Here is a 57,671-nt window from a genome sequence, read left to right as displayed (position 1 = left end):
GGCGCGCACTGCGCAGCGACCGGCTGGGGGAAACGCTTCTGCCGAAGCGTGTGGCACTCCCCGTCTTCGCTTCCGACCCGCTGTCCTCCGTGGCGTACGCGCCCGGCGAGGTCCTGCTGGTCCTCTCCATCGCGGGCCTGTCGGCCTACCACTTCAGCCCCTGGATCGCCGCCGCGATCGTCGTGCTGATGGTCACCGTCGTCGCCTCCTACCGGCAGAACGTCCGGGAGTACCCCAGCGGCGGCGGCGACTACGAGGTCGCCACCACCAACCTCGGCCCGCGCGCCGGACTCACCGTGGCGAGCGCCCTGCTCGTCGACTACGTCCTCACCGTCGCCGTGTCGATCTCCGCCGGCGTCGAGAACCTGGGCGCCGCGATCCCGTTCGTGGTGGAGAACAAGGTGGCCTGCGCGGTCGGTGTGATCGTGCTGCTGACGCTCATGAACCTGCGCGGCGTCCGGGAATCGGGCACCCTCTTCGCGATCCCCACCTACGTCTTCGTCTTCGGCGTCGTCACCATGATCGCCTGGGGCGCGTTCCGGAGCCTGGTGCTCGGCGACGACATGCGCGCGCCCACCGCGGACTTCGAGATCCGGCCCGAGGAACCCGGCCTGGCCGGCTTCGCCCTGATCTTCCTCCTGCTGCGCGCCTTCTCCTCCGGCTGCGCGGCGCTCACCGGCGTCGAGGCGATCTCCAACGGCGTCCCCGCCTTCCGCAGGCCGAAGGCGCGGAACGCGGCCACCACGCTCGCCCTGATGGGCCTGCTCGCCGTCACCATGTTCTGCGGGATCATCGCGCTCGCCTCGGCCACCGACGTCCGGATGGCCGAGAACCCGGCGACGGACCTGGTCCTCGACGGTGTCCCGCTCGGCCCCGGCTACGTCCAGGACCCGGTGATCTCCCAGGTCGCCGAAGCCGTCTTCGGACACGGCAGCGTCCTGTTCATGATGCTGGCCGCCGCCACCGCCCTGGTCCTCTTCCTCGCGGCGAACACCGCCTACAACGGCTTCCCGCTGCTCGGTTCGATCCTCGCCCAGGACCGCTACCTCCCCCGCCAGCTCCACACCCGCGGTGACCGCCTGGCCTTCTCCAACGGCATCGTGCTGCTCGCCGCCGCCGCCGGACTGCTGGTCTGGGCCTACGGGGCCGACTCGACCCGGCTGATCCAGCTCTACATCGTCGGCGTGTTCGTGTCCTTCACCCTGAGCCAGATCGGCATGGTCCGGCACTGGAACCGCCTGCTCACCGCCGAGCGGGACCGGACCCGGCGCCGTCACATGATCCGCTCGCGGGCCATCAACGCCTTCGGCGCCTTCTTCACCGGGCTGGTCCTGGTCGTCGTGCTCAGCACCAAGTTCACCCACGGGGCCTGGGTCGCGCTGCTCGGCATGTGCATCTTCTACGCGACGATGACCGCGATCCGCCGCCACTACGACCGCGTCGCCGAGGAGATCGCCGCACCGGAGACGCCGGGCGACGACATGGTGCGCCCCTCCCGGGTCCACTCCGTCGTCCTCATCTCCAAGATCCACCGGCCCGCCCTGCGCGCCCTCGCCTACGCCAAGCTGATGCGCTCCGACAGCCTCGAGGCGCTCAGCGTCAACGTCGACGCGGCGGAGACCAAGGCGCTGCGCGACGAATGGGAACGGCGCGGCATCGAGATCCCCCTCAAGGTGCTCGACTCGCCGTACCGGGAGGTCACCCGGCCCGTGATCGAGTACGTCAAGGGACTGCGCAAGGAGTCCCCCCGCGACGTCGTCTCCGTGATCATCCCCGAGTACGTCGTCGGCCACTGGTACGAGCACCTGCTGCACAACCAGAGCGCCCTGCGGCTCAAGGGCCGCCTGCTGTTCACCCCGGGCGTCATGGTGACGTCCGTGCCGTACCAGCTCCAGTCCTCCGAGGCCGCCCGGCGGCGCGCCCGCAAGCGGCAGAACTGGAGCGCGCCGGGTGCGGTGCGCCGCGGTCCGGCGGAGCGGGCGAAGGACACCTCCCGGCACCCGTAGACTGGTGGGCTGTTGTCGCGGACCGACCGGCCCGCCGCCCGCTCTCGATGTTGTGGAGTCACCCCGCCATGCAGGCAGAACCGAGGAAATCACTGGTGGGGGAGGAGTACGAGGTCGAGATCGGCCCCGTCGCCCACGGCGGCCACTGCATCGCCCGTACGTCCGAGGGGCAGGTGCTGTTCGTCCGGCACGCGCTGCCCGGGGAACGCGTCGTCGCCCGCGTCACCGAGGGCGAGGAGGGCGCCCGCTTCCTGCGCGCCGACGCCGTGACGATCCTGGACGCCTCCAAGGACCGGATCGACGCCCCCTGCCCGTTCGCCGGCCCCGGCCGCTGCGGCGGCTGCGACTGGCAGCACGCCAAGCCCGGAGCGCAGCGCCGCCTCAAGGGCGAGGTCGTCGCCGAGCAGCTGCAACGCCTTGCCGGGCTCACCCCGGAGGAGGCCGGCTGGGACGGCACCGTGATGCCCGCCGAGGGTGACAAGGTCCCCGCCGGCCAGGTCCCGTCGTGGCGCACGCGCGTGCAGTACGCGGTCACCGCCGACGGCCGCGCGGGACTGCGCCGGCACCGCTCGCACGAGGTCGAGCCGATCGACCACTGCATGATCGCCGCCGACGGCGTCAGCGAACTCGGCATCGAGAAGCGGGACTGGACGGGCATGGACTCCGTCGAGGCGATCGCGGCCACCGGCTCCCAGGACCGCCAGGTCGTCCTCACCCCCAAGCCCGGCGCCCGCCTGCCCCTCGTCGAACTCGACCGCCCGGTCTCCGTCCTGCGCATCGACGAACGCTCCGGCCAGGTCCACCGCGTCCACGGCCGCCCCTTCGTCCGCGAACGCGCCGACGGCCGCACCCACCGCGTCGGCAACGGCGGCTTCTGGCAGGTCCACCCGAAGGCCGCCGACACCCTGGTCACCGCGGTCATGCAGGGCCTGCTGCCCCGCAAGGGCGACATGGCCCTCGACCTGTACTGCGGCGTCGGCCTCTTCGCGGGCGCCCTCGCCGACCGGGTCGGTGACGCGGGCGCGGTCCTCGGCATCGAAGCCACCAAGCGCGCGGTCGAGGACGCCCGCCACAACCTCGCCGACTTCCCCCGCGTCCGCATCGAGCAGGGCAAGGTCGAGTCCGTCCTGCCCCGCACCGGCATCACCGAGGTCGACCTCGTCGTCCTCGACCCGCCGCGCGCGGGCGCGGGCCGCAAGACGGTCGAGCACCTGTCCTCCCTGGGCGCCCGCAGAATCGCCTACGTCGCCTGCGACCCGGCGGCCCTGGCCCGCGACCTCGCGTACTTCCGCGAGGGCGGATACCGGGTGCGGACGCTGCGGGTGTTCGACCTGTTCCCGATGACGTCGCACGTGGAGTGCGTGGCGATTCTTGAGCCTGCCCAGAAGGGGCTCTGACCTGCGGTTTTATCGGGTTCTTCAGGTGTGCTCGACGGTGCTCGACCTGTTTTCCGAAGTTCACCGCGTGGAGAATGCTGCAGGTAGCCGCCACGTGGTTCACCTGCGGTTTCGCAGCGGGAGCGTGAGTCCAGAACACTCTGCTCAACTCCGTCAGAGACGGGTTCGGGAAATGTCCTGACGCTCGTTCGACGCTGTTCCTGAAGGAGTGTGAGGTGGTCTTCCTGTCCTCGCGATGCGTTCCCGCCTCGATCGAAGCCAGCACTCTGTCGAGCTGCTGGACCTCCACACGGGGCGGCAGGGCACGCCCATCTCCAGCAGATCCGGCGCCTTCACGGACGCCATAGTGGTACCTGTGGCCGGCGACGCCCGACGAGCCTACCCCGCCCGCGAGGCAGCGGCGAGGGCACCGCCGGAGTGAGGCGCCGGTGGGCCCATGAGCGCAGGACGCGCAGCCGGACACCACGCCGCTCCGCCTCCTGAAAGGCGTAGGCCGCCGCGTCCATGTCGGCGTCGCTCTCCAAGCCGAGCAGTACCTCGCGCTCGCCGTCACAGGGGTGGCCCCCGCGTATGACCATCAGCGGACCCTTCGTGTGCGCGGCCTTACGAGGGCATCACCGCAGCAGACTTCGCCTGAGGCGGCCACGGTCTGCGGAGTGACGAAGCTGCCCCTCGACGTGACCGCGGCGCACCGCGAGGCGACATCCCACCCCATCCACAGGCCTTGACGATTACTCCCTGCTTGTGAGCATTCTGCAGCCGAAGGACACGGCTGTCGTGAGCCGGGCGTGAGGTTGTGGGAATGCGGGAACCCACGAGGAGGCCAGTGGGTCTGACAGGTGAGAGCGCATCGCGACGTGAGGATGAACCGTGCCCTTCCCTGACATGCTGAACCACCTGGATTCGTGGCTGGAAGCCCACGCGCCAGACGAGTTCCGCACTCTTAACCCGCCCGCTACGGCGCGCAGATCAGTGAAGTCGCCGAGAACCGGTTCGACCTCCATCCGGAGTTGAGGCTCTGGCTCGCTCGCCACAACGGGGTGTCGACCTGGATGCGGCCGGGAGGGCCGGGGGGATGGCTGCCTGGTGGCCACTGTCCGCTGGACGCGGAGGGGATACGGCTTGGGCAGCGAGACATGGAACAGGAAGTGGCCTGGAGTCTGGAGGACGAGAGCGAGGAGTCCGTCGTCGGGACGACCGCGCATGTCCGGTGGGTCCCGCTGGCCAGGACGCTGTCGGGGGTGGAGCTTGTCGTCGACCATCGGGAGGGGCCGACCCAAGGGGCGGTCCTGGAGATCGACCAGGATGCGGAGTTGTGGGGCGTCGTCCGCTGGAAGAGCGTGGCGGAGATGGTCGAGGAGACGGTCGTGTGCCTGGAGACGGGACATCCTGTGGTGACCGCACTGGGCAAGGAGATCCGGGCCGAGTACGTCCGTGAGGACGACGGCACCTGGCAGCTGGTCTGGCACTGATACCGCAGAAGGGGAGACCGGTGGTGCCGGTCCCCCCTTCTGTCTGTTACGCAGGTGATGTCACATCAGGGCCTGACGATGCACACGTCCTCCGTGCCGCAGCCCTCGTACCCTGGTACCTCGATGTAGAACTCCCCTCCGTCTTGCACCCGCGCCTTGGTATAGAAGCCCGCCAGGTCCGCGGCCCGCGTCACCGTTCTGCTTGCCCGGCATCGAGGCCCGTCCGCAGATCTCCTTCCACGTGGGCGGGTCGTAGCGCTCGTCCTCGAAAAGCCGCCAAGTGCCGTCATCCTGCTTCTCGGCGTACAGCTGGACGCAGATGCCTCCGTTGACGACCGGCGTGGGGACGCCTCCGCTCTCCCGTGTTGCCGCGAAGGGGAACTCGTCGCACTGCACGCCCTTGGTGTCCGGCGTGGCGTCCGGATGGGCCGTCCATCTGCCGACGCCGGTCTTGTTGCAGACAGTGTCACGGTTGTGATCCTGCTGGACCTTGTCCATCAGGCGGTGCATCGGCTTGCCGTATTTCTTGCTGCCCGGATGGTCGGCCAGTTCCTCTCTCAGCACCCAGTAGTAGGCGGCCGCGGCCGGATACCGCTTGGTGTTGGTCTCGAACGTCGGTATGTGCTTGCCGAACACGCAGCCCGTCGAGTTGGGCACGGTGACGGCTCCGTCGCAGGTGACCTGGTCCCAGAAGGTCCACTGCGGCTTGATGGCCTGGACCGCGCCGGACGCCTCCGGCGCACTCGCCTTGAAGCTGAGGAACGTTCCCCGGTCGAAGTCCTGGACCGTGCCGGTCGTCGGCGTGGTCCAGGTGAACTTCTTGGTGGCCGACACCCAGTGCTTGTCCACGAGGGGAGCCCACGCGGTCACGCCGTCCCAGGTCCCGACGTAGCTCTCGTCACAGTCCGGTGCAGATCGCGTCCCAGTAGTCCAAGGAGACCGTGCCCAGGGCCGCGTCGATGGACAGCGGGCCCATGAACAGCCGCTGGTGGAAATCCTTCTTGTTCTCCACCACGAACTCCTCATGCACCAGGAAGGTTGCCGTGCCGATGGTCTTGCCGTCGACTGTCCACGTGACCAGGACCGCCAGCTTGTGACAGCCCTCACGGTGCGTGAGGGTGTAGCCGGCGACCGTGGGATCGTCGCACCAAGCCACCAAGGGGCCGTCGAGGTTCGCGGCCCGGTTGCGGGGCTGTTGCCAGGCGTCGGCGCCGTACTTCTTGACGTCCTAGTCGAGTTTGATGCACTGGCGTACGCCGTCGCGGCCCGTGTCGTAGCACTGCTCCTAGTTCGCGGCGAGGCCGATCACGCCATCGGGATTGGGCTGCTTCTGGCGGTCGGTGGCCTCGAACTCGGGGTCCGGGGCGTCGGGGTCGGCCTCCGGGATGATCATGTCGGGAACGAAGTCCCAGTCGCCGGGCCCGAACGCCACGGCGTCGAAGGCGATGTCCTCGTCCCCGGTACCGTCCGCGGTGAGGGTGGCGAGCCTGACCTCGGCACGATGCCCTTGGTGCGGTAGATGCCCAGCTTCACCCAGCGGATGCTGTCGCCGGGTTGGGAGACGGTCTTGCTGCGCCACCCGTTGCGGGTCTTGACCTCGTACTTGGCGAGCTTGGTCTGTGCGCCGTGGTCGGGCAGGTGGACCCAGACCCTGGCGTCCTTGTCGAGCTCCCGGGTCAGCTTCCAATTGCCGGTGATCTTCAGCCTCTGGCCCTTGGCGTCGTTCTGCCGGGTGTGGGACTGGAAAACGATCGGCTCTGGCCCGTAATCGGTGGTGACGAAGTGTGACTGCCTTCGTTGGTTTTCGGGCCTTGCGGCCCTCGTCGCCGAGGGCGTGACAGACGAGGGCGAGGTCATCCGGGTGTCTGCGCGAACCCGGGACGAGCCGGTGCCGTTCGGCCGAGATGGCAGCCCCACCCGCCGCCCCGACGGCCGCTTTGGCCTCCCGGTTCCCCGGGGAGCAGCTGTCGCGATGTCAGCTTGATGACAAATCCTTGATGGCTCACGCGCGGCTCATTACCGTTGCCGTGCAGCGAGGGCACGGTCGATCACCGCGAACCGTGTTCGTGCAGGGGGTTTCTTTTCATCGGAACGTCGGCTCATGGGGGGTGCCGGGCAGCCGGCCAGCAGAAATAGCAGATCTCCATCCGGTTGACTCTCAAGAAGATCAGGGCGTGACGGGGGGGAACCCGCGTGCGCATGGTGAGTTGGAGAAGAGTGAACATCTATATTTCTGGGCGCGGCGGCTTTGCGGTGCAAGTCGCGGAGGCCTTGGAAGAGGCTGGTCACGTCATTTTGGGGGCCGCTTCCCCAGGTTTACGGAAGGGCCGCTCGGACGAAAGCGACCCCATGTCGTGGGACCGGTTGCGTAGCTGGTCCTTTCCTCGCGACATTCCGTGGACCGAGGCGCTGGAACTGCGGGCGCACCACATCCCGGAAAAGGTCGACGTCATCGTCGCCGCGCACTCCCACGCCTTCATCGGGCGGCGGACCCGGGCCCGCGCCCGCGTCGCCGCGATCGGCTACCACCCGAGCCTGCTGCCCCTCCACCGCGGCCGGGACGCCATCCGCTGGACCATCCGCGACGGTGACCGGGCGACGGGCGGCACCGTCTACCACCTGACCGAGCGCACTGACGGCGGGCCCATCGCGGCCCAGGAGCACGTCCTCGTACCGCCGGGGTCCACCGCCGAGTCGCTGTGGCGCGAGCACCTCGCCCCGCTCGGCGTGCGCCTGATGCTCAGGGTGCTCGACGACCTGGCCAACGACATCCGCATCGAGGTCCCCCAGGACGAGGCGCTGGCCACCTGGGAGCCGGCGATGGACTCGGCGCCGCTGTACAAGCCCGAACTGATCGCCCTGCCGGGCAACAGCACCGCGTCCACCGGCGACAAGTGGGCCCTCATCGAGCGGTGAGCGTCCCGCGCCACCACACGTCTTCGTCGACCACGCATGACGAAAGGCTTCTGCAGCATGTCTCCGTACGACAAGTTCGTGACCGTCGATGTGCTGGACGAGCAGGTCCTGAGTGACCTCTTCGCCCTCAAGAGCATCGCCGTCCGCGTTCCCGAATTCTATGACGCCACCTATTGCAAGGCCCTCGCGGACCTGATGTACCAGGAGATCGACAACACCGCGGGTGCCGGTATCTACGAAAGCAACATCGACTCCTTCTGGAATGTCACCAAGGACCCGGAGCGGCGCAGCCGGTATCTCTCCAGCACCCTTCCGCTGCTGAATCGGATGCGTCGGCTGAGCGCCCCCCACCCGTCACCCGTCGACCACCTCCGGGTGGCCTTCGACGAAAGCTGGCCGGGTGGTTCCACGCTCATGACGCTCGACGGTTCGAAGATGCCGCTCGGCATCACCCGCGTATGGCGCGCCGGCAGTGAGGGGTTACCCCATCAGGACGTGCTGCGACGGGAATTCGACGACCCCATGGCTCATTCTCTGCTCGGTCAGCTCGGCGTGAACATCTACCTCGACACCGCCGACGAGGGCGGTGAGCTCGAAGTGTGGGACCACGTCATTTCCGACGAGGAATACGCGGGAATGGCCGACAAGTATCCGGGAAGTTACGGGTATCCCCGCGAGATGCTCCCCGAGGAGTCCGTGCTGATCTCTCCGGAGCCCGGCGACCTCATCCTCATCAACGCCGCGTGCGTGCACGCCATCCGCACCATCGCCGCGGGCCGCCGGATCACCGTCTCCGGCTTCGTCGGCAACTACGGCCCGGACCTTCCCCTGCGCTGCTGGAGCTGAGTGTGACCATGTCCCCGACCTCCCCGTCCCCGCTGACCCCGGACGAGCTCGCCGCGCGGCTCGACGGGATCGAGCTGCCCGACCCGCTGGGCTTCGGCCGGCTGATGGCGCCCGTGATGTCCGTGGCGTACCACCGCGACGGCGCCTGGGAGACCCCCCAGCTCACCGCCCTGAACCCGCTCCCGCTGGCGCCGCACACCCAGGCCCTCCACTACGGCCAGGCGATCTTCGAGGGGATGAAGGCGTACCGGAACCTCGGCGACGCCTTCGACGCCCCCTCGCTGCTGTTCCGACCGCACGAGCACGCCCGCCGCTTCAACCGCTCCGCCATCCGCCTGGGCATGCCCGAGCTGGACGAGCAGGTCTTCGTCAGCGCGCTGGAGGAGCTGGTCGCCGTCCTGGAGCGGCTGGTGCCGGCGCGGCAGGGCCAGTCCCTCTACCTGCGGCCCACCATGTTCGGCGCGACGCCGGACCTGTCCGTGGTGCCCTCCACCGAGTTCTGCTTCGTGGTCCTCGCCACCCCCTCCGACGCCTTCTTCACCGCCCCCATCTCGGCGTGGATCGAGCGCCACTTCAGCCGCGCCGGCGCCGGCGGCACAGGCAACGTGAAGGCGGCGGGCAACTACGCGGCCAGCTTCGCCGCGGCGGCCCCGCTCCGCGAGAACGGCTTCCAGCAGCTCATCTGGCTGGACGCCGTGGAGCACCGGTACGTCGAGGAGTTCACGGCGATGAACCTCTTCACGCGCCGCGGCGACGTCCTGGTCACCCCGCCGCTCTCCGACACGATCCTCGCGGGCATCACCCGCGACAGCCTCCTCACCCTCGGCCCGTCCTTCGGGCTGAAGATGGAGGAGCGGCCCATCGACATCCACGAGCTGACCGACGCCATCGCGGCGGGCGAGGACGTCGAGGTCTTCGGCTGCGGCACCGGCGCGGTCGTCGCCCCGGTCGAACTGCTCGGCGACGAGACCGGCCTGCGCCTGCCGCTGCCGGACCGGACCACCGCCCTCGACCTGCGCGAGCGCCTGCTCGGCATCCAGCACGGCATCTCCCCGGCACCCGACGGCTGGCAGTGGCCGGTCGCGGCGCTCCCCGACGGCCCCCGCTCGTAAGGCACGCAGACGATGACCCAGACCCCCGGTACGACCGCCAACGACACCGCCGACGGCACCCTGTACGTCGTCGTCACCAACCACGAGGAGCAGTACTCCCTGTGGCCGGCCCACCGTGAGCTGCCGCCCGGCTGGCAGGCCCGCACCCCTCCGCAGGACCGGCAGAGCTGCCTGGACCACATCAACGAGCACTGGGTCGACATGCGCCCTCTGAGCCTGCGGGAGCGGGAGCGCCGCCCGTGATCCTGTTCTGCGTCCCGTACGCGGGAGGCGGCACGGAGGCGTACGACGGATGGTACGAGGCGCTCGCGCCGGTGGCCGAGGTGCGCGTCGTGGAACTCCCGGGCCGCGGTACGCGTTTCGGCCACCCCCTCGCCGAAGCCATGCCGGACCTCGTCGCCGACCTGGCGGGGCAGTGCGAGGGCCCCTCCCGGGAGCCCTTCGCCCTGTTCGGCTACAGCTTCGGCTCGTACGTGGCCTACGCCCTCTCGCTGCACCTGGCGCGGCGGGGCCGCGTACCGCGCCGGCTGTTCGCCGGCGGCTCGAGGGCCCCCTTCCTGCCGCCGCGCGACCGGCCCCGCCACCTCATGGCGGACGCCGAACTCATCACGGAGCTGCGGGCGCTGAACGGCACCGACCCGCAGGTCCTGGCCAGCGCCGAGCTGATGGCGCTGTACCTGCCCATCCTGCGGGCCGACCTCAAGGTCGCCGAGACCTTCGGCGGGGCGGAGCCCACGCCCTGCCCGCTGACCGTGTTCGGAGCGAACCGGGACCCTCTCGTCCCGACCGGGGACCTGCACGCCTGGGCCCGGCTCGGGGGCCCCGAGACCGAGGTGCACGTCTACGACGGAGACCACTTCGTCATCCGCTCCGAGCGGTCCCGAATCTGCCGTGCGGTGCGCGCGGACCTGACGCTCGACGCACTGAACGCGGCGTCCTGACCCTGACGAAGCCGGCCACCGAGGACGCCCAGCCATGAACCCTGACGTGACCACCCCCTTCCCGACCACCAGCGCCCAGCAGCGACTGTGGTTCCTCCAGGAGCGGCACCCCGACAGCCGCGCCTACACCGTCACCGAGGCGGTGTGGCTGCGCGGCGGGCTCGACCCGGACGCCCTGGAACGCGCGCTCGCCGCGGTCGTCGCCCGCCACGACCAGCTCCGCGCCGTCTTCCTCACGCGCGACGGCGAGCCCGCGCAGCGCGTGGTGCCCGCGGCCGAGCAGCCCTTCCGGCTCGCCCGGCACGCCGTGCCCCGCGACGGGGTGTCCCGGTGGCTCGCCGAGCAGACCGCCGTCCCCTTCGACCTCGCAAGCGGCCCGCTCCACCGGGCGGCCCTCCTCGACCTCGGCGGGGACGAGTGGGTGCTCGCCTTCGCCGTGCACCACATCGTCACCGACGGCTGGTCCGCCGAGCTGTTCTTCGACGAACTGGCGTCGGCCTACCGCCAGCTCGTCGACGGCGCCGAGCACGTCCGCTGGGAGCAGCCGCCCGGCGACTACCGCGAGGCCGTCGCCGAGGAGCGCCGCAGGCTCGCGTCACCCGGCCACGCCGACCGGCTCGACGCGGCGGCCGCCGCGCTGTCCGGCGCGCCGCTCGCCCTCGACCTGCCCCTCACCACCGCCACCGCCACCGAGCCGGCCCCCGCCGCCGTGCACCGTGGCCGGCTGCCCGACGAACTCGTCAAGCGGGTCGAGGTGTACGCCGCCGAGTGCGGGGCCACGCTGTTCATGCTGTACGCCGCCGCGTACGCCGCCCTCCTCTCCCGCTGGACCGGGCAGGACGAGGTGGTGTTCGGGCTGCCCGAGTCCGGCCGGGGGGACGCCGCCACCCACGCCACGTACGGCCTCTTCGTCAACACGCTGCCGCTGCGCGTCCGGATCGGCGCGGACGACGACTGGAACGCGCTGGTCGCCCGCGTACGCGACGCCGCCCTGGACGCCTACACGTACGCCGACGTGCCGCTGGACCAGCTCGCCGCCCGGCTCGGCGAACTGCCGCTCCAGGCCCTGCTGGTGGTCCAGCCCGACGACATGCCGCTGCCCGAGCTGCCCGGCGTGGAGGCCGCGCGGCTGCCCGTGGACCACCACCACACCAAGTTCGACCTGCTCCTCCAGGTGGATCAGGGGCGGCTCGTCGGCGCCGACGGCGGGGAGCCCGAGCACGGCACCTTCGCCGCCCTGGAGTACCGCGCCGACACCCTCGGCGCCGCGCCCGCCGCGCGGATGCTGGAGCACTGGCGGCAGATCCTGGAGACGATGGTCGCCACGCCGGACGCGCCCGTCGCCGCTCCGGCCTTCGACACGCTCGCCGACCGGGCGCTGCTCGCCCCGTCGCGGCGGCTCGCCCCGGCCCCCGACCCGGTCGACCCGGTGGCCGCCTTCGCCCGGCACGCCGCGGAGCGGCCCGCCGCCCCCGCCGTGTGGACGGGCCACGACGCCCTCGACTACGCCGGGCTCGCCGCCCGCGTCGGCGCCGTGCAGAGCGCCCTGCGGGACGCCGGCGTCGGCCCCGGCGACTTCGTCGGCGTCTGCCTGCGCCGTACGCCCGACCTGGTCGCCGCGCTGATGGCGGTGATCCGGCTCGGCGCCGCCTACGTACCGCTCGACGCGGGATACCCGCCCGAGCGGCTGCGCTTCATCGCCCGAGACGCGCGCTGCCGCCTCGTCCTCACCCAGCCGGAGACCCGCGACGTCCTGCCCGGGGACGCGGGCCCGCTGCTCGACGTCACCACCGTGCCGCCCGTCGACGGCCTGCCCGACGCCGTCCCGGCCCACGACGAGCGGATCGCGTACCTCATTTACACCTCCGGCTCCACCGGCCGTCCCAAGGGCGTCGCCATCCCGCACCGCGCTCTGCGCGCCTTCCTCGGCTGGGCCCGCGACCACTTCACCCCGGAGGACCTGGCCGTGGTCCTCGCGGGCACCTCCGTCAGCTTCGACCTGTCCGTCTTCGAGATCTTCCTGCCGCTCGCCACGGGCGGCTCGCTGCGCCTCGTCGACAACGCCCTCCAGCTCGCCGAGCAGCCCGGCACCGCCCCCACCCTCGTCAACACCGTGCCGTCCGCCATGACGGAGCTGCTGCGCGCCGACGCCCTCCCGGCGGACGTCCGCGTCGTCAACCTGGCGGGTGAGGCGCTGCCCCGCACCCTCGCCGACGCCGTCCACGCGCGCTGCCCGCGGGCCCGGCTGCTCAACCTGTACGGCCCCTCCGAGGACACCACCTACTCGACCTGGCACGAGGTTCCCCGCGACAGTGCCGACGAGCCGCTGATCGGCCTGCCGGTCGCCGGTACCAACGCGTACGTCCTCGACTCCCGGCTCACCCCCGTTCCCCCGGGGGCCGACGGCGAGCTCTTCCTCGGCGGCCTCGGCGTCGCCCAGGGCTACCTGGACCGCCCCGGCCTCACCGCCGAGCGCTTCCTGCCCGACCCCTTCGGCGGGGTCCCCGGCGCCCGTATGTACCGCACCGGCGACCGGGTGCGCACCACCGAGAGCGGCGAGCTGCGCTACCTCGGCCGCTACGACCACCAGGTCAAGCTGCGCGGGTTCCGCATCGAGACGGGCGAGATCGAGAGCCGCGCCCGCGAGGTCGAGGGCGTCACCCAGGCCCTCGTCGTGCCGCGCGAGGTCGCCGGCACCCCGCACCTCGTCTGCTACTGGACCGGCGGCGCCGACCCGGCGGCCGTCCGCGCCGCACTGACCGCCGAACTGCCCGCGTACATGGTCCCCGGCCACTGGGTGCCACTCGACGCGTTCCCGCTCAACGCCAACGGCAAGATCGACCGCGCCGCGCTGCCCGACCCCGCCCAGGACACCGGCGAGGCGGCCGAGCCGGCCACCGCCACCGAGCGCGAGGTCGCTCTCCTGATGGCCGGCCTGACCGGCAGCGGCCCGCTCGGCCCGCACGCCGACTTCTTCGCCCTCGGCGGCCACTCCCTCCTCGCGATGCGCCTGATGACGGCCGTACGGGACCGGCTGGGCGCGGAGATCGTGCTCGGCGACGTCTTCCGCCACCGCACGGTCCGCGCCCTCGCCGCCCACGTCGACGGCGCCCTCGCCCGGGAGGCCGCCCTGCCGCCGCTGCGCCGCCGGGAGGGCCGGGGCCACGCCCCGCTCTCCTTCGCCCAGGAGCGGATGTGGCTCGTCGAGCAGTTGCGGCCCGGCAGCCCGATGCTCAACGTCGGTGTCGCCGTCCGCACCACCGGCCCCCTCGACCGCGCCGCGCTCGACCGGGCCCTGGACGCCCTGACCACCCGCCACGAGGCGCTGCGGCTGCGGATCGACCGGGGCCCCGACGGCGCCCTGCGCCAGTGGGCCGTCGACCACCAGCGGACCACGGCCCGCGTCCTCGCGTCCGACGGCGACGACACCACGGCCCGCCTGCTGCGCGACGCCCTCGCCGAGCCCTTCGACCTGGCGACCGAGGCCCCGGCGCGCTGGCTGCTCGTCGAGGAGCCGCCCGCGCCTGACGGTCGCGTCCGCCAAGTCGTCGCTCTCGTCATCCACCACGTCGTCGCCGACGCCTGGTCCCTGCGGCTCCTCCTCGACGAGCTGTTCCGCGACTACGCCGCCGGCGCGCGGCAGCCGTCCGGCGGGCACCGGCTGTCCGTCCTCGACCACGGCACCTGGCAGCGCCGCCACCTCGACCGCCCGGCCGTCGCCCGCCGCGACCTCGCCCACTGGCAGGAACGGCTCGCGGACCTGCCCGAGCGGCTGCGGCTCGCCTTCGACCACCCGCCGGCCGAGGCGGTCTCCTACCGGGGTGCCCGCCTCACCCGCAGGCTCTCCGACGAGGCCGTGGAGCGCCTGCTGGCCCTCGGGCGGGAGGCCGGGGCCACCCCCTTCATGACCGTCCTCGCCCTCTACCAGGGCCTGATGTCCCGTTTGTCGGGGCAGGACGACGTCGTCGTGGGCACGCCCATCGCCAACCGGGACCAGTCGGGCACCGAGGACCTCGTCGGCTGCCTCCTCAACACCCTGGCCCTGCGCAGCGACCACAGCGACTCGCCGTCCTACCGCGCCCTGCTGGAGCAGAGCCGGCAGGAGTGCCTGACCGCCTTCGCCCACCAGCAGACGCCCTTCGAGCTGGTGGTCGCCGCCCTCGGCGCCGAGCGGACCCTCGAGCACACGCCCGTCTTCCAGACGATGTTCGTCCTCGACTCCACCGTGCTCCTCCCGCCGCGCGTCCCCGGCCTGGAGACCGCCCGCTTCGACGTGCCGCCCGTCGCCACCCAGTACGACGTCACGCTCATGGTGGGCCGCGACGCCGACGGCTGGCACGCCACCTGGGACTACCGCACCGACCTCTTCGAGGCCGACACGGTCGCCTGCTACGCCGACTGCTTCGAGACCCTCCTCGACGCGGCCGGCCGGAACGCCGACGCGCCCCTCGACGGGCTGCCGCTGAGCACGCCCGCCCGGGAGCGCGCCGCCCTCGACCGGGGCCGCCCCGCGGCCACCCCGGTCCCGGCGACCCTCCCGGACCTCTTCGCAGAGCGGGTCGCCGCCCACCCCGACGCGCCCGCCCTCCGGGACGACGACGGCGTCCTCACGTACCGCGAGCTCGACCGGGCCGCGGAACTGCTCGCCGCCCGCGTCACCGCCCACGGCGTCCGCCCCGACGACCGGGTGGCCATCGTCCTGCCCCGCTCCCGCGCCTCCGTGACCGCGCTGCTCGCCGTCGCCAAGGCGGGGGCCGCGTTCCTCTGCCTCGACCCGGCCCTGCCCGCCGAGCGCATGGAGTGGATCGCCCGCGACGCCGGCGTACGGCTGCGGATCACCGACGCCGACTTCGCCGGCCGGCTCCCGGACACCCTGCCGGCCGTGCGCGTGGACGAGCCGTCCGACGCAGCCGCCGCGCCGCTCGACGGCGCCGCCCGCGGCACGACGCCGGAGCACCTCGCGTACGTCATCTACACCTCCGGCTCCACCGGCACCCCCAAGGGCGTCCTCCTCACCCACCGCGGCCTGGCACAGCTGCGCGACCTGCACCGCGAGGCGTTCGGCGCGGGACCCGGCTCCCACGTCCTGCAGTACGCCCCGTACTCCTTCGACGCCTCCGTGTGGGAGTGCGTCATGGGCCTGCTCACCGGCGCCTGCCTCCACCTCACCCACCCCGACCGGCTGCTGCCCGGCACCCCGCTGGAGGAGACCCTCGCCGAGCGGTCCATCACCCACCTCACGATGCCGCCGTCCAATCTCGCCATGCTGCGCACCCTCCCCGGCAGCCTGCGCCACCTCGTCCTCGCCGGCGAGGCGTTCCCCGCGGAACTCGCGCAGCGCTGGGGCGGCACGGTCCACCTGTGGAACGCGTACGGACCGAGCGAGGCCACCGTCTGCGGTACCGTCCAGGACTGCGCCGGCCTGCCGCCCGGCCGTTCCCCGAGCATCGGCCGCGCCTTCCCCGGCGCCGAGGCGTACGTCATGGACGCCGCGCTCAACGTGCTGCCGCCCGGCGTGCCCGGCGAACTGCACCTCGGCGGCCAGGGCCTGGCCCGCGGCTACCTGGGCCGGCCGGGGCTGACCGCCGAGAAGTTCGTGCCCCACCCGCACCCCCGCACCCCCGACGAACGCCTCTACCGCACCGGCGACCTGGCCCGGCTCACCGCCGACGGCGAGATCGAGTTCCTCGGCCGGGTGGACGACCAGGTGAAACTGCGCGGCATCCGCGTCGAACCCGGCGAGATCGAACGCACCCTCGCCGGACTCGACCCCCGGATCGCCGACGCGGCCGTCCTCGTCGCCGGTGACGGCGGGGACCGGCACCTCGTCGGTTTCGTCGCGGGCCCGGCGGACCTCGACCCCCGGGCGCTGCGCGACGCGCTCGCCGCCCGGCTCCCCGGCTACATGGTCCCCGCCTGGCTGGACCGGCTCGACGCGTTCCCCCTCACCGGCAACGGCAAGCTCGACCGCAAGGCCCTCGCGCGGGTCGCCGAGGGCAGGCGCCACCGCACTGCACCGGCCGCGCCCCCGCGCGGGCCGCTGGAGCAGGAGATCGCCGCGATCTGGCGGGAGCTGCTGCCCGACACCGAGATCGGGCGGGAGGACACCTTCTTCGCGGTCGGCGGCACCTCCCTGACCCTGACGCGGCTCCACGAACGCCTCGACACCCGCTACCCAGGCGCGATCCGGCTCGTCGACCTCTTCCGGCTCAACACCGTCTCCGCCATCGCCGGCGCCCTGGAAGAGACCGGCGCCGCCGCGCCGGCCGCCGCCGACCTCAGCTTCCGACTCTGATGAGGCCCGACATGGACCATGCCCCTGCCCAGCCCATCGCCATCGTGGGCATCGCCGCGGCCCTCCCGGGCGGGGGCGGCGACCTGGACCGGTTCGCCGCCCTCCTGGAGGACCGCGCCGACCTGGTGCGCCCCGTCCCCGCGGACCGGCGCCGCGACGCGGGTACCGCTCCCGGCACCCCTCTGTCGGAGGCGGCCCTCCTGGACCGCGTGGACACCTTCGACCACGCCTTCTTCGGGCTCTCCCTGCGCGAGACCCGGCAGATGGACCCGCAGCAGCGGCTCCTGCTCGAACTGACCTGCAAGGCCGTCTGGGACGCCGGCCGCGCCCTGTCCGACCTGCGCGGCAGCCGCACGGCGGTGATCTTCGGAACCGGCCGCGAGACCTACTCGGAGCTCATCGGCCCGGCCGCCGCGCCCCTGATCACCGGGCTCCTCCCTGCCGCCCAGGCCGGCCGGGTGGCCCACCTGCTCGACCTGCGCGGCCCCGCCCTCACCGTGGACACGGCCTGCTCGTCCACGCTCGCCGCCGTGCACGAGGCCTGCCGCAGGCTCGCGTACGACGAGGCCGACTGGGCCGTCACCGGCGGTGTGCGCGTCCTGTGCAGCCCGCCCGAGCCGACCGCCCCCGGCAGCGAGAGCATCGTCTCCCCGGGCGGCCGGGCCCGCAGTTTCGACGCCGCCGCCGACGGAACCGGCCTCGGCGAGGGAGGCGCGGTCTTCCTGCTCAAGACCCTCGCCCGCGCGGAGGAGGACGGCGACCCGGTCCACGCGGTCATCCTCGGCGGCGCCGCCAACCACGACGGCGCCCGCAGCAACGGCTTCGCCGCGCCCAGCGCCCGGGCCCAGGAGGAGCTGCTCCTGGAGGCGTGGCGGGCCGCCGGCGTGCACCCCAACTCCCTCGGCCTGATCGAGGCCCACGGCACCGGCACCCGGCTCGGTGACCCCATCGAGTTCGAGGCCCTCACCGCGGCCTTCGCCCGCCGCACCGAACGCACCGGCTTCTGCGTCCTCAGCTCCGTCAAGTCCAACATCGGGCACCTCGACTCGGCGGCGGGCGCGGCCGGACTCCTCAAGGCCGTGGTGGCGCTGCGCTCCGGACGCCGCTACGCCTCCGCCCACTTCACCGAGCCCAACCCGCTGCTCGACACGAGCCGTTCGGCCCTGCGCCTCTCGACGCGCACCGAACCCTGGGAGGGTGTCGCGCAGCGCCGCGCCGGAGTGAGCGCCTTCGGCCTGACCGGCACCAACGTGCACCTCGTCCTGGAGCAGGCGCCGGTCGCGCCCCGCGAGACCCCCGCCGGGGACCGCCGGCTCCTGGTGCCGCTCTCCGCGCGCGGCGAGACGGCCCTGCGCCGCCACGCGGCCCGGCTCGCCGCCCACCTGCGGGCCCACCCCGAGCCCGCGGCCCTCGCCGACCTGGCCTTCGTGCAGGCCACCGGGCGCGACCACGAACGCTGGCGGGCCAGCGTCACCGCCGCCACGCCCGAGGAGGCCGCCGAGGCGCTGGAGCGGCTGGCCTCCGGCGCCGCCCCGGTCAGCCACGCGCCGGACGCCACCGCGCTGGTCACACTGCTGTCCCACGAGGACGCCACCGAACCGGGCGCGGCCTCCGCCTGGACCGGTGCCTTCCCGGCGCTCGCCGACTGGCGCGCCGAACGCACCGCCGGGGTCGCCGCCGCCGAGCCGACCGCCGCCGAGCGGGACGCCGCGGAACGGCTGGTCGACCGCCTGCTCCCCGTACGGGCCCTGTTCGAGGCCGGGGTACCCGACCGCATCGTCATCGGGCACGGCAGCGGCAACCTCCTCGTGGACCTGCTGCGCGGCGAGACCGACCCGCTCGGCGCGGCCCGCGGACCCGCCGTCCCGGAGCCGGTCGCCGACCCGGACGCCCAGCGCACGGAGGCCGCCTTCGCCACCATCGGCGCCCAGGGCGACCCGGTGTTCGTCGCGCCCTGGCCCGGCCGCCTGGCCCGGCTCACCTCCGAACTGGCGCGCCGCCACCGGGGCGTCCTCGTCGACGCGGCCACCGCACCGGGACAGGACCCGCGCGACCGGCTCCTGGCCGTCCTCGCCGCCCTGTACGAGGCAGGGGCGGACCTCGACTGGGCCCGCGGGGTGCGCTTCCTGGGCGGGTACGGGCGGCGGGCCTCCGTGCCGACGGACCTGTTCGAACCCGTCCGCTGCTGGACCGAACCCCGCCCGCGCGCCGCCGCCGGCGCGGAACCCCGGACCGCGCCTGCGGAGACAGTCCCGGCGGCGCACGCCTCCGAGGAGGTGTCGCGGCTCGCCGAGGACGACGGCACCGACGCCGAGCTCAAGCTCGCCGCCATCTGGTGCGACCTGCTCGAAACCGAGCAGGTCAGCCGCGAGGACGACTTCTTCGACCTGGGCGGCGACTCCCTGATGCAGGTCCAGCTCGGCAACGCCGTCGAGCGCGACTTCGGCCACGATCTGCCCTTCGACGTCGTCCACGACCACCCGCGCCTGCGGGAACTCGCCGCCTACCTGGCGGAGTCGGCCGTCGACGCCCCGCCGGAGCAGGACGACGCCGCGCCCCGGGGCCCGGTGCACGACCCGGCCCGCGACCACGCCCCCGCCACCCACTCCCAGCGGCGCATGTGGCTGCTCCAGCAGCTCGACGCCCGGTCCGGCGCCTACAACGTGTCCACCGCGTACACCCTGGACGGGCCCGTCGACGCGGAACTGCTGCGCCGCGCCTTGGACGGCCTCGCCGCCCGCCACGACGTGCTGCGCACCCGGCTCGTCCTGGAGGACGGCACCCTCGTGCAGCGTGTGGAGCCCGACGGCGGCTGGGAGTTCGAGGCGCGCGACGCCGTCACGCCCGGCCTGGACGCCGACGCGCTGCTGCGGGAGCACGCCGCCCGCCCCTTCGACCTGGCGCGCCCCGGCGCCGCCCGCGCGCTGCTGCTGACCGGGTCCGGCCGCTCGCACCTCCAGCTCGTCCTGCACCACGCGATCTGCGACGAGTGGTCGATGAACCTGCTGCTGGAGGAGCTGACCCGGGACTACGCGACGCTCCGGGCCGGGGGCACCCCGCCCGGCCGGGGCGACCGGCTCCAGTTCGCCGACTGGGCGGCCTGGGAGCACGGCCTCGACGGCACGCCCGCCCGGGCCGAGGACGCCCGCCACTGGCGGGAGGCGCTGGCCGGCGCCCCCACCACGCTGGACCTGCCGACGGACCGCCCGTACGGCGCCCAGCAGGACTACGCGGGCGCCTGGCTGCCCGTACGGGTGGAGGCCGGCACGACGGCCCGGATGCGGGAGTCGGCCCGCGCCCACGGCGGCACCCTCTACGCCTGGCTGATGACGGCGTACGCGGCGTGGCTGGCCCGGCTGACGCAGTCCGAGGACTTCCTCGTCGGGGCGCCCGTGGCCGGCCGCCACCGGGCCGAGGCGGAATCCCTCCTCGGCTGCTTCATCAACACCCTCCCGATACGGATCGACGCCAGTGGCGACCCCGCCTTCGCCGAACTGTTCGCACGGGTGCGCGATGCGCTCGCGGGTGCCTTCACCCACCAGCGCCACCCCTTCGACGCGATGGTCGAGGAGCTGGGCGTGGCCCGTGACGCCTCCCGGCCGCCGCTCGTCCAGACCGTGCTGTCCTTCCAGTCCGGCGGCGAACCGGGCGACGGCGCCCGCCTGCGCCTGGGCGACCTGCCGATGCGCCCGGCCGGCCAGGACGGCTCCGTCGCCTGGTTCGACGTGTCGGCCGTCCTGTGGGAGGCCGACGGGGGGCTCGGCGGGATTCTCGCCTACCGCACGGCGCTGTTCGACGAGGCCACCGTCAAGGGCTTCCGCCAGGACTGGCTGGCCCTCGCCGAAGCGGGCCTCGGCCGACCGCAAGCATCCATCCACGACCTGCTCGACGACGCCGCATGGTGACGGGACCTGAGGAGACGGACATGTACGACAGTCACATCGGGAGCACTCTGGGACAGGGCGTCGCCACGCTCCGCCGCGACGACCCGGAGCTCTTCGACCTCCTCGAACGGGAGCACACGCGCCAGACGGAGACGCTCTCCCTGGTCGCGTCCAGCGGCGGCACCGACCCCTCGGTCATAGCCGTCGTCGGCTCCAGCATCGTCAACGTCACCGCCGAGGGCTACCCGGGCAAGCGCTACCACGCCGGCTGCCAGTACGTGGACCAGGCGGAGGAACTGGCCGTGGAGCGCGCCAAGCGGGTCTTCGGCGCCCGATACGTCAACGTCCAGCCGCACTGCGCGAGCTTCGCCAACCACACCGTGATGCAGGCACTGCTGAAGCCCGGCGACACCATCCTCGGCATGGCCCTCGACCAGGGCGGCCACCTCACCCACGGCTCACCCGTCAACCTCAGCGGCAAGCTCTTCGACGTCCGCGCCTACGGCCTCGACGAGAAGGGCCTGATCGACTACGCGCAGCTGCGCGAACTCGCCCTGGTGCACCGGCCCAAGCTGATCGTCTGCGGCACCACGTCCTACACCCGCGTCGTGGACTTCGACCGCATCCGCGCGATCGCGGACGAGGTCGGCGCGTCCGTCCTCGCCGACATCACCCACATCGCCGGGCTGGTCGCCGCCGGGCTGCACCCCAGCCCCATCGACGCCGCCCACTTCACCACCACCTGCACCTTCAAGCAGCTCTACGGCCCGCGCGGCGGCCTCATCATGATGGGCCGCGACGCCGACCACATCCCGGAGGGCAGCAACCGCAGCCTCTCCCAGCTCGTCCAGAGCGCGGTCTTCCCGCTCATGCAGGGCTCGCCCGAGGTGCACACCATCGCCGCGAAGGCACGCGCCATGGGACGTCTGCTCCAGCCCGAGTTCAAGGAGCTGGCCGGGCGGATCCGCGCCGACGCCGACGCCCTCGCCGCCGCCCTCTCCCGGCGCGGCTACGAGGTGATCGGCGGCGGCACCGACAACCACATCGTGCTCTTCCGCGTGCCACCGCACCTCAACGGGCTCGCCGCCGAGCGGGCCCTGGAGTCCTGCCACATCCTCGTCAACAAGAACAAGATCCCAGGCGACACCCGCGGCGCCACCGTCGCCAGCGGGGTCCGCCTCGGCAGCAACACCGTCGCCCTGCGACGCATGGGTCCGGAGCAGATGGAACGCTGCGCCTCCCTCATCGACACCGTGCTCACCCACGCCCGCACCCTGCCCGGAGGCGGGAGCGAGCTGCCCGGCGAGGTCCGCGAGCAGGTCGTCTCCTCCGTCCGGGAACTCTGCCGGGACTTCCCGCTGCCGTATGCCACGGCCACCGAGAACCTCTAGGGGCACAGTTCACATGGCGAAGAACGTCGAGGCGGCCTACCCGCTCTCCCCCCTCCAGCAGGGCCTGCTCTTCCACACCCTCAGCCGGCCGGGCGAGCCCACCTACTTCGAGCAGATCCGCTGCACCATCGAGGGCGAACTCGACCGGGCGGCCTTCGAGGACGCCTGGAACTGGGCCCTGGACCGCCACCCCATCCTGCGCACCGCCTTCGCCTGGCAGCGGCTGAAGGAGCCGCTCCAGGTCGTCGGACGCACCGTCCGCACCACCCTTGACTGGGCGGACTGGCGCGGCCGGCCCGACGCCGACGACGCCTGGCAGCAGCTCCTCGAAGAGGACCGGCAGCGCGGCTTCGACATGGCCAAGGCGCCCCTGATGCGCCTGATCGCCCGCCGGACCGGCGACACGACGCACCGGTTCGTGTGGAGCCACCACCACGTCCTCCTCGACGGCTGGAGCTTCGGCCTGATCCTCCACGAGGTCCTCGGCTGCTACGCCTCCCTTGTCGGCGAGGGCCGCCCGCTCTCCCTCGAACCGGCGCGGCCCTTCGGGGACTTCATCCGATACCTCGGCGAGCGCGACTCGGCCGCCGACGAGGACTTCTGGCGCACCTACCTGCGCGGTTTCGACGCCCCCACCCGGCTCGCCGTGGACCGGGGCGAGGGCGTCCACGAGGGCGGCGGCGTCGAGGTCACCCTCTCGGCCACCCTCGACCACGCCACCAGCGCCGCCGTCCAGCAGCAGTGCGCCCGGCTCGGCGTGTCCCTCAGCGCCCTCGCGCACGCCGCGTGGGCCCGCCTCCTCGGCTCCTACAGCGGTGAGCAGGAGGTCCTCTTCGGGTCCACCACCGCGGGTCGGCCGCCCGAGCTGACCGGTGTCGAGCAGATGGTCGGCCTCTTCATCAACGCCGTGCCGCTGCGCGTGCGCATCGATCCGGCCCAGCGCGTCGGCGACTGGCTGGAGGACATCCAGCGGGACCTGTTCCGCCTCCAGGCCCACCAGTTCACCGGCCTCGCGCGGGTGCAGGAGCTGTCGGACGTCGAGCGCGGCAAACCGCTCTTCGAGACGCTGCTCAGCTTCCAGAACTACCCCCTGGACGACGGCCACAACGAGGACTGGGGCGGCATCCGCCTCACCGACTACGGCTGGAGCGGCCCCACCAACTACCCCGTCGCCGTCCGCGCCTTCCCCGGCGACGAGGTCATGCTCGTCCTCAGCTACTACCGCCACCGGCTGGACGACACCGTCGCCGAGACGATGCTCGACCAGCTCCGCAGCCTGGTCGAATGCCTCGGGAGCGCGCCGGACCGGACCGTCGGCGAGATCCCGACCGTGGCCGGCGAGCACGCCGAGCTCGTCCTGCGCTGCTGGAACGACACGGCCGCCGACTTCGACCTCGACCGCACCCTCCACGGGCTGGCCGAGCACCAGGCCGCCGTCCGGCCGGACGCCACCGCCGTCGTGGCCGGGGACGGCCGCCTCACCTACGCCGAACTCGACACGCGCGCCAACCAGGTCGCGCACCGGCTCGTCGCGCTCGGCGTCCGCCCCGGCGACCGCGTCGGCCTGTGCACCGACAAGTCCACGGCGACCGTCGCCGGCATCCTCGGCATCATGAAGGCCGGCGCCGCCTACGTCCCGCTCGACCCCGCCTACCCCGCCGAGCGCATCGCCTACATGGTGGACGACGCGGGCCTGAGCGCCCTCGTCACCTGGGGGAGCGGCGCGGACGTGGCGGGCCGGCTCGACCTGCCGTGGCTCGCCCTCGACAAGGACGCCGCCGTCGTCGCCGCGGAGCCCGCCACGCCCCTCGGGCTGACCGTGTCGCCGGAGGACTTCGCGTACGTCATCTACACCTCCGGCTCCTCCGGCCGCCCCAAGGGCGTGATGCTCGACCACCGCGGCCGGGTCAACAACATCGAGGACTACTGCCGGACCTTCGGCATGGGCCCCGACGACCGCACACTGTGCGTCTCGTCGCTGAGCTTCGACATCTCGGTCTGCGACCTGTTCTGCAGCCTCAACGCGGGCGGCGTGTTCGTCCTGCCCGAGCCCGCACGGGCCAAGGACCCCGACCACTGGCTGGACCTGGTCGAACGCGAGGGCATCACCCTGTGGCACTCCGCCCCCGCCCTCATGGACGCGCTCCTGGACGTCACCGAGGAGCGCGGCCCGCGCCCCGGCACGCTGCGGCTGACCGTCCTGGACGGCGACTGGATCCCGTTGACCCAGCCCGACCGGGTCCGCGCCTCCTTCCCCGCGGCCCGCGTCGTCAGCGCGGGCGGCGCCACCGAGCTGTCCGTCGACTCCGTCACGTACCCCGTCGGCGCCGTCGACCCCGCCTGGCGGAGCATCCCGTACGGCAGGCCCATGGCCAACCAGACCGCGTACATCGTGGACGAGCGGATGGAGCCGGCGCCCGTCGGCGTCCCCGGCGAACTGTGCCTCGGCGGCGTCGGCGTCGCCGCCGGCTACCTGGACCGGCCCGCGCTCACCGCCGAGAAGTTCATCCCCCACCCGTGGTCCGACCGGCCGGGCGACCGGCTCTACCGCACCGGCGACCTGGCCCGCTTCGGCCCCGACGGCACGATCGAGCTCCTCGGCCGGATCGACTTCCAGGTGAAGATCCGCGGCGTCCGCATCGAACTCGGCGAGATCGAGTCCGTCCTGCGCGAGCACCCCGGCGTGGACACCTGCCTGGTCGCCGCTCCCGCGGACGACGCCGGAGACCGCCGCCTGGCCGCATACGTGGTGCCCGCCGCCGGCCACCGCGCGCGGGACGACGAGGAGGGGCAGGCCGCCTTCCACGCGGAGCTGCGTGCCTGGCTGCGCCGCCGCGTGCCCGACCACCTCGTCCCCGAGGCGTTCGTACGGCTGGAACGCCTGCCGCTGACCGCCAACGGCAAGGTCAACCGGCGCGAGCTGCCCGCCCCCCGCTTCAGGGCCGCCGGCACCCGGCGCGCCGCCCCCGGCACCCCGCTGGAGACGGCCATCGCCGGGCACTGGGCAGGCGTCCTCGGCGTCGACGCGTCCGAACTCGACGTCGAGACCAGCTTCTTCGACATGGGCGGCAACTCCCTGAAGGCCCTGCGCGCCTGCCGCGTCCCCGGCCACGCGATCCCCATCACCGCGCTGTACCAGTACCGCAGCGTCCGCGCCCTCGCCGACCACCTCGGCAAGGCCGGCGACGACACCGGCCCCCTGGTCGGGCTGGGCGCCGCCACCGAGCCCGCGCCGGACACGCCGGCCGTCATCTGCGTGCCCTACGGCGGCGGCCACGCCGGTGTCTACCAGCCGCTGGCCGACGCCCTCGCCGGTCGGCTCGCCGTCCACGCCGTGCGCCTCCCGGGCCACGAGCACGACGGCGGCGACGAGCAGCTGCAGAGCGTCCCCGCCGTCGCCCGGGCCGTCGCCGAGGCCGCCCGCGACCTCAAGGACCGCCCGATCCTCGTGTACGGGCACTGCGGCGGCGTCGCCCTCGCCACCGAGATCACCCGCCTCCTGGAGGAGGACGGCCTGGACGTACGGCACCTCGTGGTGGCCGCCTCCTACCCGCCGACCGCCGGTGACGCCCTCGCCGACGACCCGTTCGCCGAGCTGACCGACCGCGAACTCGCCCGCTCCTTCGCCGAGCTGGGCGGCTTCGAGGACCTCGACGACGACGAGGCCGAGACGATCGGACGGCTCCTGCGGCACGACGGCACCGAGGCCAGGCGGTACTTCAGGCAGGCGCTCGACCAGGTCGCCCAGCGCCCCGACGGCCTGCTCCGCACCCCGCTGACCTGCCTCATCGGCGAGGACGACCCGCTGACCGAGGGGTACGCCGAGGGCTGGCGCGGCTGGGGCCTGCTCGCCCCGCGCCACGAACTCGTCGTCCTGCCCGGCGACCACTACTTCGTCCGCGGCCACGCGGACCTGGTCGCCGACCAGCTCGTCGCCGCCGCCCGCCCGGCCGCCCCCGCCCGATCCGCCGCGACCACCACGGAGGTGTCCCAGTGACCACCGCGCCGCTCGACCCGGCCGCCGACGCGCCGCCCGCCCGCCGCCTCGCCGTCCTCAACCTGATGCCGCAGGCCGAGGTCTACCTCGACTACATGGCCCAGGTGCTGCCCGCGGGCACCGACGTGCGCTGGCTGCGGGTGCGCAACCACCCCTACCGCAGCAGCGACCAGGAGATCCTCGCCGCCACCCACCACTTCTACGACGGGTCCCTCCTGGAGGACTGCGACGCCCTGCTCCTCACCGGCGCGGCGATGGACATCAACCCGGACTTCACCGCCGCCACCTACTGGGACGAGGTCGTCGAGACCCTGCGGGACGCCGACGGGCGCGTCGGTTCCATCGCCGGGGTGTGCTGGGGCGCCCAGGTCGTCGGGAAGGTCTTCTTCGATCTGGAGAAGGAACACTTTTCGGCCAAGATCTCCGGTGTCATCGAGATGACCAACATCGCCCCCGAGCACCCCCTCATGCGAGGACTGGACGACCGCTACTGGCTTCCGCAGAGCCGGTACGCGCAGATGGAGCCGAAGGGCTTCGCGAAGGCCGTCGCCGACGGCCGTCTCGTCCCCCTCGACTGGTCCGAGGAGTCCGGCCACACGACCGTCGTCTCCGCCGACGGCGCCTACCTGATGCTCCAGGGCCATCAGGACTACCCCACCGAGCGGCTGGCCGAGGAGTACTTCAACGCGCGGAAGAAGGGACAGCAGCCGCCCGTCCCGGTCAACTACGACCCCCACCACCCGGTGAACCGCTGGCGCGCCAACAACCGCGCCTTCTTCGCCGCCTGGCTGGAGCAGGCCGCCGCCCGCAGGCGGGCGCTGCGCACCGCGGCTGCCTGACCCTCCGCCCCCGCACCGCCTTCGTACGAGCCCGACCCGAGGAGTGAGCCCGCAGTGTCGTTCCACCCCTTCGAAGATGCCATCGACGCCTCCGCACCGGCCGGAGAGGTGCTCGCGGCGCTGCGTGCGCGCGGCTCCTCGGCGGCGGCCGGCACGTACAGCGGCGAGGCGCTCGCCGACTGGACCGACGGGCTGCTGAAGCCGCTCGCGGAGCACGGGGTGCGCCACGGCGAGCCCGTCCACGTCGCCGCGGCCGGGCCCGCGGAGGTCGCGGTCGGCTGCCTCGCGGTCTGGCTCGCCGGCGGCGTGCCGGGCACGGGCCCGGCCACGGCGGACGGCGCGACCCGCCTCGTCCTGGACGTCGCCGGCCGGTCGGTCCGGGCCGGGGACCCCGCCGGGCACGCGGCGGGCGGTGCCCGCGAGGAGGAGCCCGTACTCACCGACGCGGCGCTCCTCGTGTCGGCGGAGCTGACGGGCTGCGTCGCCCACCCGGCCGGCTCCCTGGACCGCCTGCGGCTCCCCGCCGGACGGACGGGACACCTGCTGGTCCTGGCCGACTGGCGGGTGGACGCCTGGCTCCCGCTGGTCCTGGAGGCATGGCTGAGCGGCACGGAACGCATCACCCTGCGGGCCGCCGCGGTCGAGGGCGCAGGCCCGGACGCGGAGGCGGACACCGGCGGGCGCACCGTCCTCGCCTGCCCGGCCGCGCTCCTCGCCGCCGAACCGGCGCTCGCCGCGCCTGGTGCCTACGCCCACCGCGTCACCTGGGGCGCAGGTCCCGCCCCCACCGACGACACGACGACCCACGGCTTCGGCGACCACCACGTCCTCGCCGTCACCCGCGCCCACCCCGCCGACAACGACGGCGCCCACCGGGGCGAGGTCCCCGGGCGGCACCGGGTCTGCACCCCGGCCGGACGGTCCCTGCCGACCAACACCTGGGGGCTGCTCGCCCTCGCCGGACGGCTGCCCGTGGTCGCCGACGACCTCGCGCAGCTGTACGCGGCGGTGGTGACCGAGCCCGGCGAGCGCCGGGTCGTCACCCCGTACCGGGCCCGCAAGCGCAGCGACGGCACCATCGAGTTCGACACCCGCCCGCTGGACGCCCTGCGCTTCGCCGGGCGCCTGCTCTCCCCGGCCGCTACCGCCCGCGCCCTGACGGCCGCCGGGCTCGCGGACGCCGCGCTCGTCGCCCGCGACACCGGCACCGACCAGGCCCGCCTGGTGGTGTGCGCCCCCGGTGAGGGCCCCGACCGGACGGCTCTGACGCGCCTCGCCGGAGCCCTCCCGGAGTGGGCGGCGCCGCTCAGCGGCTGCCGGGTGCCCACCGTGCCCCGCGACGCCGACGGCCGCGTGGACACCGCCCGGCTCGCCGCCGGCGCGCCGCCGGACGACCTCCAGTTGGAGCGCGCCGCCCGCGACCTGGCCGCCGACGGCGCGCCCGTACGGCTGCGCAGCGTCCCCGTGGCCGCCGGCGACGAGGAACTGGCGCTCCCCGACGGCTTCGTCACCAGTGGCGGCCGCTACCCGGCCATTCGCCCGGCCGAGGCGCGCGGACCCGAACTCGCCCCGCCCGCCGACGACCTGGTCGACCGGCTGCGCAAGGCCGCCGCGACCGACCGCGGCATCCCTCTCGTCGACGCCGAGGGCAGGGAGCACCGGCTCAGCTACGCCGAACTCCTCGACCAGGCGTCCCGGGTCGCCACCCACCTGCGCGCCCGGGGCCTCGGCCACGGCGACGAGGTGATCGTCCACGCCGCGGCGGCCGGCGACATCTTCGTCGGCGTCTGGGCCTGCGTCCTGCTCGGCGTCCTGCCCGTGCCGCTCACCCCCGCCACCCCGTACGACGCCGCGGGCAACCCGCTATGGCACCTGCTCGGCCCCGACACGATGCTCACCGGCCACACCGTCCTGACCACCGAGGCGCAGAAGGACGTCACGGCCGGGGTCCTCCGGCGGCGCGGCCTCACCGCCGACCTGCTCACCCTGGAGGAGGCGCGGCGCCACGAACCGCTGCCCGCCGAGGAGGCCGCGCCCCGCTCGCCGGCGCTGATGATCCTCACCTCCGGCAGCACCGGCGCGCCCAAGGGCGTCGCCCTCTCGCACCGGAACCTCGTGAGCCTCGCTGAGTCCATCCGCAACGAGTTCTCCCTCGCCGACGAGGTGTCCCTCAACTGGCTGGGCGTGGACCACGTCGGCGGCCTGGTCCAGCACCACGTGCGCGACCTGTGCCTGGCCAACGAGCAGGTCCACGCGGACACCGGCTGGGTGCTCGCCGACCCCACCCGCATCCTCGACCTGATGGACCGGTACCGGGTGACCATCAGCTGGATGGCCAACTTCGGCTTCAACCTGATCAACGAGCAGGCCGAGAAGATCGCCGCGGGCTCCTGGGACCTCAGCCCGGTGAAGGTCTGGGAGAACGGCGGCGAACCGGTCACCCACGAGGGCAACCAGCGCTTCCTGGCCCTGCTCGCCCCGCACGGCCTGCGCCCCGACGTCATCAAGCCGGTCTTCGGCATGACGGAGACCAGCTCCGCCGTCATCGGCGCCCACAACCTCGTCGCCGGCAGCCGGGCGTACGTGCACTGGCTGAGCGACACCAGCCTGGACCGCCCCGTGCAGCGGGCCCTGCCCGGCGAGGGCAGCCCCTTCGCCGAGGTGGGCACCCCGATGGCGGGCCTCGCGCTGCGGGTCGTCGACGCCGAGGGCCAGGTCTGCCCCGAGGGCGTCGGCGGCCGGATCGAGGTCAGCGGCCTCCAGGTCATGAACGGCTACTACCGCAACCCCGAGGCCGACGCGGAGGCGTTCACCGAGGACGGCTGGCTGCGCATGGGCGACTGCGGCTTCATGGTGAACGGCAGCCTCGTCGTCACCGGCCGCGAGAAGGATGTCCTCATCATCAACGGCCTCAACTACGCTGCCCGCGCCCTGGAGAACGCCGTCGAGAGCGTCCCCGGGGTCCGCCAGGGCTGCTGCGCCGCCGTCCCGGTCCGCCAGCCCGACGCCGTCACCGACGACCTGGTGGTCTTCTACAGCCCGACCACGCCCGGCGCCGCCGACCCGGTCGCCGTCGAGGCCGCCCTGATCTCGGAGCACAGCCTGCGCCCGGTGGCCCTGGTGGAGATCGGCCCGGACGACTGGCCGCGCACCGCCATCGGCAAGATCCGCCGCCCGGTCCTCGCGCAGGGCTTCCAGGCGGGCGACTTCGCCGACCGCATCACGCTGCGCCGCGCGGGCGGACTCGGGAACCGCACGACGGTGCCCGCCTGGCACTTCGTACCGGAGTGGCGCCCGATCGCGGCCCCGGAAGGAACCGCTGCCCCCCGCGTGCTGTGGATCGGCGGCGCCGCCCCCCAGGGCACGGTGCTGACCGCCGAACCGGGCGCCCCCTTCACCGGATTCGACGCCGAGGGCCGCTGCCGCTTCCGCGCCGACCGTACGGACGACGTCCACGCGCTGCTGGAGAACGCCGCCCAGCGCCTCGACGGCCTTGACGCCGTGGTGGACGCCCGCTGGAACACCCGGCCCGCCGGGACGCCGGCCTCCGGGGAGAGCCCGGCCGACACCGCCGTGCGCGCCCTGCGCGAGGCCCAGTCCGCGTGGACCGCGCTCCTGCGGGCCGCCGCCCGGCTGCCCGAACCCCCCGCCGTGGTGCTCGCCACCCGCGCGGCCCTCGCCGTCACCGGCACCGAGCCGGACATCGCGCACGCGGCGCTGCCCGGCGTCGCAGAGAGCCTCGCCCAGTCGCACCCCCGGCTGCGCGTCGCCCTCGTCGACGGCGCCACCGACGAGGCCCTGCTCACCGAGTGCGCCCTGCGCGGCACGGGGCAGGTCGCCCACCGGGACGGCACCCGGCTGGTGCGCGGCCTGCGCCCGCTCGACGCGCCGGCCATCCCGGCCGAGCCGCGCCGGGTGCTGCGCGAGCACGGCGCGTACCTGGTCGTCGGCGGCCTCGGCGGTGTCGGCGCCCACCTCACACAGCACCTGCTCCGCCGCTTCGGCGCCCGGGTGGCCGTAGCCGGACGCGGGCCGGCCGGTCCGGGCGACGCGCGCGGCGCGACGCTGACCTACCTCGCGGACCAGACCGCGCCCGGCGGCGAGCTGCGCCACGTGCGCCTGGACGCCACCGACGCCGACGCCCTGCGCGCTGCCGTCGACGCCGCCGAAGCCGACTGGGGCCCCCTGGACGGGGTCTTCCAGCTGGCCGGCGAGGGCTCGGTGAGCGAGCAGCTGGAGGCCCTCGCCGAGCCCGACGAGGACACGGCCCGGCGGCTCTCGCCCGTGCCGAGGCGCGCATCCGGATGAGCCACGCCCTCGACGCGGCGCTCGACGGCCGCGACACCCCGCTCGTCGTCTTCAGCTCCGTCAACAGCTTCTTCGGCGGCGTGGGCTTCACCGAGTACGCCGGTGCCTGCGCCTACCAGGCCGCGCACGCCGCGTACAGCGCCCGCCGCACCGGCCGTACCCGGCTGTGCCTCGACTGGAGCATGTGGAAGCAGGTCGGCCTGGCGTCGGGGACGCCCGCCGCCGTGACGGAGCTGGCGCGGCGGCGCGGCTTCGCCTCCCTCACCCCCGCCCAGGGTCTGGCCTCGCTGCACACGGCCCTGGAGTCCGCCGAGGACCGGCTGCTCATCGGACTCACCGCGTCCGGCGGCGCCGTCGCGGCGCTGCTGCCCTTCGGCGCGGTCGGGTACGAGGTCGAGGCCGACGGCGCGGACGCGGCCCGCGTCGCCGCCGCCGTCGGCGTCCACCCGGCGCGGGTGCGCACGACCCGCGCCGCCGCGTCGGCCGCACCGGCCACCGCCGTCGCGGCGGACCACGTCGAGGCGCTGCTCGCCGTGTTCCGGGATGTGCTCGGCACCGACGAGGTCGGCCCCGACGACAACTTCTTCGCGGCGGGCGGCGACTCCATCCGGGCCATCCAGGTGGTCGCCCGGGCCGCCGAGCGCGGCTTCCGGTTCAGCCCCCTGGACCTCTTCGAGCACAAGACGGCGGCCGAACTCCTCGCGCACCTCGCGCAGGGCGACGGGCCGGCCGGCCTGGCCCCCGACGAGGCCGACTCCGGCCCGGTCGAGCGGGTGGCCGTCCCGCCGGTGTTCGGCTGGTGGCTGGAGAAGGCCGACCGCCGCCAGATCCGCGACCACCTCACCATGAGCATGCGCTACCACGTCGGCGCCGAGCCGGGCCCGGACGCCGTCGAAGCCGCCCTGACCGCGCTCGTCGAACGGCACGACGCGCTGCGCATGCGCCTGGCCCACGGCCCCGACGGCTGGCAGCTCGTCGCCGGAGAACCGGTCGAGGGCAGCCTCCGCCTCGATGCCCGCGAGCTGGCGCCCGGCGAGGACCCCGTCGCGGCGGCGGAGGCGGCCGAGCCCGCCCTGCACCGCGAGGTCGGCGCCGAGGACGGGCCCCTGGTCCGCGCCGCCCTGCTGCGCGCCGCCGACCGCTCCCGCTCCGTGCTGGTCCTGGTGATCCACCACGCGGCGGTGGACGGCGTCTCCTGGCGGATCATCGAGGAGGACCTGCGGCTCCTCCTGGACGCCCGCGCCCGCGGCGCGGCGCCCGAGCTGCCGCCGCCCACCGTCGGGTTCCTGCCCTGGGCGCGCGGCATGAAGCGCCGCGCCGGGCGGCTGGACCCGGCGCGGGCGGATGCCTGGGCCGCGCGGCTCACCCCCGGCTGGGGCGCCCTGCCCGGCGCGCCGGACCGGCCGCTGCTGGAGAAGGACACCGAGATCCTCGCCCGCCGCCTGCCTGCGGAGCTGCTCGACCGGCTCGGTGAGAACAGCGTCAACGAGGTGCTGCTGACCGCCGTCGCCTGGACTCTCGCCCGCTGGGCCGGCACCGATTCCCTCGCCCTCGACGTGGAGGGCCACGGCCGGCTCGACGCGCAGGCGCCCGTGGACCTCTCGCGCACCGTCGGCTGGTTCACGGCCATCGCGCCGGTCCGGATCGACCTTTCGGGCTGCGCCGTCCCCGCGGCGGCCGTCTCCCGCGTACGCAGGGAGCTCGACGGGCTGCGCGGCAGGGACCAGGAGTGGGGCCTGCTCCGGTACGGCGGCGCCTGCCCCGCCGGTCACCCGCTGCTCTCCGTGCCGGAGCGCCAGGTCAGCTACAACTACCTGGGCTTCTTCGACGGCGCGGGACCCGAGCCCGACGCGCTGTTCGCCGCCGTGCCCGGTTCGCTGGGCGCCGAGGCGAGCCCGGAGGGGGAGCGGCACTACCTGATCGACGTGGCTGCCGTCGTCGCGGACGGCGAACTGGAACTCGCCGTGAAGTTCTCGCCCGAGGTCCACCCCGCCGAGGAGGTCCGAGCCCTGCTCGACCGGTGCGCCGAGGTCCTGGAGGAGCTGCTCGCCGACGGCGGCGCGGCCTCCGGCACGGCGGACGTGGACCACGCGGAGCTGCTGCTCGCCCTGGAGGAGGTCAGCCTGGGCGACGACTGAGCGCGCCCGATGGGGGGGGGGAGGGGGGAGGGGCGTCCGCTTTCCGCGGCCCCCCTCCCGCCATTCGGACGCCCATCGGTTTTCGGCGTCAACTGAACGTCGAAATTCGGCCATTGGCGGAACGGTGCCTCAACTGCGCCCTGCGATAGAGTCCTTGGCCGTACGAGAATGCGGGACGGATTCGGCCGTCGCAAGGAGTGGTGCAGAGCAATGGAAGTCTCCGAATTGGAGAATATGGCGCGAAGTGCGGTGGAGGAGATCTCCGTACTGAGCGACGCCGGGGAACTGGAAGCGCAGCGGGTGAAATGGCTCGGCGGCAAGGGACTCGTCCGCCGCGCCCGCGCCTCCATCAAGGAGTACCAGGGCGAGGCGCGCGTCGAGTTCGCCCGCGAGGTGAACCGCATCGCGGAGGAGATCACCCGCGTCGTGGACGAGGCCACGCGGCGCATCGCCGCGGAGGCCACCGCCCGCCGGATCGCCGACGACTGGATCGACCCCTCGCTGCCCGCCACCGCTCCGCGGCGCGGCGCCCTCCACCCCGTCCGCGTGGTCGAGAAGCGCTGCGTCGAGATCATGGGCCGACTCGGCTTCGAGCAGGCCGAGGGACCCGAAGTGGAGACCGACTACTTCAACTTCGACGCCCTCAACATCCCCCGCGACCACCCCGCCCGGGACATGCAGGACACCTTCTGGGTGGACGAGCAGCGCCTGCTGCGCACCCACACCACCAGCGTCCAGGCCCGTGTCCTCGCCCGGGCCGCCGGCCGCCCCGTCAAGGTCGTGGTGGCCGGCCGCGTCTACCGGAACGAGGCCGTGGACGCCACCCACCTGGCCATGTTCCACCAGCTCGACGGCTTCTGGGTGGACCGCGGACTGACCTTCGCGCACCTCAAGGGAGTGGCCGTCCACCTCGCCCGGGAACTCTACGGCGACCGGCGGGTACGCCTGAAGCCGAAGTCCTATCCGTACACCGAACCCTCCGTCGGAATCGACGTGGAATGCGGACTGTGCGGCGGCAGCGGTTGTTCCGCGTGCCACGACTCCGGCTGGGTCACCATCATGGGCGCCGGAATGGTGCACCGAAATGTTCTCCAGGAGTTCGGTTACGACCCGAACGCCTTTTCCGGTTTCGCTTTCGGGTGGGGACTGTCCCGTATGACCACTCAGATGTACGGCCTTTCCAAGCTGCGCCCCATCTACCGCGGCGACCTGCGTCTGCTGCGCGTCCTGGACGGGAGGTCCGCGCTGTGCGTGTGAGCCTTCCCCTGCTGCGCCGCTACCGGCCCGAACTGCCCACCCCGGCCCGTGCCGCCTGCGAGGTCCTGGAGGATGTCGGCATCGAGGTGAAGCGGCTCCAGGACGTGCCCGAGGGCGAGGTCCTCACCGTGGAGCTGCTCGCCAACCGCGGCGACCACCACTGCTACCTCGGGCTCGCCCGGGAGCTCGGCGGCCGTTTCGAGGCGCCCACCGGGCTGCCCCCGCTCGCCCCGCTGGACGACGCCGTGACACCGCCGCCCGCGGTCGGAACCGACACGTGCCTGGCCTTCGGCGTGGCCCGCTGCGACCTCGCCGATGCCGACCCCGCGCGCCTCCCCGAGGAGTGGGCCTCGGCGCTCGGTCTCAACGAGGAGCACACCGGCCTCCTCGGTGTCGACGCCGGCAACGTCACCGGACGCGAGCTGGGCCAGCCCGTCCACGTCTACGACGCCGACCTGCTGGCCGGCCCGCCGCGGGTGCGGCTCTCGGCCGAGGGCGAGACCGTCGTGCTCCTCGACTCGGACGAGCCGGTCCGGCTTCCGGCCGGGCTGACCGTCGTCGCCGACGACGAGGGCGTCGTCGCGGTCGCCGGCGTCATGGGCACCCGGCGTGCCGCCGTCACCCGGGCGACCCGCCGCCTCCTCGTGGAGTCGGCGCTCTTCGACCCCGTCGCGGTACGCCGCGCCGCCCGCGCCCTGGGCCGGCAGACCGCCGCCGCCACCCGCTTCGAGCGAGGCGCCGACCCCACCCTGGTACGGGCCGGCGCCGCCCGTACCGTCGCTCTGCTCGACGCCTGGGGCGCTCTCGCCGCCGACGGACCGCGCACCTGGAGCGAGGCCGTCTGCCCGCTCGACGCCCGGCTCGCCCCGCGCGAGGTCCCCCTGGACCTCGACGCCCTCGACACGTACTACGCCACCGACTTCGACCCCGCGGCCGTCGAGCGCCGCCTCACCTGCCTCGGCTTCACGGTGCGCAAGGCCGACGAGGCCGACGAGGCCGACACGGCCGGGGCCGGCCGGGACGGTGCCGGAGGCGCGGGAGCCGGCACGACCACCGCGGCCCAAGGCCGGGCGCTGCGCATCGGCGTCCCCGGCCACCGCCTGTGGGACGTCTTCAACCCCGAGTGCCTCTATGAGGAGATCGGCCGGATGTGGAGCTTTGACAGCTTCCCCGCCGTCCTCCCCGAGGCCGGCGGCGGCGCCGCCCCCACCGCCCGGCAGCGCGTCCGGAACGCCCTGGAGCAGGTCCTCGTCGGCTACGGCTTCTTCGAGGTGATCACGGACGGCTTCTACAGCCGTACCGCCCACGAGCGCCTCGGCGTCAGCGAGGACTCCCCGCTCACCCGCCACGTCGAGCTGCGCAACGCGATCGACCGCAACTTCTCGCTGCTGAAGAACAACGCGCTGCTTCAGGCACTCGACATCGCCGACTACAACCAGCGGCGCAGCCTGACCCTCGGCAAGTACTTCGAGTTCACCCACCTCTTCGAGGCCGTCGGCGCGGACGACCACCGCGAGCTGCCCGTCCTGTGGGGGATGCTGTGGGGCGAGGAGACCTATGGGGCCTGGCAGCGCGGCGGTCAGGGCTTCGACTTCTGGTACCTCAAGGCCGTCCTGGAGGAGCTGGCCCACGCGTGCGGCACCCGCTTCGCGTTCCGGCGCACTGCCGAGGACCCCTCGCCGCTGGCGGAGCTGATGCACCCGACGCGCTTCGTCCACCTCTACGTGGACGGCCGCAGGGTCGGCCTGTGCGGCGAGGTCCACCCGTCGGTGACCGCCAACTGGAAGCTCCGCACCGACCGGGTCCTGTACTTCGAGCTGGACTGGACGGCCCTGCTCGCGGAGCGCGGCCCCGACGGCACCGAGCAGCCCGACGAACTGCCGGAGCACCCGCTGCTGCGCCGCGACGTCGCCTTCCACCTGCCGGTCGGTCTGACGGCCGACGAGGTCCGCGTGGAACTGGAGGCGGCCTCCCCGCTCGAACTGGCCTGGGTGCGGGTCACCGACCTGTACGAGAGCGGCGAGGTCCGCGCCCACACCTTCGAGCTGGCCTTCCAGAACGACAACACCGTCTCCGCCGAGCAGGTCAACCACGCCGTGACCGCCGTCACTTCGCACGTGCTCGACACCTTCCGCGAGCGAGGTGTGTACCAGAGGTAACACCGCCATCGGGGCGTGCCGCGGGGCCACCCTGCGGCACGCCCCGGACCACGAGTGAGGACCGCCACAGTGAGCCAGATCGGTGCCCCTGTCCGCCGCCTCGACTACCGGCCGCCCGAGTGGACGGCCGAGACCGTCGAGCTGACCTTCGAACTCGACCCCGACCGTACCCGCACCACCGCCCGCACGCTGCTGCGGCGCGCTGCGGGGGACGGCCCGGCCCCGGTACGTCTGGACGGCCGCGACCTGGAGCTGGAGTCGGTCCGGGTGGACGGCAGGGCGCTCGGCCCGGAGGAGTACGAGCTGACCGGCGACGCGCTGGTGCTGCCGCCGCGCACCGGCCGCATCGAGGTCGAGGTCGTCACGCTCCTCGAACCCAAGGCGAACACCGCGCTCACCGGCCTCTACGCCTCGGGCGGCACCCTGCTCACCCAGTGCGAACCGGAGGGCTTCCGCCGCATCACGTACTACCCGGACCGGCCCGACGTCCTCGCCTCCTACACCTGCACCCTCGTCGCCGACGAGGAGGCCTTCCCCGTCCTGCTCTCCAACGGCGACCGCCGGGACGCCGGGCGCCTCCCCGACGGACGCCACTGGGTCACCTGGGTCGACCCCCACCCCAAGCCGAGCTACCTGTTCGCCCTGGTCGCCGGCCGCCTCGGCCACCTCGACGGCACCTTCCGCACCCGTTCCGGCCGGGACGTCGCGCTGCGGGTGTACGCCGAGGAGAGCGCCCTGCCCCGCTGCGGCCACGCCCTTGAGGCGCTGCGCGCCGCGATGGCCTGGGACGAGGAGAGGTTCGGCCTGGAGTACGACCTCGACACGTACACCCTGGTCGGCGTCGACGACTTCAACATGGGCGCCATGGAGAACAAGGGGCTGAACATCTTCAACAGCCTCTACCTCCAGGCCGACCCGGAGACGGCCACGGACGACGACTTCGCCGCCGTCGAGACCGTCGTCGCCCACGAGTACTTCCACAACTGGACCGGCAACCGCGTCACCTGCCGCGACATGTTCCAGCTCTCCCTGAAGGAGGGCCTGGCCGTCTACCGCGACGAGCGCTTCTCCGGCGACCGGCGCAGCCCCGGCGTGCAGCGCGTGCGGGACGTGCGCGCGCTGCGGGAGCGCCAGTTCGCCGAGGACGCCGGGCCCCAGGCCCACCCCGTACGCCCGGACGAGTACCGCGAGATCAGCAACTTCTACACCTGGACCGTGTACAAGAAGGGCTCCGAGGTCATCCGGATGCTCCACACGCTCTTCGGGGAGGAGGGCTTCCGACGCGGCCTGCGCGCCTACGTCACCCGGTACGACGGGCAGGCCGCCACGTGCGAGCAGTTCGTCGAGGCCGTCGGGGAGGCGAACGGGACCGACCTGACCCAGTTCATGCGCTGGTACGAACAGGCCGGCACGCCCGTCCTCGACGTCACCGCCCACCACGACGCCGAGGCCCGCACCTGCACCCTGACCGTCCGCCAGTCCTGCCCTCCGACCCCGAGGCAGCCCTACAAGCAGCCGCTGCACATCCCGCTGACCCTCGCCCTGCTGGGCCCTGACGGGCGCCACCTGCCGCTGCGCCTCGCGGACGAGACGGCTCCCACCGGAACCGAGCGCGTCTGCGAACTGCGGGAACCGGTCACCACCCTCACCTTCGCCGATGTGCCCGAGCGGCCGGTCCCCTCCCTGCTGCGCGGCTTCTCCGCGCCGGTACGGCTCCGGCTGCCCCTTACCGCCGAGGAGCGTCTGCTGCTGGCCGCCCGCGACGACGACCCCTTCGTGCGCTGGGAGTCCCTCCACGGCTTCTTCGTCGACCTGCTCCTGGAGCGCTACCGCGCCGGGGACGCGCCCAGGGCGGACGGCGCGGCGGACGCCCCGCACCCACCGCTCCCCCAGGCACTGGTCGAGGCCCTCGGCGGACTCCTCACGGAGGACGGCACCGACCCGGCCCTGGCCGCGCTCATGCTGGAACTGCCCTGCTTCGGCACGCTGTTCGGCCTGCTCGACGAGGTGGACCCGGTCCGGCTGACCGCTGTACTCGACCGCACCAGGCAGGAGTTGGCGCACACCCTTCGGGAACGTTTCCTCGCCTGTCACCGGCGCCTGGACGACGGCCGCCCGTACGTTTTCGCGGCGGCCGACGCGGGGCGCCGCGCGCTGCGGAACACCTGCCTGGGTTACCTGGCCGAACTGGAGGACCCGGAGGTCGCCTCGCTGCTGCACCGGCAGTACGCGATGGCCGACAACATGACCGACCGGCTCGCCGCGCTCACCGCGCTGGCCGACCGAACCGACGGGGAGGAGGCACTGGCAGAGTTCGGGGAGCGCTGGCGGGATCATCCGCTGGTGCTGGACAAGTGGTTCTCCCTGCACGCCCGCAGCCGCCGCCCGGACGCCCCGGCCCGGGTCCGGCGCCTGATCCACCACCCCGCCTACTCCGAGGCCAACCCGAACCGGGTGGGTGCGCTGGTGATCGCGTACTGCTTCGACAACCCGGCGCACTTCCACGCCGCCGACGGCTCGGGCTACGCCTTCGCCGCCGAGCAGATCCGCCGCGTCGACGCGCTCAACCCGCAGGTGGCGGCGCGGCTGGCCGGCTGCTTCGACGGCTGGCGGGTGCTGGACCCCGCGAGGCGGGAGCTGGTCCTGCGCACGCTGGGGTCGCTGCGGGAGGCCCAAGGACTGTCGGCCGAGACGTCGGAAATCGTGAACAACGCACTGGCACCGTGATGATCAGATGTCCAAAAAGCTTCTATGAGGAAGCGGATTCGGGCTATTATGCTCACATTGACGTTGTAGGCGACCGATTTATCCAGTCGACCAAGGGTGGGCAACCGCCACCCCGCTGAATCCGTCTCGCTATCACGGGGGATCAATGACCGCCGAACAGGACTGCGCCCTTTCCGCCGACGATCTTCGGCTGCTTTCCCTACTCGCCACGTACCCGTGCGACGAGCCGATAGCCCGGCATCTGAAGGTCAGCGTGCGCACGGTGCGCCGTCGGGTGGCCCGGATCATGGAAATACTCGAGGTACAGAATCGATTCGCCGCAGGCGTGGTCGCCGCGCAGCGGGGCTGGGTCACCTGGAGCCACCATGATCGTCGCCCATCGGGCAAGCATGTCCTCGTGACACCGCCCCGGGTTTCGACCCGGCATGTATCCGCAGCCGGGCTCCCGACCAATAGATGAACAAGAGGTAGAGGCACCACCGGGTCCCGGACCCCGCCATCCGGGACCCACCTCAGTGAACGCAGAGACCGTGCACCTGCGCGTCGCCTGGTGGATCGTCATCGCCTACCTGCCGGGAACGGAGCGGCCTGCATGAGACCGCAGGCAGACCGTGCGACGGGCGCTTGTCGTACACACTGTCGCCGTCGTGCAGGGCGAATGGTCGCTTCGGACATTCGCAGGACACGGTCCCGCTCGCAGAAGACTTCTTGAAGTGGGTGTCCCAGGCCCTGGCTGACCTTCGCCAGCCGTGGGGGAGAGGCGCAGATGATGACCGACGCCTGACCGTCGGCCGTGATCTGGGCGCGTGCCGATGCCCGACGCCATCGCGTGCCGTCACCCGGTCGGCCTTGGAAGCCCGTCGAGCGGGTCGGTCGCTCTCTGTTTGTGACGCTCGTTTGACGCTCAGGTGCTGACAGCCCGCCCGGAGAAAAGCACCCTCTGACCTGCTTCTCTCCCGGCCTTGCTTCATGTGGCATGTTTCCGATGACGTCGCACGTGGAGTGCGTGGCAATTCTTGAGCCTGCGCAGAAGGGGCTCTGACCTGCGGTTTTATCGGGTTCTTCAGGGGTGCTCGACGGTGCTCGACCTGTTTTCCGAAGTTCACCGCGTGGAGTAGTCGCCGCGTGGTTCACCTGCGGTTTCACAACGGGAGCGTGAGTCCAGAACGCTCTGCTCAACTCCGTCAGGGACGGGTTCAAGGCATGTCTTGACGCTCGTTCGACGCTGTTCCTGACGGAGTGTGAGGTGGTCGTGCTAGGACCGGATGGCGCGGGCCAATCGACTTTTCGGGCTCAGCCCGTCGAGTAGCGCGTTAGGTCTGCTCTATGGACTTGAGCTATACGGCGACAGGTCTCCGGTAGGCGTGGCTTGGAAGCCGCTCCCAATCCGACGGCATATGTGGTCAACCCACATCTGTGGGCCGACCCGCTAGGCCTGTCCCCCTATCCCTCCCGCATTGAGGGGGGTGGCTGGGACGTGCGCGGTCACAACCCGCTCGGCATCGTTCCCGACGATGCCGAGATGCGGACACTCGAGCCGGACCCCAATGGCGGTGCACAGAAGGGGGTGGAATGCAAATGGGAAGACCCCGAGACGGGTAACAAGGTCCGCCTACGGGTGCACGACAAGGACGGAACTGCTCCCGCGGGCGCCAACGCGGCAAACAGAGATATCTACCGCATATCGATCGGCGGAAGATACCAGGACGAGGCGGGGAACTTGTATCACCGGCAGGTCCACAACCCGAACAGCCCGCACTGCAACTCGGATGCGGCCCATGCCACACACATCCCCTGGCCGGCCCAGTCCACTTCCGTACGAGTGGCGAACGGATGTTTCATTTTGAAGTCTCACGATTTCATCAGCATGGCGCGAATGATTTTGGAAGTCGATGCGCGGGCACGAGAACGGGCGGCCGACGAAGTGTCCGACCACGTGGGGTCATATACGTCTGCCCAGGCATCGGCTCTGGCGACACTGCTGGCGGCAACTGCTGCCTCGGAGAAGGAGAACTCCGCCCGGGAAGCCGAGTTGCACGCCCTCATCGAACTCGCATCCACCGGCTATGTCGACCTTGACCACCTGTCCTCTCTGCGTGAGATCGTCCTCGGCGACCTTCCTCCACAGCTCCGCGACTATGTCAGCGATCTGCTGGAAGGATGAAGGCTCAGGACGGCAGCCGGCGCCGTCCGGTCCCGGAACTCCGCTCATCGACAACGGGTTCTTGCGGTGACCGGTCCAGAAGGCGGGGAGTCATCGGGGAGCCAGAGCGGGGTGCTCGGTCCGGACGGCACCTTCACGTCGTCGTGGCTGCGGGAGAGGACGGTGGCCCCGATGCCCGTGGGAGCGCGCCTCGACGCAGCGTTGGCCCGCAGGATCGAGGCCGGCTGTCGTGCCGTGGGGGCCCCGCACCTCCTTGCGACGAGTCTCGCCGACGTGCCCGGGGCGCCGTCCCGGGTTCCCGCAGACGCGGACTTGACGGGCTTGCGCCCACCCGTCCAGCTGCGCACGCCCGACGCGCAGGGAGCCGTCCTCTTCCCTGAGGAAGGCTACGCGCTGATCGCGGGGACCACCGCTTTCATGGCCTCGGCCGTCAGCGAGGGCACGGACACGGCACGCGCACGCTTCGGCCGTTACGCACGCGCGCTCCTGGAACGTCACCCCTCGCTCGCACCTGTGGCTGCCTCCCATCCGCCCGGTGATCGCGCGTGGTCCAGGCTCGGCGATGTCGACCCGGTCAGCGCCACGGCACAACAACTGGCACTACTGGAGGCGTTCACCGAGGCCGGAACGTGCGGCGCACCGGAGTTCGCCCACGGCTGGTGGGAGGCCGGCGGGCCTCCCAGACGTACGGGGAGCGGGTCCGAGGCGCGCTCGGTGATCTCCTGGACGAAGTGTTCATGATCCTTGAGCAGTACTCGGTCGACCCCGACCTCGCGGAACCCGGTGATCTCGACGACGCAGGACTCCGAACCGCCGTGCGCGCGACCTGGGAGGCGTTCCGTCGCTGCACGACTGACGGGAGCCGTCCGTAGACGGCCTTCCGGGCACGGACCGGAGCAACACCTGACCTGCCCGCCGAAACGATACGGTCCCGACGGACCGTCCACGAGGCCCGTTGTCACGGGTCCCGGCCGGCAGGAAGGGGCCTGTCGGCCCCCGATGCAGGGGTTCGGGAAACCGAAGCCCGCTCGTCGGCAGCGAGTGCCTCCTGTCGACCGCGATGACCGTCGCGCCGCCGCCCGCTCCGCGCCCTGCCGACCGGTGCCGAGCCGGTACGTCCGGTGCCAGGGGATGAGGCCACATGTGATGCGGTCGACATGATGACCCGGACCGTGACGCTCGTTTGACGCTCCGGGCGCCCGTACGCGGGGCAGCAAGCCGAGAAACTGGTCCTGACCTGGGCTTTTCCGTGCCTTGCTCAGTCCGACATCTTTCCGATGACGCACCATGTGGAGTGCGTGGCGATTCTGGAGCCTACCGCAAAGGGGTTCTGACCTGCGGTTTTCCTGGGTTTCTCAGGCGCGGCCCGTTGTGCTCGACGTGTTTCCCGGATGGAAACAGGTCGAGGCGTGATGGCGTGGCCCTATGGGCTCCGGCCTGGGCTTTTCCGGTGCGGTGGCGGATGGTTGCCTGGTCTGCGGACGGGGCGTCCTGGAAGTCCTGGCGCTGGAATGACGCTCGTTCTGACGGACTTTCAGGTGGGGTGGTGCGCAGACATGGGCGGCTGTCAGGGGCGGGGCGGGCGGTGAAGAGGGTGGCCGAGACGCTGCGGCCGAACTCGTCGTCCGTATCGCCGACCGGCTCGACTTCCCCAGCCCACCCACTTCAGCAGGTTCTTCCACCGGCACACTGGCCGGTCCCAGATCTGGACTCCGGCGGCAACCGGGAGCCGACGCTGAACGCCCGGCTGGTCAGGTCGGTAACCGGCCCGTCCTTGTCGATGCCGCGGCGGAAGGATGACGCGGTTTCACGTGCCGCCCATGTGTCGACGTCGACGAGGGAGCGAGGAAGTGTTCGACCTTCCGTCGCACGTCGGAATCCGCAGGTCGGGGATGGCGTATCCGCCGTCCCGAGGGTTCAACTCGCCTCGGCGGGGCGTCTCGTGGACTGGCGCCTCTACGGAGATCGGTCTGGGGCCGTGCGCCGGAACGCGCAACGCTGGACCCTCCGCGCCACGACGCGGGAAGCAACCCAGTGGGGTACCGCTGTGCAGCCGGTTCGGCCGGCGCGCTTCGGAGAGGTCATGTCCCTTGACGTGGTGTAGGGGATCAGTCGTTTGATGCGGTCGGCAGGACGGTCGTGTCGTCGGGATGGAGGGCATCCATGCTCTCGTTGGAGAAGCGCCCCGCCGTTCTTCCGAAGGGGCCGATGACCTGCGGTTCCGTATGTGTCGGAAGTCCGATGCGTCTCTGGGGATCTGGGGGAGGCGATACCGACGGGGCCGGCCGCGGGAACCTGACGCTCGATTGACGCCGTTCCTGTCGCAGGGGCGCGTCGCCGTCGGTGCGGTTCAGATGATCCCGTGAACCTCGGCGTCCAGATCAACGGAGCCTGATGGGGGCCCGGTCGAGTTTCACGAGAACCACAGCCCTCTTCGCGCGCGTCGTGATCTACGGTGCCATCAGTCACCCGTGACACCAGGACGAGGGAGGGGTCGTGGAGCAGCCCAGGACGGTGTTGGCCGAGCGAATAGCCGAGCAGAGGGCGGGGCTTGGTGATCCTCGTGCGCTGGTGGGGGAGATGCGCCGGTCGGTACTGCTGGTGCCGTCGGTGGACGGGCGGCTGTGGAGCGCGCACTCGGGCGGGGTGCGGTGGGTGTGTGCCTTCACGGACGAGACGGCGCTGGCCCGGTTCGCGGAGCAACGCGGGATGGCGGAACGGCCGTTGGATTATGCGGCGCTGCTGGGGGCCCGGATCGTGGACGAGATCGTGCCGGGGCTGGGGGAGCCCGCCGGGCTGGCGGTGGACATCGCGACCGAGGACGGGTCGATGTTCTTCCCGCCGGTCGCGGGCATCGTCCCGGACGGGGCCGCCGTCGACGCCGGGGCCGCCGGGGCCGCCGTCGAGGCCGGGGCCGACGGCTCGGACGGGGAGGGGAACGGGCGTGGCCGCTGACGATGTGGATCTGAATCTCGATGCCGCCTCGGTGGCGAAGTTCACCAAGGGCGTGGGCGCGACCATCGACGGGCTGGGGGAGTTGGGCGGTGCCACCGGCTCGATCATGGGCAAGGGCTTTTCCGGGCTGTCGATGACGGGGATGGAGGCCGGGCACCACGGCCTGTCCGTGGACTTCGAGGACTTCTGCGAACGCTGGGAGTGGGGTGTGCGCGCCCTGGTCAACGACGCCAGCCAGATCGCGAACCGGCTCGGCCTCGCGGCGGGCACCTTGTGGGAGCACGACCAGTACGTGGCCGGCTCGCTGAAGGTGGGGGTCAACGCCCTGATGGGCGGCAACCCGCACGCCTCCGAGGAGGAGATCGCCCAGCAGGGCTGGGGTGAGGTGTTCACGCCGGACGCCTTCGACCCGGACTGGAGCCGGGAGTCGTTCGAGCGGGCCGGTGAGGAGATCGAGCAGACCTGGAAGGACACCGGCCGTTCGCTGCTGACGGAGGGGCGGGGCGGACAGCAGGCGGAGTGGCTCAACGAGCGGCTGGGCATCGACGACAACGAGTGGAACCGGGCGTTGGACGAGACGTTCGGTCCGTCGCCCGAGGAACGCGCCCAGCAGGCGCAGCAGCAGGGCGGCCCGGGTGACGGCGGGGGCAACTGAGCGTGGGCATCGGCGACTTCATCAAGGACATCACCCCTGACTCGGTTGAGGAGGCGGTCGAGGAGGGTGTCGAGTGGCTCGGTGACAGGGTCGAGGGCGCGGGCAACTGGACCGCGGACCGGCTGGACGACGTCGGCTGGGAGTCCGGCGCGGACTGGGTGCGCGAGCAGTCCCGTTCGGTCGCGAACCGGATGGGCGCCGAGGTCGACGAGATGGACCTCGGGGACACCGAGGACAAGACGAAACTGGTCCACGGAAGCCCGGACAAGATCCGCTCCACCGCGGAGAAACTGCGCGGCTTCCAGAAGGCGTTCGACGACGCGGGCGGTGGCCTGAAGGGGCTGGACCCCTCCCGTCTGAAGGGGGAGACGGCCGAGGCGCTGCGCAAGGCGGTGAGCACCCAGCCGCCGAAGTGGTTCGAGGGCGCCGACGCCTGCGAGAAGGCCGCCGCCGCGCTGGAGTCGTTCGCCTCCACCGTGACCTGGGCGCAGGGGCAGGCGCAGACGGCGATCGAGAAGTGGAAGGACGGGGTGAAGGCGTCCGAGGACGCCGCCGACGCCCACCGCAAAAAGGTCGACACGTACAACAAGGCCGTCGACCGCTACAACGCCCTGCCCGCCGACAAGCGGGACCCCTCCACGCTTCCGCCCTGCCCGGCTCCGACGTTCGACGACCCGGGCAAGAAGCTGATGAAGGAGGCGCAGGAGATCCTGGCCGAGGCCCGCAAGCAGCGCAACACCGCGGCCGAGACGGCCCGCACAGCGGTGCGCGCGGCCCGGGACATGGCGCCGGAGAAGCCGTCGTACACGGAGCAACTCGGCGACGGCCTCCAGGAGTTCCAGATCATGGGGGACCATGTCGGCGGCGGCGTCATCAAGGGCACCGCCGGGCTGCTCAACTTCGTGCGGGGCATCAACCCCCTCGACCCGTACAACCTGACCCACCCCGCCGAATACGCCACCAGCCTCAACAGCCTGGCCGCGGGGCTGGTGCTGGCCGCCAACGACCCGGTCGGCACCGGCAAGCAGATGGTCAGCGACTTCACGAAGGACCCCTACGAGGGTTTCGGCCGTCTGCTGCCGGACGTGGCGCTGACCGTGGCCACGGGCGGGGGTGGCGCCGCCGTCAAGGGGGTGCGCGTCGCCGCCGACGCGGCCGACGCGGCCCGGGTGCGCAGGCTGGTCGACGACGCGCCCGACGGCACCCACAACCGGCCGGACGGCGACCGCACGACCGACGGCACCGACCCGGTCGACCTCGCCTCGGGCCGTATGTTCCTGCCGCAGACGGACGTGGAGATCCCCGGCATCCTGCCGCTGGTGTTCACCCGCCGCACCGAGTCGGGCTGCACGGCCGGCCGTTTCCTGGGGCCGTCCTGGACCTCCACCGTCGACGAGCGCCTGGAGGTCGACCCGGTCGGCATCGTCCACGTCACCGCCGACGGGCTGCTGATCACCTATCCGCACCCCGCCCCCGGCACCGCCACCCGCCCGGAGTCCGGCCCCGCCCGCACCCTGCTGGCCCGGGACGCGGACGGCGACTACACGCTCACCGACCCCGACACCGGCCTGACCCGTCGCTTCACCGCCCCGCCCGACGCCGAACCCGGTGGCGACGGAACCGCCTGGCTGGCCTGCTTCACCGAACGCAACGGCCATACCGTCACCGTCGACCGCGCCGGAGACGGCCTGCCCACGGCCCTGGTCCACTCGGCCGGCCGCCGGATCGACCTCGCCTCCGCCGACGGCCTGATCACCGCACTGCACCTGGCCGGCGGGGGCGAGGACGGTGCCGATCTGCCGCTGATGTCCTACGGCTACGACGAGGACGGCAACCTCACCACCGTCACCAAACCTTCCGGCGCGACCACCACGTTCGTCTACGACGACCGCCGCCGCGTCACCGCCTGGATCGACTCCAACGGCAGCCGCTACGACTACGTCTACGACGACCGCGACCGTGTCGTGGCGGAGGGCGGCGAAGCGGGCCACGTCCAGATCACCCTGGCCTACACCGAACCCGACCCGGACACCGGCCACCGCACCACCACCCTCACCACCGCCGCCGGCCACACGACCCGCCACCTGATCGACCACCGCTGCCGGGTGATCGCCACCACCGACCCGCTCGGCCACACCACCCGTTTCACCTACGACACCCGCGGCAACGTCCTCACCCGCACCGACCCGCTGGGCCACACCACCGCGTTCTTCTACGACGAGGACGGCCGGGTCGTCTCCGCCACCCGCCCCGACGGAAGCGAACTGCGGACCGTTCGCGGCCGGTTCGGTCTGCCGGTGGAGGTCGTCGGGCCGGACGGCGCCCGTATGGTCCATGAGTTCGACGAGCGGGGAAACCGCACGGCGGTCACCGACCAGGCCGGTGCCACCACCCGCTACACCTACGACCACGCCGGTCGCCTCACATCGGTCACGGACGCACTCGGAGCCGTGACGCGCGTGGTGTGCGACGCGGCGGGGCTGCCCGTGGAGGTGACCGGTCCCGGCGGCGCCGGCACGCGCACGCGACGGGACGCCCTCGGCAGGCCGGTCCGCATCACGGACCCGGTGGGCGGCGTGACCCGCCTGGAATGGCACGCCGACGGGCAACTCGCCCGACGCATCGGCCCCGATGGAGCCACGGAATCGTGGACCTACGACGGCGAGGGCAACCTGCTCACCCACACGGATGTGTCCGGTGGTGTCTCCCGCTTCGAGTACACCCACTTCGACCTCCTGGTCGGTCGCAGCCGACCCGACGGCACGCGCTACGCGTTCGAGCACGATGCCGAACTGCGTCTCACCCGCGTCATCAACCCGCAGGGATTGACCTGGACCTACGAGTACAACGCCGCCGGCGACATCGTCTCCGAGACCGACTTCGACGACCGCGTACTCACCTACCGGGTGGACGCCGCGGGCCGGCTCGCCGCCCGCACCGACGCGCTCGGCGGGACCATCTCCTTCGAGCGTGACCAGCTCGGCCAGGTGGTCCGCAAGGACATCGACGGCCGGGTGACGACCTACGCCTACGACAGGGCGGGCCGCCTGCTGGAGGCGGCCGGTCCGGACAGCGAACTCCGCTACCAGTACGACCGCCGGGGGAAGGTCAAGACCGAACTGGTGGACGGCCGCCCCGTCTCCTACTCCTACGACGCCCTGGGCCGCCGCACGCGCCGCACCACCCCCACCGGTCACGTCACTTCCTACACCTACGGCGCCGACGGACAGCCCCACCGCCTGACCAGCGGCGGGCACCGCATCGCATTCACCCATGACGCCGCCGGCAGGGAACTCACCCGCGTCTTCGGCGACACGATCACCATGACCTCGGCCTGGGACGAGGCCGGACGGCTCGCCGCGCAGCACATCACCGCCGGAGCTCGCGTCGTCAACCACCGTGCCTACTCCTACCGCGCCGACGGACATCCCACCTCCGTCACGGACCGTCTGTCGGGCAGCCGCTCCTTCGACCTCGACCGGGTGGGCCGGGTCACCGCCGTCCACGCCCGGGGCTGGACGGAGCGGTACGCCTACGACGACGCCGGCAACCAGACCTCGGCGACCTGGCCGGACCGGCATCCGGGCGGTGAGGCGACCGGGGAGCGGACCTACAGCGGCACCCGTATCACCCGTGCCGGAGACGTCCGGTTCGAGTACGACGCCCTCGGCCGGGTCACCCTGCGGCAGAAGACCCGCCTCTCCCGCAAGCCCGACACATGGCGCTACACGTGGGACACGGAGAACCGCCTCACCTCCGTCACCACCCCCGACGGCACCCGCTGGACCTACCGCTACGACCCGCTGGGCCGCCGCATCGCGAAACAGCGCCTGGCGGCCGACGGCACCAGTGTGGCCGAGGAGACCCGGTTCACCTGGGACGGCCTCACCCTGTGCGAACAGACCAGCCACCAGCCGGACGTACCGCACACGGTCGCGCTCACCTGGGAACATCGCGCCGACGTGCCCCTCGCCCAGACCGAGCGCATCCTCACGGCCGACGACCGCCAGGAGGAGATCGACCGGCGGTTCTTCGCCATCGCCACCGACCTGATCGGCACGCCGACCGAGCTCATCGACGAGACGGGCGACATCGCCTGGCGCACCCGGAGCACGCTCTGGGGCACCACGGCCTGGGCCCGTGACAGCAGCGCCTACACCCCGCTCCGCTTCCCCGGCCAGTACTACGACCCCGAGACCGGCCTCCACTACAACTACTTCCGCCACTACGACCCCGAGACCGGCCGCTACACCTCCCCCGACCCGCTGGGCCTGGCTCCCGCCCCGAACCCAGTCGCGTACGTGGACAACCCGTACAGCGGGTGCGACCCGCTGGGCCTCATGCCCAAGTACACGAAAGAGGAACGGGCCCAGAAGCGGATCAACAAGGTGGTGGACGACACGTGGAGAGAGCACAGGACGGCGGGTTCAGGAAACGCCACGACTACCACGGAGACACCCGGCATGACTTCAGCGACGAACGGGTCGTCGAAATCCTCAAGAACCCGGACGCCGTGTACCACTCGACGGGCACGGCCGGGACGTTCACATTCCGGCAGGGCAACGACATCGTGGTGATCGACGGCCCGGGTCAGACCCAGGGCCAGGCCATCACGGCGTACGGTCCCTCAGGCATCAAGGGTGACTCCGGGGCCACGGCGCTCGGCGGAAAACCCACTGACCCCGGCGCCCCGGTCACGCACGAGGACATCGTGAACGGCAGGATTCCCGCCAAGGACGGCCGCTTCCAGCCTCCGGCGGTACAAATCAGATGAGGCAGTGATGACGACGAAACTGAAGTTCGACGGAGGCTGGTCCGCGGCGGTGACGGACGAGCCACTGGACCTCGTCCCTCGTCTCATCGGCACGTCCCTGATCGTGTCCCCCTATGCGGACCGGGTGGAACGGGAGAGGTTCTTCGCGGACACGTTCGGCAGCCATGACGTGCTGTGGGACCTCCCCGACGTCTTCCGCTTCTCCCCGGGCGACCGGAAGCTGGTCGGAGCCGAGTTCCGCATCCCGGAAGAGGCCGCCTCGGCCGAGGACTCGGCCCGCGTTCCCGACATGCCCGAAGTACGCCCGGGCGGTCTGCAGGCGGACGAGGTCAAGGACTTCCGGCACGAGATGTGCACGGTGCTGTGCCGCGCTCCCGGTGACGCCGTGCTGACCTGCCTGCGCGACCTCGACATCCTGGACGAGCCTCTGGAGGCCCGCATCGGCATCGCCCCAGACGTGGCACTCCTCATCCAGCACGGCACTGTCGTCGGCTGGAGCATCACGGACCCCGCGCGCTACCTGACCGCCGGCTTCACCGCCCCCGACCCCGCTCCCCCCGTCCCGGCCACCCGCCACCTCCTCACCGAATGCCTGGATCTGGTCACCGTGGTGCCGGTGGTCGACGGCCTGGTCGACGGCGAACCGGCCGCCCTGGCCCGTCTCCAGGCCACCGACAGGGCCCTGCGAGAGCAACGCGAGGACCGGCACCGGGCCGACGCCCTGCTGGAGCTCATCGCCACCTACGTGGAGGACTACGGGAACTGGTGAAAGAGGACGAATACCGGCCCAGAGCAATCGCCCCGCCCCCTGCGACCACCCAGGCGCCTGATGGGCTGGACGTCCTTGAGCGCTGTGGCCTGGACGTCACAGGAAGGGCGGAACGGGGCGGTCCACCTGTGGACTTCGCCCTTTACGCGGTCACCGGATTCGAGGTCGAGCCGGCCGTGACGATCCCCGCCTCCAGTCCTCGAGCCGCCGACGCATTGGACGAGGTGTGGCACCACCGTGCCTCACAGTTCCGTCTGTACGGCGAGAGCGGCGATTTCCTCATCCTGCCGCCGGTGCCGGGCGGGAGCAGGGCCGGCTGGGTACGCGTAAAGGATCCGGTCGGCACGCACCTTCCGTCCCGTGTCGCCGGAGTAACGGGTGCACCCGAGTTCGTAGCCGTCTCGCGGGATGGTCGCCGCCTGTGCGCCGCCTCGGTCGAAGATGACGAATACTGGGTGGTGTTGCACGAATTCTGAGCCCAGCTCCTCTCCAGGCGAATGAGGACGCGGATCGCTGGAGAGGAGCCCGCTTCCGAGGCCCCGCCCCGGGAACCGGCGCGGGGCCCGCGCTCGACCCACGTGGCGGTGCCGCCGGCTCCCAACGCGGCAAACGGAGATATCTACCGCATATCGATCGGCGGGAAATACCAGGATGCGGTGCGGAACTTGTACACCAGCAGGTCCACAACCCGAACAGCCCGCACTACGATCCGGATGTGGCCCATGCCACACACATCTCCTGGCGACTCAGTTTCCACTTCCGTACCAGTGACGAACGGGTGTTGCACATTGAAGTCTCACGACTTCATCAGCATGGCGCGAATGATCCTGGAAGTCGATGCACAGGCACGAGAACGCGCGGCCGACGAAGTGTCCGACCACGTGGGTTCATTGACGTCTGCCCAGGCGTCGGCGCTGGCGACACTGCTGGCGGCAACCGCTGCCTTCGAAAGGGAGAACTCCGCCCGGGAAGCCGAGTTGCACGCCCTCATCGAACTCGCATCCACCGGTCACGTCGACCGTGACCACCTTTCCCCTCTGCGTGAGATCGTCCTCGGCAACCTTCCTCCTCAGCTCCGCGAGTATGTCAGCGATCTGCTGGAAGGTTGAAGGCCCAGGACGGGCAACCGGCGCCGTCCGGCCCAGGGAACACCGCCACGCCGCCGAGGGACGCCAAGTTTCTCATCCTGAATAGGTGCAGCTCAGTAGTACGTAAATGGTTTGGACGGTGCGGCTTATACGGCGGCTCGAACAGCGTGCTCTGCGCATGAGGTGCCAGGACTTGAGTCGGGCGAAGGGGCGTTCGCCGGGGGCTCTCAGTCGTGCGTGGTCGCGGTTGCACTGCTGGTAATGCTCGGGCTGTTGGCTGTGGTGGCAGGAGGCGGTGCGGAAGGTGGCGCCGGCACCCTGGTAGGCGCGGTCGGCCAGGACAAGGATCTGCCGGGTGAGGCAGACCGGCACGATGGCGTGGGCCCGGGGCGCGGTGAGGTCGCGGGTGCGGCCCGGTGGTCGTCCCCGGCCGCCTGCGGGTCGACGGCTGCCTGGTGCCCGTGACCGACGCGGACGGCTGGCTGCGCACGGGCGACGTCGGCACGATCGACGAACGGAGCATCGACTCCGTCACGGACCACGTCAGAAACCTCGTCGTCCCCGGTGAGGGCCCACCGTCGCTCCGCCCGGCTCCTGAACGCGCGTTTCGTCCCGGCGGAGTTGTTCGGTGAGGCGGCGGTTCGTGGGGACCGCGGAAGCTCTCGGGTGCGGCCCGTGGGGTTGAATGCGGGTATGGAGGACGCGCTGTGGGACCGGCTCTCGATCGAGGCGCGGTCGGAGGTGGACAGCCTCGTCTCGGCCGGGCGAAACGTGCAGGCCATTGCTGTGATGCGCGACCGTGTCGGTCTGCCGATGCCGAGTCTGCATGAGTGCGTTGATCTGGTGGCTCAGCGATTCAGCAGGTTGCGGCAGGGCCCGACACAATCGTGAAGCAGCGGCCGCTCTGGGCCTCGACCGGGGTGAAGGACCCGGCCTGCAGGGACACGGTCATCGGCAAGCTCGGCATCTCGTACGACGTCGTCGTCCGGCGCCTGGAGGACGAGGGTGTCGAGAAGTTCGCCGCCTCGTGGCACGCCCTGCTGGCCTCGACCAGGACGGAACTGCGGCGCCGGGCCGGTCGTGAGGTCGGCACGTTCGTGGCACGAGGCGAGCGTTCGAGAAGCCTGAGTGTCGGTCCGTCGCCGGCACCCTCCCTGATCGCTCCGCGAGGACGACCGGCAGTGCACCGTGCGTGCTGCCGGCCTCCTCGGAGGGGGACCGCTGTTCCATATCCAGGATCGAAAGTTTCGTAGTAGATAGCCGTGCTTGCGGTTGGAGTCGTCTCGGTGGCAGGCGACCGCCGAGTCGATCTGCTCGAGTATGGGCGTGGCCTGGTAAAACGCCGCCGTCAGGGTCCATTCTGCAGTGCTGCTGTTTCCGAAAGAATACCGAAACCATTGACAGGCTCATGGCGCTCTGCGACAACTGTGGCCACCGAACGACGGGCAACCGTCGTACTCCTCGCGCCGTGTGACCGGTGCGGCGGCCGGTCACGTCATCGTGGCACGACGACGGATGTCCCCCGCCGTGTTCCATGCAAGGCCACGGGTGGCAGAAGCCGCCCGCCCCCCACCAGCCTTCATCGGGAGGACGCATGCAGCAGGACGGTAAGCGGCAAGAACGGAACCAGCAGGACCAGAACCCGCAGCACCCCGCCCCCTTCAGCGGCTTGAGCCGACGAGGCTTCCTCGGCGGCGCCGGCACCGTCGCGCTCGCGACCGCGTCCGGACTGCTGCTGCCCGGCACGGCCCACGCCGCCACCACCATCACCACCAACCAGACCGGCTACGACGGCATGTACTACTCGTTCTGGACGGACGGGGGCGGCCGCGTCTCCATGACACTGAACGGCGGCGGGAGTTACAGCACCCAGTGGACCAACTGCGGCAACTTCGTCGCCGGCAAGGGCTGGGCCAACGGCGGGCGCAGGACGGTCCGGTACAGCGGCTACTTCAACCCGTCGGGCAACGGCTACGGCTGCCTCTACGGCTGGACGTCGAACCCGCTGGTCGAGTACTACATCGTCGACAACTGGGGCAGCTACCGGCCCACCGGCGAGCACCGCGGCACCGTGTACAGCGACGGCGGCACGTACGACATCTACAAGACGACGCGGTACAACGCCCCCTCCGTGGAGGGCACGCGCACCTTCGACCAGTACTGGAGCGTCCGGCAGTCGAAGGTGATCGGCTCCGGCACCATCACCACCGGGAACCACTTCGACGCCTGGGCGCGCGCGGGCATGAACCTGGGCCAGTTCAGGTACTACATGATCATGGCCACCGAGGGCTACCAGAGCAGTGGCAACTCGAACATCACGGTCAGCGGCTGACCTCCGTCTGGGATCCGGCCGGCCGCGGACTCCGTCCTGTGACGGGGCCGCGGCCGGCTGCTGCCTTGCGCGGCTGGGAAGCCCGGAGGGTCTGCCGAGACCGTCACCCGAGCCCTCCCGGTCGGTCAACCATTCGCATACCGGAACGGTATTCGGCCACTCCGAAGCGTTCTCCTGCAGCCGGCAACCGACCGTGATCCCATGGCTCACGACCATGGACGGCCGCCGTGGGTTCGACGGTGCCGGGTCAAGGACCATGTGCGGGCAGGTCTCGTCCGAGTGAAAGTGAACCTGTCCCGTCGAGCCGGTGCCTGAGCGGGCCCGCGGGCGCGGTTGCTGCCGTCCACGGTCGATGGGCGGGCCAAGGGCCGGTGATCAGGCTGGTGATCGTCCGCGTATCGTGAAGCGGTCCGTGAGACCGGTTGGAGGACTTCGGGGGTGTGATGACGTTCGAGCAGGAATGGGCAGAGCTGCGCGCGGCAGCTGCCCGTCGCACGACGACACAGATCAACAGCAGCGCGACCGACGGGGATTACGACCTGGTGGTCAACCGGGACGACCTGGGCGCCATCGGCAACGACGCCTACGACCTGCTCGGCCGGCTGACGAAGGAGGGCGACATCGCCCGTCCCGCCACGTTCGACGCGGCCACGGCGCTGACCAACGGCAACTTCGAAAGCGGCTCGGCCGTGCTGAAGGTCCACGACCGCTGGCAGACGCACCTGAAGACCCTGCTGGACGCCTGCGCGCGGATCTCCAACCACCTTGACTTCAGCAAGGCGCAGCACGCCAAGGACGAGGCGAAGGTCGAAGGAGAACTGCTGCGCATCTCGGTGCTCAGCGAGTACATGAAGTAAGGCTCGGGGGAGCGACGTGCTGAAGTACGAGGACATCATCGACGCCCCGTTGGTGAAGCTGAAGACGGCCGTCGACGACTGGTCCGAGATGGCGGGGAAGCTGGAGAAGCTCGCCACCGACGCCCGCGACGGGATGAAGAAGAAGGCGGACCGGGCGGCCTGGCAGGGCGTCAACGCAGGTGTCACCAAGGAGTTCATCGGCAAGACGGCCAAGGAGTTCACGGACGCGGTGGCCGAGGCCAAGGGCGTGCACCGGATCCTCAACGAGGGCTACGCGGCCATCAAGAAGGCCAGGGCCGACCTGATCGCCATCCGCGACGACGAGGGGCCCGCGGCCGGCGTTCGCGTGGACGGCAAGGGGAAGGTGACGCCACGGGAACCGCTCTCCGAGATCGAGGGAGCGCGGAACGAACCCGACTACGACCAGCTTCTGCGCAAGGAGCGGCAGGCGGTCGAGGAGTGGCAGAAGCGGATCGACCTCATCGTCGACAACTGCAACGACACAGACGTCACCCTGAAGAACACCCTCGAGGCCAACGTCACCGACCGCAAGGACTTCGGCGCTCCGAGGTACACCACGCTGGACCAGGAGGAAGCCGCCCGCGCGGTTGCCCTGGCGTCCAAGGGCCGGGACCTCACGCACGCGCAGCTTCAGCAACTCAACGAGCTGCTGAAGGACAACAGCAAGTCCGCCGAGTTCGCCCAGCTCTTCTACAACAGGCTGGGGCCGGAGAAGGCGCTGGCGTTCTTCGGCCAGCTCGCGACGGACACACACGACTTCGGCGAGGTCGACCCGCAACGCCTCAAGGACGTCCAGGACCTCCAGAAAAACCTCGGCCTCAACCTGGCGACTGCCTCCCACGACAAGGACTTCACCGAGAAGTGGGGCCCGGAACTGCGCAAGCTGGGCACGGAGCGCATTTCGTTGGACCAGTACCACCATGGTCGCCCGTTCGGGTACCAGCTGCTGGGCGGAATCATGCGGTACGGGAACTATGACGCGAAGTTCCTCAACCCGATCGCCGAACACGTAGCGCAGTTGCACGAGAAGAATCCCCGGCTGTTCTCCGGGAGCAGAATCCTGAGCGGTCCCGACAAGAATCCGTTCAACCCCTCAGGGGTCAACGGGGCCGGTTACGACCCGACTACCGCCATGCTGGAGGCGCTCGGCAACAGTCCGGACGCCGCGAAGAAGTTCTTCACGGACACTCCCACGGCCTACAACGAGGACGGCACGGTCAACCGCGGCGCCACAGCCGACCTGGGCAAGAACAAGGACGGGGAGGAGATCGAGAACTATCTCGACTTCTTCGCGAACGAGGAGTGGGAGTCCTTCGGCGACGTCAACTCGCCGGACGTGAAGGAACGAGAGGCGTCACTCGATCACATGCCGGACGCTTTGGGTCACGCCCTGGAGGCGGCGACCCTCGGCTACCCGGCCGGAGTCCCGGACCCTCACGTGGTCCGGGACGCAGACAATGCAGCGATCATGCAGCGGGTCATGGAGAAATACGGCGCCGACCCGGCTCTGCTGAAGCAGCACGAGGTGATGTCCGACAGCCTGGGCATCATGGGCGCCGGATACATCGACGACATCAACTGGGCGCTGGACAAGAACCATCGGGACAGCGTGTTCGCGCCGGGTGGAAACCCGGAGGGGCGCATCGACTTCGCGGACGCCGAGGACGGGGACGGGCGGAGCATTGTCCGAGGCTTCCTGAGCACTCTGGGCCAGCATCCCGATGCCTACGCGACGCTCTCGACCGCGGAACAGGTGTACACCCGCAGCGTCCTGGAGGGGACCGTGGGATCGGAGGGGATCAAGGAGGGTTCCGCCAGGACTGCCGCTCGTGTAGGGGCTGAGGTGCAGGGAATGCTGGACCAGTCCCGGGCCGACCAGGTGGAGGCGACGTACCTCAAGACGCATGAGGACTATGAGAAGGCGGTCGCGCAACGCGCGGGCTGGGTCGAGTTCGGAGCCACTGCGGCCCTCGCGGCCGGGGTGGCGTTCTTGCCTGCGACTGCGGCCGTCGGCGCGGCCGCCGTACTTGTTCCGCTGGCGACCGACACTGCTAGTGGCGCGGCGGAACAGGTTATCAGTCAGTTGGTCGGTAATTTCTCGGATAAGTCTGTGGACGAGCACAAGGAAAAGGTGGAGGACCTCAACGACATCGAAAAGAAGAGGATTTACTCCGCCGGGGAGAGCATGGCCGAGGCCCCAGTGGAATGGTTCTTGCAGAGGAACGGTGTGAACCTTAAGGAGAGCACGTTCGGCGCGGACCTGGTCGAATCGGTGCAGATCGGTTATGGAGTCGGCAACGATCGACAGAGGCAGCAGGGTAATGGTCCGGAAGTCGATTGAGGTCAAGTGCGCAGGCGAGCTAATTGAGGA

Annotated in this window: 35 protein-coding genes and 2 pseudogenes (1 of these 37 cut by a window edge); 33 read left to right on the top strand and 4 right to left on the bottom strand. The window is 71.7% G+C overall.

The annotated features are described in order from the left end of the window. From ACSU53_RS07070 to ACSU53_RS07060, 3 genes are all read left to right on the top strand, one after another. A protein-coding gene (locus ACSU53_RS07070) for an APC family permease (protein ID WP_437025656.1) crosses the window boundary here: on the top strand, window positions 1-2,006 show its 3' portion. Its footprint begins 40 nt before the window's first position; 2,006 of the gene's 2,046 nt are visible here — the last part of the coding sequence; its start codon lies off the left edge, out of view; it ends in the stop codon at window positions 2,004-2,006. A gap of 68 nt (window positions 2,007-2,074) precedes the next feature. After that, complete coding sequence (locus ACSU53_RS07065; protein WP_437025654.1) at window positions 2,075-3,403, top strand: class I SAM-dependent RNA methyltransferase; 1,329 nt, start codon at window positions 2,075-2,077, stop codon at window positions 3,401-3,403. Window positions 3,404-4,539: 1,136 nt separating this feature from the next. Beyond that, a complete protein-coding gene (locus tag ACSU53_RS07060) occupies window positions 4,540-4,875 on the top strand; it encodes a hypothetical protein (RefSeq protein WP_437025653.1) in 336 nt (111 codons plus the stop codon). 60 nt (window positions 4,876-4,935) lie between these two features. On the opposite strand, the gene ACSU53_RS07055 is transcribed toward ACSU53_RS07060, so the two are convergent. The 3 genes from ACSU53_RS07055 to ACSU53_RS07045 form a co-directional block, all read right to left on the bottom strand. Then, complete coding sequence (locus tag ACSU53_RS07055) at window positions 4,936-5,745, bottom strand: hypothetical protein (RefSeq protein WP_437025651.1); 810 nt, start codon at window positions 5,743-5,745, stop codon at window positions 4,936-4,938. Window positions 5,746-5,773: 28 nt separating this feature from the next. Next, on the bottom strand, window positions 5,774-6,034 hold the full coding sequence (locus tag ACSU53_RS07050; protein ID WP_205077476.1) for a hypothetical protein: 261 nt from the start codon (window positions 6,032-6,034) through the stop codon (window positions 5,774-5,776). Between the two features lie 230 nt (window positions 6,035-6,264). Next, window positions 6,265-6,732, bottom strand: a complete 468-nt coding sequence (locus tag ACSU53_RS07045; protein ID WP_384668897.1) for a hypothetical protein — start codon at window positions 6,730-6,732, stop codon at window positions 6,265-6,267. A 507-nt stretch (window positions 6,733-7,239) separates the two neighbouring features. Here ACSU53_RS07045 and ACSU53_RS07040 point away from each other — a divergent pair. The 25 genes from ACSU53_RS07040 (at window position 7,240) to ACSU53_RS06920 (ending at window position 52,111) form a co-directional block, all read left to right on the top strand. Further along, window positions 7,240-7,791, top strand: coding sequence for a formyltransferase family protein (locus tag ACSU53_RS07040; RefSeq protein WP_239473805.1), 552 nt, complete (start codon window positions 7,240-7,242; stop codon window positions 7,789-7,791). 78 nt (window positions 7,792-7,869) lie between these two features. Next, window positions 7,870-8,637 (top strand): 2OG-Fe(II)-dependent halogenase WelO5 family protein, encoded by a 768-nt coding sequence (locus ACSU53_RS07035; protein ID WP_205077474.1) that lies wholly within the window; start codon window positions 7,870-7,872, stop codon window positions 8,635-8,637. 8 nt (window positions 8,638-8,645) lie between these two features. After that, window positions 8,646-9,749 carry a branched-chain amino acid aminotransferase gene (locus ACSU53_RS07030; RefSeq protein ID WP_437025648.1) on the top strand — a complete coding sequence of 368 codons (1,104 nt, stop codon included), beginning with the start codon at window positions 8,646-8,648 and terminating at the stop codon, window positions 9,747-9,749. Window positions 9,750-9,761: 12 nt separating this feature from the next. Then, on the top strand, window positions 9,762-9,992 hold the full coding sequence (locus ACSU53_RS07025; RefSeq protein WP_205077470.1) for an MbtH family protein: 231 nt from the start codon (window positions 9,762-9,764) through the stop codon (window positions 9,990-9,992). Further along, window positions 9,989-10,690 (top strand): thioesterase II family protein, encoded by a 702-nt coding sequence (locus ACSU53_RS07020; protein ID WP_205077469.1) that lies wholly within the window; start codon window positions 9,989-9,991, stop codon window positions 10,688-10,690. The genes ACSU53_RS07025 and ACSU53_RS07020 overlap by 4 nt, the downstream gene beginning before the upstream one ends. Window positions 10,691-10,724: 34 nt before the next feature. Next, window positions 10,725-16,985 (top strand): amino acid adenylation domain-containing protein, encoded by a 6,261-nt coding sequence (locus tag ACSU53_RS07015; RefSeq protein WP_437025645.1) that lies wholly within the window; start codon window positions 10,725-10,727, stop codon window positions 16,983-16,985. Between the two features lie 11 nt (window positions 16,986-16,996). Continuing rightward, window positions 16,997-20,890, top strand: a complete 3,894-nt coding sequence (locus ACSU53_RS07010) for a condensation domain-containing protein (RefSeq protein WP_437025643.1) — start codon at window positions 16,997-16,999, stop codon at window positions 20,888-20,890. 20 nt (window positions 20,891-20,910) lie between these two features. After that, window positions 20,911-22,260, top strand: a complete 1,350-nt coding sequence (gene glyA, locus ACSU53_RS07005) for a serine hydroxymethyltransferase (protein WP_437025641.1) — start codon at window positions 20,911-20,913, stop codon at window positions 22,258-22,260. A 13-nt stretch (window positions 22,261-22,273) separates the two neighbouring features. Then, complete coding sequence (locus ACSU53_RS07000) at window positions 22,274-26,257, top strand: non-ribosomal peptide synthetase (protein WP_437025639.1); 3,984 nt, start codon at window positions 22,274-22,276, stop codon at window positions 26,255-26,257. After that, window positions 26,254-27,096: a homoserine O-acetyltransferase/O-succinyltransferase family protein gene (locus ACSU53_RS06995; protein WP_205079402.1), complete on the top strand. Its 843-nt coding sequence runs from the start codon at window positions 26,254-26,256 to the stop codon at window positions 27,094-27,096. The genes ACSU53_RS07000 and ACSU53_RS06995 overlap by 4 nt, the downstream gene beginning before the upstream one ends. 54 nt (window positions 27,097-27,150) lie before the next feature. Next, window positions 27,151-31,404, top strand: coding sequence for an AMP-binding protein (locus ACSU53_RS06990; RefSeq protein WP_437025637.1), 4,254 nt, complete (start codon window positions 27,151-27,153; stop codon window positions 31,402-31,404). Next, the gene (locus ACSU53_RS06985; RefSeq protein WP_437025635.1) at window positions 31,401-33,542 is read left to right on the top strand and encodes a condensation domain-containing protein; all 2,142 of its coding nucleotides are present in this window, start codon (window positions 31,401-31,403) and stop codon (window positions 33,540-33,542) included. Before ACSU53_RS06990 ends, ACSU53_RS06985 begins: the two co-directional genes overlap by 4 nt. A 234-nt stretch (window positions 33,543-33,776) precedes the next feature. Further along, complete coding sequence (gene pheS, locus ACSU53_RS06980) at window positions 33,777-34,799, top strand: phenylalanine--tRNA ligase subunit alpha (protein WP_360596746.1); 1,023 nt, start codon at window positions 33,777-33,779, stop codon at window positions 34,797-34,799. Then, a complete protein-coding gene (locus ACSU53_RS06975) occupies window positions 34,796-36,958 on the top strand; it encodes a phenylalanine--tRNA ligase beta subunit-related protein (RefSeq protein ID WP_437025633.1) in 2,163 nt (720 codons plus the stop codon). The genes pheS and ACSU53_RS06975 overlap by 4 nt, the downstream gene beginning before the upstream one ends. A 69-nt stretch (window positions 36,959-37,027) precedes the next feature. Then, window positions 37,028-39,685, top strand: coding sequence for an aminopeptidase N (gene pepN, locus ACSU53_RS06970; protein ID WP_437025631.1), 2,658 nt, complete (start codon window positions 37,028-37,030; stop codon window positions 39,683-39,685). 145 nt (window positions 39,686-39,830) lie between these two features. Beyond that, a complete protein-coding gene (locus ACSU53_RS06965) occupies window positions 39,831-40,145 on the top strand; it encodes a hypothetical protein (protein WP_437025629.1) in 315 nt (104 codons plus the stop codon). 1,017 nt (window positions 40,146-41,162) lie between these two features. Next, window positions 41,163-41,849 (top strand): polymorphic toxin type 30 domain-containing protein, encoded by a 687-nt coding sequence (locus tag ACSU53_RS06960; protein ID WP_437025627.1) that lies wholly within the window; start codon window positions 41,163-41,165, stop codon window positions 41,847-41,849. A 737-nt stretch (window positions 41,850-42,586) separates the two neighbouring features. Continuing rightward, window positions 42,587-42,721 (top strand): hypothetical protein, encoded by a 135-nt coding sequence (locus ACSU53_RS06955; protein ID WP_437025625.1) that lies wholly within the window; start codon window positions 42,587-42,589, stop codon window positions 42,719-42,721. A gap of 1,624 nt (window positions 42,722-44,345) precedes the next feature. Continuing rightward, window positions 44,346-44,804: a hypothetical protein gene (locus ACSU53_RS06950; RefSeq protein WP_437025623.1), complete on the top strand. Its 459-nt coding sequence runs from the start codon at window positions 44,346-44,348 to the stop codon at window positions 44,802-44,804. Next, window positions 44,794-45,459, top strand: coding sequence for a hypothetical protein (locus ACSU53_RS06945; protein ID WP_437025621.1), 666 nt, complete (start codon window positions 44,794-44,796; stop codon window positions 45,457-45,459). The genes ACSU53_RS06950 and ACSU53_RS06945 overlap by 11 nt, the downstream gene beginning before the upstream one ends. 2 nt (window positions 45,460-45,461) lie before the next feature. After that, complete coding sequence (locus ACSU53_RS06940; protein ID WP_437025619.1) at window positions 45,462-50,036, top strand: putative T7SS-secreted protein; 4,575 nt, start codon at window positions 45,462-45,464, stop codon at window positions 50,034-50,036. Then, the gene (locus tag ACSU53_RS06935) at window positions 50,030-50,233 is read left to right on the top strand and encodes a hypothetical protein (protein WP_437025617.1); all 204 of its coding nucleotides are present in this window, start codon (window positions 50,030-50,032) and stop codon (window positions 50,231-50,233) included. Before ACSU53_RS06940 ends, ACSU53_RS06935 begins: the two co-directional genes overlap by 7 nt. Window positions 50,234-50,240: 7 nt before the next feature. Beyond that, window positions 50,241-51,002 (top strand): hypothetical protein, encoded by a 762-nt coding sequence (locus ACSU53_RS06930; protein WP_437025615.1) that lies wholly within the window; start codon window positions 50,241-50,243, stop codon window positions 51,000-51,002. A 128-nt stretch (window positions 51,003-51,130) separates the two neighbouring features. Continuing rightward, complete coding sequence (locus ACSU53_RS06925; protein WP_437025613.1) at window positions 51,131-51,478, top strand: hypothetical protein; 348 nt, start codon at window positions 51,131-51,133, stop codon at window positions 51,476-51,478. Window positions 51,479-51,823: 345 nt separating this feature from the next. Next, window positions 51,824-52,111 carry a hypothetical protein gene (locus ACSU53_RS06920; RefSeq protein WP_437025612.1) on the top strand — a complete coding sequence of 96 codons (288 nt, stop codon included), beginning with the start codon at window positions 51,824-51,826 and terminating at the stop codon, window positions 52,109-52,111. Between the two features lie 72 nt (window positions 52,112-52,183). Here the strand turns inward: ACSU53_RS06920 and ACSU53_RS06915 are convergent. Further along, window positions 52,184-52,507: pseudogene (locus ACSU53_RS06915) on the bottom strand (transposase family protein); the annotation flags it as partial. A 276-nt stretch (window positions 52,508-52,783) separates the two neighbouring features. On the opposite strand from ACSU53_RS06915, the gene ACSU53_RS06910 reads away from it, so the two are divergent. From ACSU53_RS06910 to ACSU53_RS06890, 5 genes and pseudogenes are all read left to right on the top strand, one after another. Further along, on the top strand, window positions 52,784-52,981 hold the full coding sequence (locus ACSU53_RS06910) for a hypothetical protein (protein ID WP_437025611.1): 198 nt from the start codon (window positions 52,784-52,786) through the stop codon (window positions 52,979-52,981). Beyond that, a pseudogene (locus ACSU53_RS06905) lies at window positions 52,981-53,175 on the top strand (transaldolase); the annotation flags it as partial. The gene ACSU53_RS06910 and the pseudogene ACSU53_RS06905, both read left to right, overlap by 1 nt. A 509-nt stretch (window positions 53,176-53,684) precedes the next feature. After that, window positions 53,685-54,422 (top strand): glycoside hydrolase family 11 protein, encoded by a 738-nt coding sequence (locus ACSU53_RS06900; RefSeq protein WP_437025609.1) that lies wholly within the window; start codon window positions 53,685-53,687, stop codon window positions 54,420-54,422. Between the two features lie 443 nt (window positions 54,423-54,865). Continuing rightward, entirely contained in the window at window positions 54,866-55,279 is a 414-nt protein-coding gene (locus ACSU53_RS06895; protein ID WP_437025607.1) for a hypothetical protein, read from the top strand. Window positions 55,280-55,295: 16 nt separating this feature from the next. After that, a complete protein-coding gene (locus tag ACSU53_RS06890; protein ID WP_437025605.1) occupies window positions 55,296-57,641 on the top strand; it encodes a hypothetical protein in 2,346 nt (781 codons plus the stop codon). The last annotated feature ends 30 nt before the right edge of the window (window positions 57,642-57,671 follow it).

Origin of the sequence: Streptomyces sp. enrichment culture (genome assembly GCF_964273255.1) — a bacterium.
Classification (GTDB): Bacteria; Actinomycetota; Actinomycetes; order Streptomycetales; family Streptomycetaceae; genus Streptomyces.
Note: the sequence above shows the minus strand (reverse complement) of the source record. Positions and strands in the feature narration are given on the sequence as shown.

Coding starts and splice junctions, on each gene's coding strand:
- pheS (WP_360596746.1), top strand. CDS start 33,777: ATGGCGCGAAGTGCGGTGGAGGAGATCTCCGTACTGAGCGACGCCGGG.
- ACSU53_RS07015 (WP_437025645.1), top strand. CDS start 10,725: ATGAACCCTGACGTGACCACCCCCTTCCCGACCACCAGCGCCCAGCAG.
- glyA (WP_437025641.1), top strand. CDS start 20,911: ATGTACGACAGTCACATCGGGAGCACTCTGGGACAGGGCGTCGCCACG.
- ACSU53_RS07010 (WP_437025643.1), top strand. CDS start 16,997: ATGGACCATGCCCCTGCCCAGCCCATCGCCATCGTGGGCATCGCCGCG.
- ACSU53_RS07060 (WP_437025653.1), top strand. CDS start 4,540: ATGGAACAGGAAGTGGCCTGGAGTCTGGAGGACGAGAGCGAGGAGTCC.
- ACSU53_RS06985 (WP_437025635.1), top strand. CDS start 31,401: ATGAGCCACGCCCTCGACGCGGCGCTCGACGGCCGCGACACCCCGCTC.
- ACSU53_RS07025 (WP_205077470.1), top strand. CDS start 9,762: ATGACCCAGACCCCCGGTACGACCGCCAACGACACCGCCGACGGCACC.
- ACSU53_RS07030 (WP_437025648.1), top strand. CDS start 8,646: ATGTCCCCGACCTCCCCGTCCCCGCTGACCCCGGACGAGCTCGCCGCG.
- ACSU53_RS06900 (WP_437025609.1), top strand. CDS start 53,685: ATGCAGCAGGACGGTAAGCGGCAAGAACGGAACCAGCAGGACCAGAAC.
- ACSU53_RS07065 (WP_437025654.1), top strand. CDS start 2,075: ATGCAGGCAGAACCGAGGAAATCACTGGTGGGGGAGGAGTACGAGGTC.
- ACSU53_RS06910 (WP_437025611.1), top strand. CDS start 52,784: ATGGAGGACGCGCTGTGGGACCGGCTCTCGATCGAGGCGCGGTCGGAG.
- ACSU53_RS07045 (WP_384668897.1), bottom strand. CDS start 6,732: ATGACCTCGCCCTCGTCTGTCACGCCCTCGGCGACGAGGGCCGCAAGG.
- ACSU53_RS06920 (WP_437025612.1), top strand. CDS start 51,824: ATGATCCTGGAAGTCGATGCACAGGCACGAGAACGCGCGGCCGACGAA.
- ACSU53_RS06955 (WP_437025625.1), top strand. CDS start 42,587: ATGATCCTTGAGCAGTACTCGGTCGACCCCGACCTCGCGGAACCCGGT.
- ACSU53_RS06895 (WP_437025607.1), top strand. CDS start 54,866: ATGACGTTCGAGCAGGAATGGGCAGAGCTGCGCGCGGCAGCTGCCCGT.
- ACSU53_RS06930 (WP_437025615.1), top strand. CDS start 50,241: ATGACGACGAAACTGAAGTTCGACGGAGGCTGGTCCGCGGCGGTGACG.
- ACSU53_RS07000 (WP_437025639.1), top strand. CDS start 22,274: ATGGCGAAGAACGTCGAGGCGGCCTACCCGCTCTCCCCCCTCCAGCAG.
- ACSU53_RS06965 (WP_437025629.1), top strand. CDS start 39,831: ATGACCGCCGAACAGGACTGCGCCCTTTCCGCCGACGATCTTCGGCTG.